General features: G+C 72.0%; 47 protein-coding genes (2 of these 47 running past the window's edge). 26 read left to right on the top strand and 21 right to left on the bottom strand.

Annotation, left to right across the window (positions count from 1 at the left end; translation table 11 throughout):
- Positions 1-933: the 3' portion of an oleate hydratase gene (locus tag ACIO6U_RS25135; RefSeq protein ID WP_401722447.1), read on the top strand. It extends 639 nt beyond the left edge of the window; the window shows 933 of its 1,572 coding nt (coding positions 640-1,572); its start codon lies beyond the left edge, outside the window; it ends in the stop codon at positions 931-933.
- Between the two features lie 224 nt (positions 934-1,157).
- Here ACIO6U_RS25135 and ACIO6U_RS25130 read toward each other — a convergent pair whose 3' ends face one another.
- On the bottom strand, positions 1,158-1,610 hold the full coding sequence (locus ACIO6U_RS25130; RefSeq protein WP_401722444.1) for an anthrone oxygenase family protein: 453 nt from the start codon (positions 1,608-1,610) through the stop codon (positions 1,158-1,160).
- An 81-nt stretch (positions 1,611-1,691) separates the two neighbouring features.
- Between ACIO6U_RS25130 and ACIO6U_RS25125 the strand changes: the two genes are divergently transcribed.
- The 6 genes from ACIO6U_RS25125 to ACIO6U_RS25100 all read left to right on the top strand — a co-directional run bounded on the left by ACIO6U_RS25125 (position 1,692) and on the right by ACIO6U_RS25100 (position 6,439).
- Positions 1,692-2,411: a TetR family transcriptional regulator gene (locus ACIO6U_RS25125; RefSeq protein WP_355345715.1), complete on the top strand. Its 720-nt coding sequence runs from the start codon at positions 1,692-1,694 to the stop codon at positions 2,409-2,411.
- Positions 2,412-2,554: 143 nt separating this feature from the next.
- A complete protein-coding gene (locus tag ACIO6U_RS25120; protein WP_355345712.1) occupies positions 2,555-2,686 on the top strand; it encodes a putative leader peptide in 132 nt (43 codons plus the stop codon).
- Positions 2,687-2,910: 224 nt separating this feature from the next.
- Complete coding sequence (locus tag ACIO6U_RS25115) at positions 2,911-3,954, top strand: amino acid ABC transporter permease (RefSeq protein ID WP_355345709.1); 1,044 nt, start codon at positions 2,911-2,913, stop codon at positions 3,952-3,954.
- Positions 3,955-3,971: 17 nt separating this feature from the next.
- Positions 3,972-4,724, top strand: a complete 753-nt coding sequence (locus ACIO6U_RS25110) for an amino acid ABC transporter ATP-binding protein (protein ID WP_355345777.1) — start codon at positions 3,972-3,974, stop codon at positions 4,722-4,724.
- 118 nt (positions 4,725-4,842) lie between these two features.
- Entirely contained in the window at positions 4,843-5,844 is a 1,002-nt protein-coding gene (locus ACIO6U_RS25105; protein WP_401722439.1) for an ABC transporter substrate-binding protein, read from the top strand.
- A gap of 145 nt (positions 5,845-5,989) precedes the next feature.
- Positions 5,990-6,439, top strand: a complete 450-nt coding sequence (locus ACIO6U_RS25100) for an NUDIX domain-containing protein (protein ID WP_401722436.1) — start codon at positions 5,990-5,992, stop codon at positions 6,437-6,439.
- 23 nt (positions 6,440-6,462) lie between these two features.
- Here the strand turns inward: ACIO6U_RS25100 and rpsN are convergent, their stop codons facing one another.
- The 5 genes from rpsN to ACIO6U_RS25075 all read right to left on the bottom strand — a co-directional run bounded on the left by rpsN (position 6,463) and on the right by ACIO6U_RS25075 (position 9,277).
- Entirely contained in the window at positions 6,463-6,768 is a 306-nt protein-coding gene (rpsN, locus tag ACIO6U_RS25095) for a 30S ribosomal protein S14 (protein ID WP_401722433.1), read from the bottom strand.
- Positions 6,768-7,004: a 50S ribosomal protein L28 gene (gene rpmB / locus ACIO6U_RS25090; RefSeq protein WP_401722430.1), complete on the bottom strand. Its 237-nt coding sequence runs from the start codon at positions 7,002-7,004 to the stop codon at positions 6,768-6,770. The genes rpsN and rpmB overlap by 1 nt, the downstream gene beginning before the upstream one ends.
- 278 nt (positions 7,005-7,282) lie before the next feature.
- Entirely contained in the window at positions 7,283-8,098 is an 816-nt protein-coding gene (locus ACIO6U_RS25085; protein WP_391045445.1) for an SAM-dependent methyltransferase, read from the bottom strand.
- A 56-nt stretch (positions 8,099-8,154) separates the two neighbouring features.
- A complete protein-coding gene (locus ACIO6U_RS25080; RefSeq protein ID WP_317452483.1) occupies positions 8,155-8,394 on the bottom strand; it encodes a DUF397 domain-containing protein in 240 nt (79 codons plus the stop codon).
- A gap of 1 nt (position 8,395) precedes the next feature.
- Positions 8,396-9,277 carry a helix-turn-helix transcriptional regulator gene (locus ACIO6U_RS25075; protein WP_355345690.1) on the bottom strand — a complete coding sequence of 294 codons (882 nt, stop codon included), beginning with the start codon at positions 9,275-9,277 and terminating at the stop codon, positions 8,396-8,398.
- 244 nt (positions 9,278-9,521) lie between these two features.
- Here ACIO6U_RS25075 and ACIO6U_RS25070 point away from each other — a divergent pair, with 244 nt between their 5' ends.
- Both ACIO6U_RS25070 and ACIO6U_RS25065 read left to right on the top strand, forming a co-directional pair.
- Complete coding sequence (locus tag ACIO6U_RS25070; protein ID WP_401722425.1) at positions 9,522-10,085, top strand: ATP-binding protein; 564 nt, start codon at positions 9,522-9,524, stop codon at positions 10,083-10,085.
- A complete protein-coding gene (locus ACIO6U_RS25065; RefSeq protein WP_355345684.1) occupies positions 10,082-10,555 on the top strand; it encodes a hypothetical protein in 474 nt (157 codons plus the stop codon). Before ACIO6U_RS25070 ends, ACIO6U_RS25065 begins: the two co-directional genes overlap by 4 nt.
- Before the next feature lie 83 nt (positions 10,556-10,638).
- Here ACIO6U_RS25065 and ACIO6U_RS25060 read toward each other — a convergent pair whose 3' ends face one another.
- Together ACIO6U_RS25060 and ACIO6U_RS25055 are read right to left on the bottom strand one after the other, a co-directional pair.
- Positions 10,639-12,636 (bottom strand): hypothetical protein, encoded by a 1,998-nt coding sequence (locus ACIO6U_RS25060; protein WP_401722422.1) that lies wholly within the window; start codon positions 12,634-12,636, stop codon positions 10,639-10,641.
- Positions 12,637-12,893: 257 nt separating this feature from the next.
- Positions 12,894-14,516 (bottom strand): hypothetical protein, encoded by a 1,623-nt coding sequence (locus ACIO6U_RS25055; protein ID WP_401722419.1) that lies wholly within the window; start codon positions 14,514-14,516, stop codon positions 12,894-12,896.
- Between the two features lie 337 nt (positions 14,517-14,853).
- Between ACIO6U_RS25055 and ACIO6U_RS25050 the strand changes: the two genes are divergently transcribed.
- Positions 14,854-15,369, top strand: a complete 516-nt coding sequence (locus tag ACIO6U_RS25050) for a hypothetical protein (protein ID WP_355345675.1) — start codon at positions 14,854-14,856, stop codon at positions 15,367-15,369.
- 107 nt (positions 15,370-15,476) lie between these two features.
- Here ACIO6U_RS25050 and ACIO6U_RS25045 read toward each other — a convergent pair whose 3' ends face one another.
- Positions 15,477-16,913, bottom strand: a complete 1,437-nt coding sequence (locus tag ACIO6U_RS25045) for an MFS transporter (protein WP_401722417.1) — start codon at positions 16,911-16,913, stop codon at positions 15,477-15,479.
- 190 nt (positions 16,914-17,103) lie between these two features.
- Between ACIO6U_RS25045 and ACIO6U_RS25040 the strand changes: the two genes are divergently transcribed.
- Positions 17,104-17,793 (top strand): TetR/AcrR family transcriptional regulator C-terminal domain-containing protein, encoded by a 690-nt coding sequence (locus ACIO6U_RS25040; protein ID WP_391045427.1) that lies wholly within the window; start codon positions 17,104-17,106, stop codon positions 17,791-17,793.
- A gap of 21 nt (positions 17,794-17,814) precedes the next feature.
- Here ACIO6U_RS25040 and ACIO6U_RS25035 read toward each other — a convergent pair whose 3' ends face one another.
- Positions 17,815-18,708, bottom strand: coding sequence for a MurR/RpiR family transcriptional regulator (locus ACIO6U_RS25035; RefSeq protein ID WP_355345666.1), 894 nt, complete (start codon positions 18,706-18,708; stop codon positions 17,815-17,817).
- Positions 18,709-18,798: 90 nt separating this feature from the next.
- The gene (locus ACIO6U_RS25030; protein WP_401722412.1) at positions 18,799-20,544 is read right to left on the bottom strand and encodes a serine hydrolase; all 1,746 of its coding nucleotides are present in this window, start codon (positions 20,542-20,544) and stop codon (positions 18,799-18,801) included.
- A 205-nt stretch (positions 20,545-20,749) separates the two neighbouring features.
- On the opposite strand from ACIO6U_RS25030, the gene ACIO6U_RS25025 reads away from it, so the two are divergent.
- Positions 20,750-21,958 carry an amidohydrolase gene (locus ACIO6U_RS25025; protein WP_391162083.1) on the top strand — a complete coding sequence of 403 codons (1,209 nt, stop codon included), beginning with the start codon at positions 20,750-20,752 and terminating at the stop codon, positions 21,956-21,958.
- Positions 21,959-22,272: 314 nt separating this feature from the next.
- On the opposite strand, the gene ACIO6U_RS25020 is transcribed toward ACIO6U_RS25025, so the two are convergent.
- The 3 genes from ACIO6U_RS25020 to ACIO6U_RS25010 all read right to left on the bottom strand — a co-directional run bounded on the left by ACIO6U_RS25020 (position 22,273) and on the right by ACIO6U_RS25010 (position 28,282).
- Positions 22,273-25,482, bottom strand: a complete 3,210-nt coding sequence (locus tag ACIO6U_RS25020) for a discoidin domain-containing protein (protein WP_401722409.1) — start codon at positions 25,480-25,482, stop codon at positions 22,273-22,275.
- A 257-nt stretch (positions 25,483-25,739) separates the two neighbouring features.
- Entirely contained in the window at positions 25,740-26,264 is a 525-nt protein-coding gene (locus tag ACIO6U_RS25015; RefSeq protein WP_391045414.1) for an AAA family ATPase, read from the bottom strand.
- Positions 26,265-26,398: 134 nt separating this feature from the next.
- Positions 26,399-28,282, bottom strand: a complete 1,884-nt coding sequence (locus ACIO6U_RS25010) for a LamG-like jellyroll fold domain-containing protein (RefSeq protein WP_401722406.1) — start codon at positions 28,280-28,282, stop codon at positions 26,399-26,401.
- Positions 28,283-28,585: 303 nt separating this feature from the next.
- Between ACIO6U_RS25010 and ACIO6U_RS25005 the strand changes: the two genes are divergently transcribed.
- On the top strand, positions 28,586-29,581 hold the full coding sequence (locus ACIO6U_RS25005) for a pyridoxal-phosphate dependent enzyme (protein WP_401722403.1): 996 nt from the start codon (positions 28,586-28,588) through the stop codon (positions 29,579-29,581).
- A 59-nt stretch (positions 29,582-29,640) separates the two neighbouring features.
- Here the strand turns inward: ACIO6U_RS25005 and ACIO6U_RS25000 are convergent, their stop codons facing one another.
- Positions 29,641-32,850, bottom strand: coding sequence for a TIM-barrel domain-containing protein (locus ACIO6U_RS25000; protein ID WP_401722743.1), 3,210 nt, complete (start codon positions 32,848-32,850; stop codon positions 29,641-29,643).
- A 683-nt stretch (positions 32,851-33,533) separates the two neighbouring features.
- Between ACIO6U_RS25000 and ACIO6U_RS24995 the strand changes: the two genes are divergently transcribed.
- Entirely contained in the window at positions 33,534-34,058 is a 525-nt protein-coding gene (locus tag ACIO6U_RS24995; protein ID WP_401722401.1) for an AAA family ATPase, read from the top strand.
- A gap of 55 nt (positions 34,059-34,113) precedes the next feature.
- Here ACIO6U_RS24995 and ACIO6U_RS24990 read toward each other — a convergent pair whose 3' ends face one another.
- Entirely contained in the window at positions 34,114-34,275 is a 162-nt protein-coding gene (locus tag ACIO6U_RS24990) for a hypothetical protein (protein WP_401722399.1), read from the bottom strand.
- Complete coding sequence (locus ACIO6U_RS24985; RefSeq protein ID WP_401722396.1) at positions 34,236-34,745, bottom strand: hypothetical protein; 510 nt, start codon at positions 34,743-34,745, stop codon at positions 34,236-34,238. The genes ACIO6U_RS24990 and ACIO6U_RS24985 overlap by 40 nt, the downstream gene beginning before the upstream one ends.
- 298 nt (positions 34,746-35,043) lie before the next feature.
- On the opposite strand from ACIO6U_RS24985, the gene ACIO6U_RS24980 reads away from it, so the two are divergent.
- A complete protein-coding gene (locus tag ACIO6U_RS24980; RefSeq protein ID WP_401722393.1) occupies positions 35,044-36,759 on the top strand; it encodes a PHP domain-containing protein in 1,716 nt (571 codons plus the stop codon).
- Positions 36,756-37,448: a hypothetical protein gene (locus ACIO6U_RS24975; RefSeq protein WP_401722390.1), complete on the top strand. Its 693-nt coding sequence runs from the start codon at positions 36,756-36,758 to the stop codon at positions 37,446-37,448. Before ACIO6U_RS24980 ends, ACIO6U_RS24975 begins: the two co-directional genes overlap by 4 nt.
- A 54-nt stretch (positions 37,449-37,502) precedes the next feature.
- Here ACIO6U_RS24975 and ACIO6U_RS24970 read toward each other — a convergent pair whose 3' ends face one another.
- Complete coding sequence (locus ACIO6U_RS24970) at positions 37,503-37,742, bottom strand: DUF6191 domain-containing protein (RefSeq protein WP_401722387.1); 240 nt, start codon at positions 37,740-37,742, stop codon at positions 37,503-37,505.
- A 130-nt stretch (positions 37,743-37,872) separates the two neighbouring features.
- On the opposite strand from ACIO6U_RS24970, the gene ACIO6U_RS24965 reads away from it, so the two are divergent.
- On the top strand, positions 37,873-38,091 hold the full coding sequence (locus tag ACIO6U_RS24965) for an HTH domain-containing protein (protein WP_355345627.1): 219 nt from the start codon (positions 37,873-37,875) through the stop codon (positions 38,089-38,091).
- Here the strand turns inward: ACIO6U_RS24965 and ACIO6U_RS24960 are convergent.
- Complete coding sequence (locus ACIO6U_RS24960) at positions 38,088-39,806, bottom strand: FAD-dependent monooxygenase (protein ID WP_401722384.1); 1,719 nt, start codon at positions 39,804-39,806, stop codon at positions 38,088-38,090. The two genes, ACIO6U_RS24965 and ACIO6U_RS24960, sit on opposite strands and share 4 nt — an antisense overlap.
- Before the next feature lie 119 nt (positions 39,807-39,925).
- Positions 39,926-40,561: a TetR family transcriptional regulator gene (locus ACIO6U_RS24955; protein ID WP_355345621.1), complete on the bottom strand. Its 636-nt coding sequence runs from the start codon at positions 40,559-40,561 to the stop codon at positions 39,926-39,928.
- A 225-nt stretch (positions 40,562-40,786) separates the two neighbouring features.
- On the opposite strand from ACIO6U_RS24955, the gene ACIO6U_RS24950 reads away from it, so the two are divergent.
- From ACIO6U_RS24950 to gap, 4 genes are all read left to right on the top strand, one after another.
- A complete protein-coding gene (locus tag ACIO6U_RS24950) occupies positions 40,787-41,599 on the top strand; it encodes a hypothetical protein (protein WP_401722381.1) in 813 nt (270 codons plus the stop codon).
- Positions 41,600-41,644: 45 nt separating this feature from the next.
- Positions 41,645-42,604, top strand: a complete 960-nt coding sequence (locus ACIO6U_RS24945; RefSeq protein WP_401722378.1) for an NAD(P)H-dependent flavin oxidoreductase — start codon at positions 41,645-41,647, stop codon at positions 42,602-42,604.
- Positions 42,605-42,833: 229 nt separating this feature from the next.
- Positions 42,834-43,781 (top strand): DJ-1/PfpI family protein, encoded by a 948-nt coding sequence (locus ACIO6U_RS24940; RefSeq protein WP_391045381.1) that lies wholly within the window; start codon positions 42,834-42,836, stop codon positions 43,779-43,781.
- Between the two features lie 245 nt (positions 43,782-44,026).
- Positions 44,027-45,025, top strand: coding sequence for a type I glyceraldehyde-3-phosphate dehydrogenase (gap, locus tag ACIO6U_RS24935; RefSeq protein WP_355345609.1), 999 nt, complete (start codon positions 44,027-44,029; stop codon positions 45,023-45,025).
- 235 nt (positions 45,026-45,260) lie between these two features.
- On the opposite strand, the gene ACIO6U_RS24930 is transcribed toward gap, so the two are convergent.
- Complete coding sequence (locus tag ACIO6U_RS24930; RefSeq protein ID WP_391045375.1) at positions 45,261-45,539, bottom strand: YciI family protein; 279 nt, start codon at positions 45,537-45,539, stop codon at positions 45,261-45,263.
- A gap of 357 nt (positions 45,540-45,896) precedes the next feature.
- Here ACIO6U_RS24930 and ACIO6U_RS24925 point away from each other — a divergent pair, with 357 nt between their 5' ends.
- The 5 genes from ACIO6U_RS24925 to ACIO6U_RS24905 all read left to right on the top strand — a co-directional run.
- Positions 45,897-46,874 (top strand): acetylxylan esterase, encoded by a 978-nt coding sequence (locus ACIO6U_RS24925; protein ID WP_401722376.1) that lies wholly within the window; start codon positions 45,897-45,899, stop codon positions 46,872-46,874.
- Positions 46,875-47,113: 239 nt separating this feature from the next.
- Positions 47,114-47,401 (top strand): hypothetical protein, encoded by a 288-nt coding sequence (locus ACIO6U_RS24920; RefSeq protein WP_401722374.1) that lies wholly within the window; start codon positions 47,114-47,116, stop codon positions 47,399-47,401.
- Complete coding sequence (locus tag ACIO6U_RS24915) at positions 47,398-48,441, top strand: LacI family DNA-binding transcriptional regulator (protein ID WP_401722371.1); 1,044 nt, start codon at positions 47,398-47,400, stop codon at positions 48,439-48,441. The genes ACIO6U_RS24920 and ACIO6U_RS24915 overlap by 4 nt, the downstream gene beginning before the upstream one ends.
- Before the next feature lie 421 nt (positions 48,442-48,862).
- Positions 48,863-53,275 (top strand): LamG-like jellyroll fold domain-containing protein, encoded by a 4,413-nt coding sequence (locus ACIO6U_RS24910; RefSeq protein ID WP_401722368.1) that lies wholly within the window; start codon positions 48,863-48,865, stop codon positions 53,273-53,275.
- 172 nt (positions 53,276-53,447) lie between these two features.
- Positions 53,448-57,671 carry the 5' portion of an RHS repeat domain-containing protein gene (locus tag ACIO6U_RS24905; protein WP_401722366.1) on the top strand. It continues 2,217 nt past the right edge of the window, so only the first 4,224 of its 6,441 coding nucleotides appear in the window; the start codon lies at positions 53,448-53,450; the stop codon falls past the right edge of the window.

Raw genomic sequence — 57,671 nt, 5'->3', positions numbered from 1 at the left:
ATGAAGTGGCTCGCCGACCAGGGCGTCGTCGTGCAGTTGGGCACCCGCGTCACCGATCTGCGGCTCGCGCCGGGCGACGAGCTCACCGTGGAGGCCATCACCTGGGTGCGCGGCGGCGCGACCGAGGAGACGGCGGTCGGCCCCGACGACCTGGTGATGGTCACCAACGGTTCGATGACCGCGAACTCCACCCTCGGCGGCACCGACACCGTGCCCGTCCTGGACACCACGAGCACCGCCGGGTCCTGGGCGCTGTGGGAGACGCTGGCCGCCAAGCGCCGCGGGCTCGGCGACCCGAAGGTGTTCGACTCCTCCGTCAAGGACTCCACCTGGGAGTCGTTCACGGTCACGACCAAGGACCCGCTCTTCTTCGAGCTGATGGAGGAGTTCAGCGGCAGCGAGGCGGGCAAGGGCGGCCTGATCACGTTCAAGGACTCCACGTGGCTGCTGACCATCGTCCTCAACCACCAGCCGCACTTCCGTGAGCAGCCCGAGGACACGTACGTCTGGTGGGGTTACGCGCTCTTCCCCGACCGGGAGGGCGACTTCGTCGGCAAGCCGATGGCGCGGTGCACCGGCCGCGAGATCCTGGACGAGGTCCTTCAGCACCTGCGGTTCGCCGAGCGCCCGCGCATCCTGGACGACTCGATCGTGATCCCGGCGATGATGCCGTACATCACCAGCCAGTTCCTGGTCCGCTCCGCGGGCGACCGCCCCCAGGTCGTCCCCGAGGGCTCCACCAACCTGGCCTTCATCGGGCAGTACGCGGAAGTGCCCGACGACGTCGTCTTCACCGTGGAGTACTCGGTGCGCACCGCGTGGACCGCCGTGGCGGGACTGCTCGGTCTCGAGCGGCAGCCCCCGCCGGTCCACAAGGGCGGCCACGACCCGAAGGTGCTGATCGAGGCGGTGCAGACGCTCCACCGCCGCTGACGCCGCTGACGCCGCTGACGCCGCTGACGCCGCTGACGCCGGTCAGGCGGGGCCGGGCTCGCGCTGCGCGTCGTCCAGGGCGCGGAGGTGTTCGAGCGCGGGGACGGCGGCGGCCAGCGCCGCCGCCTCGTCGGGGGGCAGCCGGTCGATGAGCCGGGCGAAGACCTCGACACTCGACCGGCGGCGCTCGGCCAGAATCGGCGTGCCGTACCGAGAACGAGCGCTCAGTAGACCGCGGCGACCAGTAGGAGAGCGACCCCGGTCACCGACGCGCCTATGCGTACGAGGTGGAAGCGGCCCCAGCGGTCCCGGAGCTCCTGCCAGTCGTCGGGAAGGGTGTCGACCGTCCAGCTCCCGATGCGCGTGACGATCGGGACCTCGACGGCTGCCGTCACCACCAGGGCGACGACGAACAGCGCGAGTGCCGCCAATGTGAGGAAGAACGTGCGGCGGTGCCCGTCGTAGGACAGCACCAGGACGGGAACCGCGGACAGCAGCGCCGCGGGCATGAGCACGGTCATCACCTGGGCCATGTTCCGGCTCAGCCTCCGCACGAGCGGCAGCATGAAGTCCGGCTCGAAGCGCGGCATGGACCGGGTGAGGGCGAGCCAGGGACCCCAGAACATCCCCGAGACCGCGGCCGACAGAAGGATGTTGACCAGTTGCCAGGTCTGCATGGTGATGCGCCTCCCCTTAGTTACCGTCACTGTAAATTTACAGTAGCAGAATAAATTATGCTCCCGCACTATGCTGTGCACATGAGCAGGGGCACGGTGAACTGGACGGTGCTGCGCGCGCCCGCCGCGGGGGAGCCCGAGGGTGAGGGGCTGCGCGAGCGCAAGAAGCGCCTGATGCGGCAGCAGCTTTCCGACGCGGCGACGCGGATGTTCGTGGAGCGCGGCTTCGACGCCGTACGGGTCGCCGAGATCGCCGAGGCGTGCGGGGTGTCGGAGAAGACGGTCTTCAACTACTTCCCGACCAAGGAATCGCTGATCCTGGACCTGCCGCAGGCGACCGCGGCCTCGCTGGAAGTGGCGCTCTCCGACCCCGCGCCCGGCTTCTCACCGGTCGCGGCGGCGCTGCGGGTCCTGGCCGACGAGTTGGCGAGCGTCACCTCCTGGCTCGCCGCCCAGGACGACCGGGCCGGCGCCGCCGCGGACTTCCGTCGCTTCGGCGCGCTCATCCACTCGACCCCCTCGCTGCGCGCCCAGCAACGGGAGATCCGCGACGAACTCGTCGCCGTCACCGCAGGACTGCTCGCCCGCAGGACCGGCGCGGAGCCCGGCGACCCGGAGCCGCAGATCACGGCCACCGCACTGCTCGGGCTGTGGCCCGTGCAGTTCCGCAGCCTCGGCCGCCACCTCGACGGGACCCGCACGCCCGGCCAGGTGCGGGACGCGGTCACCGTCGACGTGCACCGTGCCGCGAACCTCATCGACGCCGGACTGCGGACGTTCGGGGCGCCGGACGCCGGATAACGCCGGGTCGGCCGTACGGGACGGCGCTTCATGCGTGTCCCGCGTGCGATCTCCGTCACTCGCGCGGGCATTGTCCCCACGGCACGGGCCGGTTACCGTGATTGCTGTTTTCCGGCAGGACCGACGCGAGTGAGGGGACGGGCATGCGCGGCGCACACGACAGTGGCGGCACACCCCGCCCCGGCGGGTCCTTCCAACTCCACGTGGCCAGGCGCCACGTCGACCTGCTGCGCGTGAGCAGCGCCCTGTGTCCGGAAACCCTCCCGGCCCGCTGACCGTCCAGGAGCCCGCAGGTCCGCACGTCCCGTCGGGACGTCGACCCCGCTTCCCGCACGGCGGCGCGTAGCCGTTCGCCGACGCGCGCCCGCACACCCCCGCACACCCCCGCGCGCTCGCCCTCCCCGCCGCCGTTCCCCGACGTCAACCCGCCCGCCGCACGAGGCCGTTGACGCCGTACGCGCGCTGCCGCGACCGCACATCCAGACGGGAAGCACCGACCATGGAGCACCAGGACACCTTCCAGCGCCTACGCGCTGTGCCCGAAGACCCCCCACCACCGGCCGAACCGGGGAAGACCCGCGCGCCGCGCGCCCTCGACCGCCGCCCCACGGACGACGAACTGCTCGCCGCCAGGCTCGTACCACTGCGCAGGCCGGGCCAATGGGTCTCCGCGCTGGTCCTGTTGGTGCTGTTCGCCATGCTGGTGCACACCCTGCTGACCAACAAGCGGTTCCAATGGGGCACCGTCGGCGACTACTTCCTGCGCGGATCGATCCTGCACGGCCTGGAACTCACGCTGTGGCTGACGGGCGCCGTCATGGCCAGCGGCTACCTCCTCGGCATCGGCATCGCCGCGATGCGCCTGTCCCGCAACCCCGTCCTGCGCGCCCTGAGCTTCGGCTACGTCTGGCTGCTGCGCTCCGTGCCGCCGCTGGTGCAACTCCTCTTCTGGTACGAACTCGCCTCGCTGTACCCGCGGATATCGCTCGGCATCCCCTTCGGCCACGAATTCGTCACCGTCAAGACCGCCCACCTGTTCAGCGGCATCCTCGCCGCCTACGTCGGCCTCACCCTCGACGTGGCCGCCTTCTCCTCCGAGATCGTCAGGGGCGGCATCCTGTCCGTCGACCCGGGACAGAGCGAGGCCGCGCAGGCGCTCGGCCTCGGCAACGGCCGGATCTTCCGCAAGATCGTGCTCCCGCAGGCCATGCCCGCGATCATCCCCGCCTCCGGCAACCTGCTGATCGGCATGCTGAAGGCGACCTCCATCGTGAGCGTCATCGCCGTCCAGGACCTGCTGTATTCGGCCCAGTTGATCTACAACCAGAACTTCCTCATCATGCCGCTGCTGCTGGTGGCCACCGTCTGGTACGTCATCCTCACCACGCTGCTGTCGATCGGCCAGTTCTACGTCGAGCGGTACTACGCGCGCGGCAGCGGTCGCGGCGGCGGCGGTGGTCCCAAGCGCGGCTTCTGGGAGGTCACCCGCGCCAACATCCCGGTGTTCGGCCGGACCAGGACCGACCTGGCGGGTCTGTCATGACCGGCGATGGACGCCCGCTGGTCAGGATCCGCGGCCTGCGCAAGAGCTTCGGCACGCAACTCGTCCTCGACAGCGTCGACATGGATGTCCACGAGGGCGAGGTGACCGTCCTGCTCGGCCCCTCCGGCTCCGGGAAATCCACGCTGCTGCGCTGCGTCAACCACCTGGAGCGGCCCGACGCGGGCTTCGTCGAGGTCGGCGGCGACATCGTCGGCTACCGGCCGGGCCGCGGCCGACTGCACGAACTGCGCGCCCGCTCGATCACCCGGCAGCGCGCCCATGTCGGCATGGTCTTCCAGCAGTTCAACCTCTTTCCGCACATGACGGTGCTGGAGAACATCACCGAGGCGCCGGTCGCGGTGCGCGGCGTGCCGCGCAAACAGGCGGCGGTCCGGGCGCGCGCCCTGCTGGAACAGGTCGGGCTCGGCGGACGCGAGGACTCCTACCCCCGGCAGATGTCCGGCGGTCAGCAGCAACGCGTCGCCATCGCCCGCGCGCTCGCGATGGAGCCGAGACTGCTGCTCTTCGACGAGCCCACCAGCGCCCTCGACCCCGAACTCGTCGGCGACGTCCTCGCCGTGATGAAGGACCTCGCGGTCAGCGGGATGACGATGATCGTCGTCACCCACGAAATCGGCTTCGCCCGCGAGGTCGCCGACACCGTCGCCTTCCTCGACGGCGGCCGGATCATCGAGTCGGGGCCGCCCGCCGACGTCCTCGCCGACCCCCGCCACCCCAGGGCGCGGTCCTTCCTCGCGGCCGTCCTGTAGCGCCGGTCCCGCATCGCCCCCGCACTCCTCCAATTGACGCTCGCCGTCGAGCGGTTCACGCCAGGCCGCGCACACACCTGCCCGCACTCGTCTCGACCCCGCTGCGAAAGGCACCCCCGTGACCACCGAAAGACGCCCCGCCCGCCGTCTCCCGCGGCCGGCCGCCGCCACGCTCACCGCCGTCATCGGCCTCGCCCTGCTGACCGCCTGCGGTGACTCGTCCGACGACTCGGGCACGCCGAAGTCCCGGGCAGCCGACGCCACCTCGTCGTCGTCCGCGCCGGCCGGATCGACCGCCATCCCGACCGAGGACGTCGTCTCGGGCATCGCGGCCGACCCCGCGCTGACGGCGGAGCTGCCCGCCGCGGCGAAGAGCAGCGGCACGCTCACCCTGGGCACCACCCGCGCGCCGGGCGTCACCGGCCTCCCGCACGGCGGCGAGAGCGAGGACGGCACGCCCATCGGCCTCGACGTCGACCTGCGCAACGCCGTCGGCAAGGTCCTCGGCATCACGTGGAAGGTGCAGTACGGCACCTTCCCGACCGTCATCCCCGGTGTGCAGAACGGCCGGTACGACGTCGGCCAGGACAACTTCGGTGTCACCAAGGCCCGCGTGGAGGTCGTGGACTTCGCGACCTACCTCAACGACGGCCAGTCCTTCCTCGGCGCCGAGGACGTGCCCGTCGACTCGGTCACCCAGCTCACCGACCTCTGCGGGCTGACCGTGGCGACCAGCCCCGGCTCCACCTTCCAGCAGATCCTCACCGACGGCGCCTCGAAGTGCTCGGGCGCCGGGAAGAAGCCGTACAAGGTGCAGTACTTCACCGACTCCGCCCCCATCTTCTTGGGGCTGGCGAACGGCAAGGTGGACATCTACTTCGGCCCGACGCTGGCGCTGAAGTACGACGCCACGCATGTGCCCCACACGAAGTACCTCGGCCAGATCAGCACCACGCCGGTCGGATTCGTGACGGCGAAGGGCTCACCGATCGGCAAGGCGCTCAGCGACGCCGTGAACAAGCTGATCGCCGACGGCACCTACGCGAAGATCTTCGCGAAGTGGGACGTGCCCGGCACGGGCATCACCAAGTCCGAGGTCAACCCGGCGGCCACTTTCTGAGACCCGCCGCCCTCCGACCGCGCACGCCTCCGGCGGCGCCCGGACCCCGCGCCCGAGCGGCACGGGGTCCGGGCCGCGCGGCCCCGCACGACGATCACACCGGCCGACCTCCGCGTGCTACGGTCCCGCGAAGTCCCTTCGCCCCATGAGGATTTCCATGCCGTATCAGCCGCCTGTGTGGCCGGTGTCCGTCAAGGCCGTGGTGCTCGACGCGCGTGGCCGTGTCCTGCTGTCGAGGAACGACCGCGAGGAGTGGGAACTCCCCGGCGGGCACCTGGAGTCGGGCGCCGAGCAGACCGGACGACGGGCCGACGACAGCCCCGAATCCGCCGTCGAACGCCAGGTGCTGGAGAGGACCGGCTGGCTGGTCGAGGCCGACGGCCTCATCGACGACGGGGTGTGGATCCACGAGACCGCGCCCGGCCGTCGCGTCCTGGTCGTCACGTACGGCTGCTCGCTGCTGCCGCCCGACCAGCCGCCGCCGACGGCCGAGGAGCACAAGGAGTCCGCGCTCTTCCCGCTCGACAGCATCCCCGAGCTGGACATGCCCAGCTCCTACAAGCGCGCCATCTACGCCTGGACACACCGAAGTTGAGCTGAGGCGCGAGGGAGGGACAGCTACCAGCTCGATTTGCGCACGCCCGGCAGGAACCCCGCGTGCGCCTGCTCGCGCAGCCGGACCCGTGAGATGCCGAAGGCGCGGAAGTAGCCGCGCGGGCGGCCGTCCACCGCGTCCCGGTTGCGGACCCGGGTGGCGCTGGCGTCGCGCGGCTGTCGGCCCAACTCGGCCTGCGCGGAGGCCCGTTCGCCGGGCGTGGTGGCGGGGGAGGCGATGATCCGCTTCAACTCGGCCCGGCGTGCCGCGTATTGGGCGACCACCGCCTGACGCTGCTCGTTCTTCGCGATCTTGCTCTTCTTGGCCATCAGACCTTCTCCCCGCGGGCGCGCAGCCGGGCGACGGCCGCCTCGACGCCGATCCGGTCGACGGTCTTGATGCCCTTCGCGCTGAGCGTCAGCCGGACGAAGCGGCCCTCGGAGGCCAGCCAGTAGCGCTTGCGCTGGATATTGGGGTCGAACCGGCGCGGTGTGCGCCGATGGGAGTGCGAGATGGCGTTGCCGAAACCGGGCTTGCGCCCGGTGAGCCGGCAGTGGGCGGACACGGTGCCTCCAGGGCGGTTGCGGACTCGCGAGGGCCCGCGACGGCCCGGACGACCGCCGCCGATGCCCGGCGACCGGCCCCACCGTACCTTAATGGAAACGAATGTCATTACGCCGGGCTACCGGCTACCGGCTACCGGCTACCGGCGGCCGGACTGCCGCACTCCCGGACTGCCGCACTGCTGCCCCCTGTCCGGGACACGGCAGTGCCCCCCTGAAACGCGTCGCGGCCCGGCCTCCGGCGTCACCGGAGACCAGGCCACAGGGGAACGGGAGGCGATCAGGGCTTACGGGCGACCGCTCCGTACATCGCGATCTGCTCGTCCCGCACCGCGGGGTCGACGGAGTCGTCCGGCCGCCAGCGGTGCACCTGCGTGATGCCCGGCTCCACCAGCTCCAGGCCCTCGAAGTACGCCTGCGCCTCGCTGAGATTCCGCAGCCGCATCGGCATGCCGCGCGCGGTGTACTCGGCGTTCACGCGCCCGACCTCCTCCGGCGCGAAGTCGTCCGTGCCGATCGACATCGCGAGGTAGCTGCCCGACGGCAGCGGGTCCAGCAGGCGGTGGACGATGCCGAGCGGGTCGTCCTCGTCCATGATCAGGTGGACGATCGCGATGAACGTCAGGCCCACCGGCTTGCCGAGGTCGATGGTCTCGCGGAACTGCGGCGAGCCGAGGATCGCGGCGGGGTCCCGCATGTCCGCCTCGATGTACTCGGTCCGCCCCTCGGGAGTGCTGGAGGACAGGCCCGCCGAGAGCGTGAGCACGATCGGGTCGTTGTCCACGTACACCACCCGCGACTCGGGGGCGATGGACTGCGCGACCTCGTGCACGTTCGGCCGGGTCGGTATGCCGGTGCCGATGTCGACGAACTGCCGGATGCCCGCCTCCTGCGCCAGGTAGCGCGTGGCGCGGTGCATGAACTTCCGGTTCTCCAGCATGTGCGGCACGATCGACGGCCACACCTCCACCATGGCGTCGCCCGCCTCGCGGTCGGGAGGGTAGTAGTCCTTGCCGCCGAGGATGTAGTCGTACACCCGTGCCGGGTGCGGGTTCTTGGTGTCGATACGGTCGGCCGGCCAGCCGTTCTCGGGCACGCGGTCCTCCGGATTTCCTTGTCGATGTGCGGTGGTGCCGCTCGCGCGGCCTGGCGTCACTGCTGGAGCAGGAAGTCGGCGTCGCCCGCCTTGGTGCCCCGGATGAAACTCTCGATCTCCCGGCGGTTGTAGATCAGCGCGGGGCCGCCCGGATCGGTGGACTGGCGCAGCGCCACCCGGCCGTCGGGCAGCTTCATCGCCTCGACGCACGCTCCGCCGGCATCGTCGCTCCACGGCTTGTGCCAGCCGTGGGGCCCGAGGTCGGCGGCACTCATGCCGTTGCGAATGTGATCCACGTCAGAGCTCCTTGCGTAGGGCACCCAGCAGTGCCTTGGTCTTCTTCTCCTGCGCCGCCTGGGCGGCGAGCCGGTCCATGGCCTCGCGGTACGCGGCGACCTCGTCCTGCTTGTCGAGGTAGGTCGACCCGATCAGGCCGCCGAGATAGACGACATCGGGCAGTTCCGCGGCCTCGAACCGGAAGAGCTGGAAGGCCCCCGCGCGGGTCGCCGGGTGCGGCCCGTTGGTGAAGGGCATCATCTGAAGGCGTACGTTCGGCAGTTCGCCGATCTCCAGCAGATGGTCGATCTGAGCGCGCATCACCTTCGGTCCGCCGACCGGCCAGTGCAGCACCGTCTCGTCCATCACCGCCCACAGCAGCGGGGGTTGGGCACGGGTCAGGATCTGCTGCCGGGCCAGCCGCAGGGCGACCCTGCGGTCGATGTCCTCGGCCGACGCCTGCGGGTCGCCCGCGGTGAGCAGCGCGTGCGCGTACTCCTCGGTCTGGAGCAGGCCGGGGATGAACTGCGCCTCGTACGCGCGGATGTGGACCGCCGCCTGCTCCAGGCTGAGATAGGCGCCGAACCAGTCGGGCATCACGTCGCGGTAGGTGTGCCACCAGCCGTGCTTGTTGGCCTCGCGGGCGAGTTCGAGGAAGGTCTCGATTTCGGCCGTTTCCGTGATGCCGTAGGTGCGCAGCAGCTTCTCGACGTCGGACAGCCGCAGCCGTGCCACCTTGGCCTGTTCCATCCGGCGGATCGTCGAATGGCTCACCCCGATGACCTCGCCGGCCTGCTCGAATGAGACGCCGGCGCGGGATCTGAGCTCCTCCAACTGGCGTCCCAGTATCATCCGCAGCACCGTAGGAGGGCCGCCGCCCCACCCATTGTCGGTGGCCGCCATTGCTACCTCCCCGTGCGAATGTTCAGTGCTCGCCGCAGTGTGCCATGTTGCCCCGCAGTCTCCCGCCGCCCTGGCTCATTCTGCGAATTGCACTTTGTGGCTTGCGAGTTGAGGGTAGCAGCACCATAGTTGGAGTCGACGGCGTAGCCGATCACCATGATGACTACGTTGTCAGGAACCGCCACGCGCCCGGTCGTCCTCAGCCGTCGTCATCGCGGAAGCACCGACACAGGCAGTGACGCCGATGGTCGAGCCCGGCAGTGATGCCGCCGAGCGCGCAACCGCGACCCCACATACGCGGCCCCCACGAGAGGTGACGGCCATGGCAGCATTAACGGGTCTCCGAACCCCACCGATCACGTCATCGCGCCCGAGCGGCGATGTGTACGCCGTCTTCCGTCTCGCCGCCCGCCGGACCTCCGTGAGCGCCGCCCGCCACGAGGCCCGCGCGGAACTCGACCGCTGGGGCCTGCCCGAGGGCGTCCGCGACGACATCGTGCTGGTCGTCTCCGAGCTGGTCACCAACGCGATCGTGCACAGCCTCAGCGACAGCGTGACCTGCCATCTGCGCGGCGGCGGTCCCGAGGTCTACGTCGAGGTCGGCTCCGAGGGGCGCAGCGCGTCGCGGCACGACGCCCGGCCGCCGGACGAGGGGGGCCGCGGGCTGGTCGTCGTGGAGGCCCTGAGTACGACCTGGGGGATCAACGTTCCCTCGCCCGGAGCCGGTTGGACGGCCTGGGCCACCTTCACCGTGCCCGCCGCCCCGGCCGACGACGCGTCGGCCACGTACTCGGAGGACCCCCGATGAAGCGTGTCCCCCCGGCCGGCCGTCGCTCCGCCCTGCCGCCCCGGGGCACCCGCCTCGACTGGCTCGCCCCCCGCGTGGACGGGCCTCCGGCCGCCAGGGAACGGATCCATGTCCCGACCACCGCAGACTTCCCGCCGGGACTGGCCTGCGACGTGGTCGAGACGTCCGCGGAGCACGGTATGCGGATCCTCGGCTGTCTGCCCAGCTCCGGCTGCGTCCTCACCAACGGACGGCAGTGGTCGTGGATCGTGCCGACCGGCTCCGACATCGACGTGGAGTGGCCGTCCTCCACCCGCTACCTGGTCGACGCGGCCGTGCTGGTGCCCGCGTACGAGACGCTGCCCGACGTGTCCGGCGGCCACGACGTCATCCACCCGCCGGACCAGGCCGTGCCGTACACGCACCCGATCCTGCTGTACTTCGCGGCCTGCTGCATCGCCGGGGTGCAGCCCGCCATGACCGTCGAGTAGCCGCCCCGACTGGCGGCCCGGAACGGCACGGGGCCTGCCCGGAGCCGCCGCGCGGGCGGTCCGGGCAGGCCGTGGGTGACAACTCAGCGGACCGTGAAGGGGAGTTGGACGGTCTTGCCGTTCACCAGCACTTCGGCGGCCATGATGCCGACGGTCTTCGGGTCGCGCACGGTGAAGTCGAGCGCGAAGGTACCGTCGAGACCGATGACGCGCAGCACCGAGGAGTCGGAGCTCTGGGCGCCGTTGGCGCGGCGCCCGGACACGACGACCGTGGCGACGGGGGCGAAGTTCCGCCCGCTGACCAGTACGGAGGTGCCGACCGGTCCCGCGGCCGGACTGAGCGAGTAGGCGGGAGCGGGCGGGGCCGTGCTGCCGTTGACGGCGAAGGCGGCGGTCGCGGTGTGCCCGTTGATCAGCCACTCGTGCGCGTAGAGCGCCACCGTGGCCGGGTCGTTGACCGTGAAGGTCTGCGACCAGGTGCCGTCCAGGCCGATGATCTTGGTGGCGTAGCTGTCGGAGGTACGGGAACCGTCCGCCTTCAGCCCGTCGATCTCCACCGTGGCGACCGGCGCCCAGCCCTGGCCGACGACCGTGACCTTGGTGTGCGCGGGACCGGAGGCGGGGCTGAGCGTGATGAACGTCGTGGCGACGGACAGCGGCGCGAGGACGTGGATCGAGCCCGCGGTGACCTCCACCTGGTAGGAGCCCTTGGCGACGGATTTCGCCACGGTGACCGAGCCGGAGAGCTTTCCGTCGGAGGCGATGCTCAGGCTGCTCGACGAGACGGACGCGGTCGAGCACGCGGTGCCGTCCGCGGCGCAGAGCGCGGCGGTCGGGGTGGTGCCCGCGGGCCAGCCCGATCCGGTGAGCGTCGCCGCGTGGCCGGGAAGGACGGTCGGGGTGGTGGCGCTGAGCGTCACGGCGGTGGTGGTGACGGTGAACGGTACGGTGACGCTGGTCCCGGCTGTGCCGCTCTCGTCGGCGTAGACGGCCACCAGGTCGGCGCTGTCGATGGTGAAGTCGGTGCTGAACGTGCCGTCGGGCAGGCTCTGTACGTAGACCGCGTCGTCGAGGGCGTTCCCGGCGGCGTCGAGTCCCCAAATGTTGATCCACTGGTCCTGGCGGAAGTTGTGACCCACGACGGTGATCACCGTGCCGACCACGCCGTTGTTCTGGGACAGCGTCATCGTTCTCGGACCGGTGGGCGCGAACGCCTTGACCGTCAGTGGCGCGTTCGCGTGGGTCGTGCCGTCGTTGACCTGGATCTGATACGAGCCGTCGGCCACGGTGTTGGCGTCGGCGAGCGTCGCGGTGCCGGTGAGGATGCCCGAACTGTCGATGGCGAGGGTGTCGGACGTGAAGTCGGCCGGGTTGCAGCCCGCGCCGTTGGCGTCGCACAGCGACACCGTCGGAGTGCCGCCGGCCGTCCAGCCGCCGCCCGCGAGGTCGATCGCGGTGTGCGGCCGGACCACTCCGGTGGGCCCGGACAGCGACGCGCCGCTGCCCGCTCCCTGCGCGGTGACCGTGCCGACCGGTCCGCCGCCCGCGGTGATCACGCAGGGCGTCTGGTACGTACCCCCGAGGACCACGGTGCTGGTGAGGGTACGGGTCGGCGTGAAGCTGATGGCCCCCGAGGCGTTGGCGGGCAGGTAGATGTCACCCTCGTACGGGGGAACGACGACGGGCTGCCCCGAGGGGTAGTTCATGTTCACCGTGGGGCCGGTGACCGTCACGGTACCGGTGGCGCCGCCGGACATCGCCAGGTCCATGGAGGGCGTGGTGGGCACATTGGACAGCGAGGTGCCGGGGATGGCCGGGCTGGCGCCGAGGGTGACGGTGACGTGCACCTTGCCGCCGGGGGTGACGACGGCCGGGGTCAGGGTCACCGTCATCGACTGCGGCCCGGTGGCGTCGCCCTGACCCGCCGGGAGCGTGCAGTGCACGGTCGGGTTGATGGTCGCGGCCCGGGCCGTCGTCGCGGAGGTCAGACCCGCGCCGACGAGGGCGAGCACCGCGACGGCGCCCGTGGCGATTCTTGCCCGCCAGCCCCGTCCGGGCCTGCGGTGGAAGGGTGGGAACATCTGCTGCGCCGCCTTTCGGGCATGGCAGACCCCTCCCTGAGCCTGGGCACGGGAGGGGTCCGGGAAGAGGGAGAAGGTCCGCGGGGTGGGGTCCCGGGGAATGAGTCCGCGGGGGGTGGGCCCCGGGGGAGAAGGAGCGGGGGTCGGGTCCGGGCCGTTCCTCCCCCGGGAGATGGGCCCGGGAAATGGGCCCGGGGGAGGAACGGATCAGGAGGAGGGACGTCGGAGTCGGTTGGTGCGGAACGGGGACGTGGCGCTCAGGTGAGGGTGAGTGTGAGGATCGCGCTGTAGTCGTCGGGCGCCGTCACCGCGGGGAGCCGCAGGTCCATGTCGGCGTTGACCTTCACGGTTCCGCCGACGACCTTCTCGCCGCCGGCCGCGGTGAGTTGGCACAGCGTCGCCGCGGTGCTGCCCAGCGGGCCCGGCGTGCCCGGCGCGGGCGTGCCGACGCTCTGCGAGCTTCGGACGCAGTCGGGTGTCCAACGGACGGCCGAGGCGGGGATGGTGTTCTGACCCGAGGTCAGGTCGGTGAGCGTGCCGGTCAGGGACCAGCCGAGGTCGACGCCGCGGGAGTCCACGACGGTGACGGTGTTGAGCGCGCTGGTGGCGGTCTGGGACCGTCCGGTCAGGGGGATGGTGCCGAAGTCGATGGTGTCCCCGGACTGGGTCATCTGGAGATTGCCCGCGGTGACGGTGGCGCTGATCTTCTGGGTGGCCGTCGCGCCGCCGCTGTCGCCCACGGTGAACTTCACGTTTACGTCGGAGCCGTCCGCACCGCTCTCGTCGGTGTGGATCGCGGTGGTGGCGGGGTCGTTGACGGTGAACTCGGCGGTGAAGGTGCCGTCGGGTGTGCTGACCGGGTACACGGCGTCGTCGGCGGTCTGGTTGCCGTCGGCGTCCACCCCCCAGACGTTGATGTACTGGTCCTGGTGGAAGTTGCGGCCGCTGACGGTCACCACGGTGCCGAGCGGGCCGTGGTCGGGCGAGAGCGTGACGCTGCGGGCGCCCGTGGGCACGAACGCCTTGACGGTGAGGTCGGCGGTGGCGTGCTTGGCGCCGTCGCTGACCTGGACCTGGTAGGAGCCGTCGGCGATCACGGACGACGCGGCCAGTGTCGCGCTTCCCGAGAGGGCGCCGGACGAGTCGATCGCGAGGGTGTCGGCGGTGAAGCGGGACGGGTCGCAGCCCAGTCCCTGCGCGTCGCACAGCGAGACCACGGGGGTGCCCCCCGCGGTGAATCCGCTGCCGCTCAGCGCGACCGAGGTGCTGGGACGTACGGCCGAGGCCGGGGCGGTGAGCGTGGTGGCCCCACCGCCGCCGCCCTGCACGGTGACCGTGCCGATGCCGCCGCTGCCCGAGACGATGTCACAGGGCGTCTGGAAGGTGCTGCCGAGCACCACCGTCTGCGTGTTCATCTTCAACGGCGTGAACGTCACCGGTCCCGACGCGTCCGAGGGGACGAAGAAGTCCCCTCCGTAGGGCGGGATGACGATCGGCGCGGGCGCCGCCGGGATGTCCACGGGAACGGTCGGGCCGGTCACCGAGACCGTCCCGGTCGCCCCGCCCGACATGGTGAAGTAGATGCTCGGCGTGGTCGGTACGGCGGACAGTGCGAGCGGGCTGGTCGCGGGCGAGGGTCCGAGGGTGACCTCGGCGTGCACCTTGCCGCCCGGCGCGACCGTGGCCGGGGTGAGGGTCACCGAGACGGACTGCGGCCCGGTGTTCTCACCCTGTCCGGCGGGCAGCACGCAGTGCACGGTCGGGGTGACCGTGTCCGCGTGCGCCGCGGGGGCGGCCAGCGTGCAGGCCGCGGCCAGGGCCAGAGCCGGCACCGCCGCCCGCGCGAGGCGCCGTAGAGAGATCTGCCCTGCATGATGCAACGCGTGCCTCCTGACTCCGGGACGCATACGTGTATATGACGGTGCGTCAGGTGCTGGTTCCAGGGCATTGCGACAGCGCGGGACGCAGAAGTCAATGCGAACCCGCCGGTAACCTCGCGGTGTTGGGCCGCCGTTCGCACCGGGCGACGCCGGTCGCGGGTCAAGCCGCGGGTCACGTCGTCCCGTGGCGCTTGACTCTTCAAGGTCATGGGGCTTCACTCCCGACCAGCGCGCCGGGCCGGACAGCGGGTAGTCACTCGACAACGGGATGTCAAGGGTGCCTGTGCGAGGTCGTCCCCCGGCGCACCCTCACCCTGCTTGATTGGAGTGCTTTGCCATGTCCAGATCCAAGCGTATGGGGACGATCGCCGTCCTCAGCGGCGGCGCACTGTTCGCCGGTCTGACCCTCGCCCCGCACGCGGTCGCCGTCACCCCGGCCACCGCCACCGCCAGCTACAACTGCGGCACCTGGGGCAGCGGGACGGCCACGCTGACCGCCACCGACTCCGGCGGCGTCAAGAAACTGAAACTGAGCTCCTCCACGATCACGGTCCCGGCCGGCACCACGGTGCCGCCGAACAGCATCACCACGACCATCAAGGTCAAGAAGAACGGCTCGACCGAGGTCGACTTCTCCGGCACCGTGAACCCCGCGATGACCGGCGCCGTCACCCTCGGCCCGCTCCCGCAGTCCACCGGCACGCTCGCCGCCGGTGACAAGACCGACTCCTGGGTGCTGTCCGGCACGCCGAGCGCCACCAACTGGTCGGTCAAGATCGTCACCACGTCGCCCTCGGTGACCACCGTCTACTGCATCGCCACCAGCGCCCAGTCCACCGCGTTCACCTGGTAGCGGTTCACCTCGTCGTACGGGATTCGCCCGGCGCGACTCGGTACGCGGCACGCACGCCGGGACCCCGCCCCCCCAAGGGAGCGGGGTCCTCGCGGCGGCCTGACCCGCTAGTGGCCGGTCTCCTCCGGCGCGCGCTTGGGCATCAGCGCGACCGCGGGCAGGCACAGCAGGCTGAGCCCCAGGACGACGGCGAGGCTGATCTTCATGGCGTGGCCGAGGCCACCGCCCGCGGTCTGGAAGAAGACCGAGGTCACCGCGGCCGAACCGATACCGGCGGCGAGCTGCTGGATCGCCGAGAGCGAGCCGCTGGCGCTGCCCGCCTCGTCGGGGCTGATGTCGCCGAGCGCGATGTCGAAGATCGTGCCGTAGCAGGCGCCCATGCCGAGCCCGGTGACGAAGATCGGCGCGGCCAGCGTCCACAGGCCCACGCCGGTGCCCGAGTGGGCGACCAGCGCGAGCAGCCAGCCGCCGCCCGCCAGCAGGATCGCGATGCCGACGAAGATCAGCGTGCGGCCGAGCTTCTTGATCAGCGCCATGCACGCGCCCGCGGCCACGATGATGCCGAGCGTCATCGGCAGCAACGCGAGTGAAGCGGTGCGCGGCGAGGCGTGCAGGCCCTCCTGGATGAACAGGGACAGTACGTAGATCAGCCCGCTGGTGGTCGCGAAGACCACGAGCCCGACGACCAGTCCCGAGCTGAAGCCGCGGTTGCGCAGCAACGACGCCTTCAGCAGCGGGTCGGCCGCCGTGCTCTGGCGGCGGGCGAAGGCCGCGAAGGCCGCCACGCCCACGACGAGGGAGAGGACGGGAGTGGCCGTCCAGCCGTTGGTCGAGCCCTCGACCAGGCCGAAGAGCAGGCCGAACATGGTGACGGCGAGCAGACCCGAGCCGATCCCGTCCACGACGACCGCACGGTCTCCGTCGTCGTGCGGGAGCAGCCGGACCGCCAGGACCAGGCCGACCGCGCCGAGGGCGAGGTTGATCAGGAAGATCGGCCGCCAGGACAGGCCGAAGAGGTCGGCGTCGATGATGAATCCGGCCAGGATCGGACCGCCGACCGAGGCCAGGCCGAGCAGCGGCCCGAAGAACGCGAACGCCTTGCCGAGCATGTCGCGCGAGAAGGTCTTGGTCATGATCGCCATGCCCTGCGGGATCATCAGGGCGCCGAAGGCCCCCTGCACCACACGGGCGGCGATCAGCAGTCCGGGATCGGGGGAGAGCCCGGCCACGGCGGAGGCGACGGTGAAGCCGCCCATGCCGATCAGGAACATCCGGCGCTGGCCGAATTTGTCGCCGAGCCGCCCGCCGATGACGAGCAGGACGCCCATGGCCAGCATGTAGGAGGAGCCCAGCCACTTGATCAGGCCCTGGCCGCCGTGCAGCTCGGCGCTGATGGTGGGCGCGGCGATGTTGGTGACGGTCGAGTCGATCATGTCCAGGGCGTCGGCGAGCAGCACCAGCCCCAGGATCGCCCACATCAGCCGGGCCGATGTGCTGGTGCCCGCGGGACGGGGCGCGGTCGAAGTCGTGGTCGCGGTGGTCATGGCGGGACCTCCTTCCGGGGTGACGTCGGGTGACGTCCGCTGTGACATTGCGTGATCGGACCGGTCTGTCCGACCACATCCACCACCGTACACGAACATGTTCGTCGCGAACGCGTTCAGAGCGAACATGTTCGTTCCAGGGGGCGTGATCACGCCATGGCCGGGCGAACGTGTTCGTTATGCTGAGGCGATGACGCCTGGGAAAGCCGCCCCCATCAGCCGCCGCGACCGGCCCGCCAAACCCGCGCTCTCCCGCGAGGGGATCGTCGGCACGGCGCTGGAGATCATGCGCGCCGAAGGGCTCGACCGCGTCACGATGCGCCGCCTCGCCCAGGAGCTGGACACCGGCCCGGCCTCGCTCTACGTCTACGTGAGCAACACCGCCGAGCTGCGCGCGTACATGCTCGACGACCTGCTCGCCGGACTCGACCTCGGCCCGGTGGCCGCGCCAGGGGACTGGCGCGAGCGGCTGTTCACGCTCCTGTGGTCGTACGGCAGGGCCCTGATGGAGTACCCGGGGCTCGCCCAGTCCGCGCTGGTGACCAGGCCCGCGGGCCCCGGTTACCTACGGCTGGTCGACGGCCTGCTCGCGCTGCTGGCCGAAGGCGTCCCCGCGGAGCGGACCGCGTGGGCGGTGGACCTGCTGCTGCACTTCGCGACCTCCACCGCCACCGAACAGGGCACCCGCAGCGTGGCCGACGGCGCGGAGCAGGAGGAGAGCGACCTCGCGAACGCGATCCTCTCCGCCACGCCCGACACCTACCCCCATATCGCCGCCCTCGGCATGGACCTGCTGAGCGGCACCGGCACCGGCCGTCTGAGCTGGGGATTCGACGTCCTGCTCAACGGCATCATCCACACGCCCCGGCCGTCGGCGTAGCAGGTGTTCTCACCCGCCCGGTCACGGCTCCGGCAGCCGGTGGTCGCCGACCGCGTCGTACGTCTCCTTGAGCGCCTTGCGGGCGCTGTCCAGATGGTGCTGGGCGACGCCGATGAACAGGCAGTCGATCACGGTGAGCTGGGCGATACGGCTGGCGGTCGCGCCCGAGCGGAAGGTGGTCTCGGGGGCCACGGTCGTCAGGAGGTGATCACTGACCGCGTGGATCGGCGAGCGCGGGAAGCTGGTCAGGGCGACGGTCGTCGCGCCGTGCTCGCGCGCCACCCGCAGCGCCTCGACGGTGTCGGCGGTCGCCCCGGTGTGGGAGAGGCCGATGGCCACGTCACCGGGGCTGAGCACCGCCGCCGAGGTGAGCATGATGTGGGTGTCGCTCCACGCGAAGCTCACCCGCCCGATCCGGTGCAGCTTCTGCTGGAGGTCGGCGGCGACCAGGGCGTTGGCGCCGACGCCGTAGATGTCGACGCGGCCCGCCGCCGCGACCGCCGCCACGACGCGGCGCAGCGTGTCGACGTCGAGCTGCCGCGCGGTCTCCTCGACGGCGCGCGCGTCGGCGAAGGCGACCTTGCCGACGACTTCCGACAGGTCGTCGGTCGGCGTGATGTCGCTGCCGAGGTGCCGGTCGTCGCGGGTCTCGGCGCGCGCGGCGTCCGCGGCCAGCGCGATCCGCAACTCCGGGTAGCCGCGCAGGCCCACGGAACGGCAGAAGCGGATGACCGTGGTCTCGCTCGTCGTCGCCGCCTCGGCCAGTTCGGTGATGCTGCTGCGCGCGGCGAGCGCCGGATTGGCCAGCACGGCCGCCGCCACGCGCCGCTCGGCCGGAGCGAGGTCCGGCAGCAGCGACCGGACGCGCGCCAAGGGACTCGCCTCGGGGGATTCGTTGTCGGAACCGGCTGACACAGGGGGAAACGTATCCACCGTGATCGTCGGGGTCAACGTGGCCTCGGGCGAGCCCCGGCGCGGGTGAGCGCTCCGCGGCCGGCGGACGGATCAGTGCACGGTCCGCCAGGCGCCGGCCGGGGTGAGTCCCGCGGCCCGCAGCAGGTCGTGGTGGCCCGAGGTGACCGACAGCCCCGCGAGGTCGACGCCGCGGCCCTCGTAGACCGGGTCGGTGGCGTACGTCCAGCGGATCAGCGCACCGGCCGCGTCCCGCGGAAGCTCGGCGCGCACCCGCCACCAGGCGCGGACGTCCTGCCCCGACAGCGAGGTCGGGGCGCCGGACGGCGCGCCCTTGCCGGTCACCCGCAGCGGCAGCGGCTGCCAGGTCGTGCCGCCGTCCGTGGAGGACTCGACGGTGAGCAGGTCGGTGGACTCGGTGTTGACGAACGCCGAGAAGTCGATGTCGACCCGTGTCTTCGCGGTGATCGGTCCCGTGGTGAGGGTGCTGGTGGTGCCGCCGCCCTGCCCCGAGTACCACAGCGGGCCGCCGCCGGGGGCCCGGACCGCGATCGCCTGCGCGAGCGCGGTGGCGATGGCCCGGCGCGGCGGATTGGTCGAGGGCGTGTTCCGCGTCGGGTGCACCCGGTTGCTGAGCAGGACGGCGAACGAACGCGACTGCGGGTCGATCACCAGCGAGGTGCCGGTGAAACCGGTGTGCCCGAGGGTGCGCGGACCGGATAGGCCGCCCATGTACCAGATCTGGTCCAGCTCGAAGCCCAGGCCGTGCGAGTCACCGGGGAACGCCTGGTTGAAGTTCTGCTCCATCAGCGTGACGCTGTTCCGGCTGAGGATCCGACGGCCCTTGTACGTACCGCCGTTGAGGATCGTCTGCGCCAGGACGGCCAGATCGTCCACGGTGGAGAAGACGCCCGCGTGGCCCGCGACGCCGCCCATGGCCCACGCGTTCTCGTCGTGCACCTGGCCGCGCACCATGCCGCGCGCCGGGCTGGTCTCGTACTCGGTCGCCGCGATCCTCGGCAGCTTCGCGGCCGACGGGTTGTAGCCGGTGTCGGTCAGCCGCAGCGGTCCTGTGATGCCGTCGCGCACCAGCGTGTCGAGCGGCTTGCCCGTCACCTTCTGCAACACCAGTTGCAGGCTCAGCATGTTCAGATCCGAGTACAGATACGTCGTCCCCGGCGCGTTGATCGGCTTCGCGTCGAGAATCGCCTTCTCGCGGGACGGCAGATCCGGGTAGCCCTGCCACAGGGAGGGGACCGGATCGGCGTCGAACCCCGAGGTGTGGGTGAGCAGTTGCTCGACGGTGACGGCGCCCTTGCCGTTGGTGGCGAACTCCGGCAGGTAGTGCGCCACCGGTGTGTCGAGGTCGATCCGGCCCGCTTCGAGCTGCTGCATGGCCACGATCGAGGTGAACAGCTTCGACAGCGAGGCCAGGTCGTAGATGGTGTCGGTACGCGCCGGGACCCGCTGGTCGGCCGGCAACTCGTGGGTGGCGTCGGCGTATTCGACCGCGTAACCGCCCGCGTCGCGCTCCACCACCACGCCGTCGTGGGCCATCAGCGTGGTCGCGCCGGGGAAGAGGCGATTCGCACCCGAGGCGGGGTCCTCCCAGCCCGCCATCTGCCGCTCGAAGGCGTCGATCGGCGCCGCGTCCAGCCCGGCCGACCGGGGGGTGCCCCGGTGCAGGACGGTGTCCGCCGGGGCGAATCCGGAGTACGGCCGGTCGAATTGGCCGCTCCCGCCGTGCTGCGGGGCCGGGGCCGCGTCGGCGCTCCCGGCGAGTACGAGGGAGAGGGAGGCGAGCAGCGCCGCGGCTGCCGTCAGTGCAGGGGTCCGCATGGAAACCTCGTCTGTAGAGGCCGGCTGGATCGGGAGCAGTGGTCGGGAGCGGCAGGGAAGGGACGCCGGGGGAGTGGAAGGATTCCTACCGCATGGCAGCTGGCGTCGGTAAGTTACTCACGCCGCACGCGCGGGTCAACCATTCGACCGGTCAAGGCTGTCGGGCGCGACGAACCCCGCGCCGCCGTCCGGTACCCTCCCACGCATGCCATCAGCACTGGACAGCCAGGAGATCGGCAATATCGCGCAAGAGTTCGACAACGACCTGGTGCTGCTGCGCCGCGACATCCACCGCCACCCCGAGCCCGCGGGCGCCGAAGAACGTACGGCGGCGCTGGTCGCCGAACGGCTGCGGGCCGCGGGCCTCACGGTGACCACCGGCGTCGGCGGCCACGGCGTGGTCGCGGTGCTCGACGGCGCGGGACCGGGACCCACCCTCGCCTACCGCGCCGACATGGACGCGGTGGACGACGACGAGCTGGACGAGCTGTTCGAGAGCGACTTCGCCTCCCTCGTCCCCGGCACCGCGCACCTGTGCGGCCACGACCTGCACACGGCCGTCGGGGTCGGCGTCGCCCAGGTACTCGCCCGGCTGCGCGAGCGCTGGCACGGCCGGATCGTCTTCCTCTTCCAGCCTGCCGAGGAGACGCTGGCCGGAGCGCGGGCCATGATCGAGGACGGCGCCCTGGAACACACACCCCCGCGCGAGGTCTACGCGCTGCACTGCGGGCCGTTCCCGGTCGGCACCTTCGCGGTCATGCCCGGTCACGGACTGCCGGGACAGGACCATTTCCAGGTCGAGTTGACCGGCCCGGACGCCGCGTCCGACGCGCGCCGGATTCTCGACCTGGTGGACGGCCTGTCCACCGTCCGCCTCCCGCGCAACCCCGAGGAGTACGACCGCCTGCTGGCCGACCTCCGCGACCCCGACGGGCCGCTGGCGCGATTCGTCGTCACCTGGCCCGAGTTGACCGCGCTCGACGACGGCAGCCCGCTCGTCCGCGTCTCGCTGCGCGCCTGGCCCGACAGCCGCTACGCCGAGATCCGCGACACCGTACGCGCCGCGGTGGAACCGCTGCCGGGCGCCACGGCCGTCTTCGCGGACGAGCCGTTCCCCGCGATGGTCTGCTCGCCGGAACTGAGCGAGGCCGCGGCGCGGTACCTGCGCGGCGCGCTCGGTCCGGACGCGGTGGAGGTGCTGCACGCCTCCTTCCCCTTCAACGGCGAGGACTTCGCGCTCTTCCTGAACGGTGTGCCGGGCGCGATGTTCTACCTCGGCGTCGCCAATCCGGAGGCCGGGATGAACGGCGCCCCGCACGCACCGGACTTCGCGGCCGACGAGCGGGCGCTGGGGTTCGGCGTCCGCGGCATGGCCGGTTTCCTGCTCAGCCGCCTCGCGGCCGACGTGGCCTGAAGGCCCGCCCCACCCTCGGCGGGAGCGGGCCTCCTCATCGGCCCTACGCCGACGGCGTCCTGCCGGTGGCAGTCGCCGCGGGGCCGACGCCGGTCCCGGTGACGGCCGCGACGCTCACGGTGCACGACGTGCCCGGGGTGAGGGCGCCGACGACCACGGCTCACGCCTGCTGCGCGTCGTCGTGCGCTGGACGCGTCGTGCACTGAGCCTGACCTGATGTGACGTCAGCGCCCCCCGCGGCGATGCCGGTTCGGGGCGGCGGACCGGCCTGACCCGGTCTGCCGCCCCGAACCGGGGTTCTTGTCCGGCCGTGGTCAGGCCGGGACGACCTCCAGGCTCACCAGCCGCGCGTCCGTGTCGCGACCGCCGGACACGGCGAGCGCCACATAGCGTGCCGTCGTACGCGCCGCGAGCGTCGCCGCACGGCCGCGCCGCCGCAGCTCGCCCGCCGAGGTGTACGTCAGCCCGTCCGTGCTGAACTCGATGGCGGCGGACGGCACATGGCCGCCGGTCCAGGCGGTACGGATCTCCCGCACATCGACCGCCGCGCCGAGATCGACCACCATGCGGCCGCGCGCGGAGCCGGGCCGCCAGGACGTCGCCGGGTCGCCGTCCACGGCCGCGGCCGGATCCGACATGCCCGCCGGCAGCGGACCGGTCGGGAAGGTGTCGCAGCCGACCGCCACGTCCTCCAGCGGATACGGCTTCGCGCCGCGCACGGTGACCTGCGCGGTCCTGCCCGGCTGGACATCGACCTGGGCGTGGGCGCCCGACGGCGCCGTGACCAGCAGACGGGCGCGCGGACCGCTCACCCGTACGGTCGCGGCGTCCACGACCTCCACCCGCAGACCGGTGGGGACCGAACCGCCCGCACGCGACGTCAGGGTGAAGCGGGCCGGGACGACCGCCGCGCTCGCGGCCGTCAACTCGGCGGCGACGTCGGTGCCGTCCGCAGTGACGTGCTGCGTTCCCGCGTAGAGCGTGAGACGGGACCGGCTCTGCGGCACCGACACCGTGGTGGCGACGGAGCCGGCGGAGAGGTTGAACAGGCTCAAGTGCCCGCCCGCGGTACTGGCCTTGACCGCCGCGTCGCGCGCCCGGGGCGCGCGACGCGCGGCGGCGGCCTTCACCGCGCGCGGGTCGCCCGACGGCAGCCCCTCCACCAGCAACGGCTCGGCGGGACCGTCGGAGAGCACCACCAGATCGCCGTACACCGACAGCGGGTTGGCGGCGTCGCGCACCACCAGCCCCGCCCGGCCGTCCACCGACAGCCAGCCGCCGCGGCTGGACAGGTCCGCGCTCGGGAAGCGGATCAGATCGGTCCAGGTCTTCCCGTCCGCCGAGCCCTGCACGCGGTACGCGCGGGCCGCCGCCGTCTCCCAGCGCAGCGTCACACGGTCGAAGGCACTGGCGGCGCCGAGGTCCACGGTCAGCCAACTGTCCGCGCGCCCGCGGTCCGAGACCGCGACCGCCCACCGGGTCGTCGCATTGCCGTCCACGGCCAGCGCCGCGCCCTTGCCGGAGTCGGCGGACGACGCGGTGGCCGTCCTGCCCTGGGCCAGATCCGGACCGCTCGCGCCGTCACGGACCTCGAAGGCGTACAGCGAGTAGCCGTACGTGGTGTGGCCCGCGACGCCCTGCATGCGCACGTACCGCCACGAACCGCTGGGCACGGTCAGCTCGTCCACCCGCGGCCCGGGACCGACACCGGCGTTGCCGCTGTCCTGCGAGGCGACCTTCGCGCTGCCCTCGGCCGCGGTGTACGTACGGCTGCCGACGAGCCCCGCGACACCGGGCATCGTCAGATTCTGCACCCGCAGCGAGCCCTCGCCCGACGCCGTACCGCTGGTCGCGTAGACCACCGCGCCGGACGGCAGAGTGGTGAAGCCCGCGATGCCCGAGTCCAGGGTCAGCACGGTCGCGGTCGCGTCGAAGCCGTCGCGCACCTCCCGGTACGTCGTCACCGACCGCTTGAGCACCTTCGCCGCCGTCGCGGGCAGGAACATCGGTGTCGTGCCGCTGAGCGCGAACAGCCAGTCGTCGTGGGCGGGTTGCCAGCCGAACTTCACAAAGCCCGGCTTGCTGACCGCCGCCGCCCAGGCCGCCGGGGTCTGCTGCGCGACCAGGCCGGGGCCGGTGCCGAAGTCCTTGACGCCGGAGGCCCGCGCGAACATCTCCGTGTCCGACAGCGGCTTGACGATCCCGCCGTGCGCCGCCCGCCACTCGTGCAGCAGATAGCTGATCGCCACCTCGGCGCGCGCCTCGGGCTCGTACTTCGGCTCACCGGAGAACTTCGCCAGCCGGTACAGCGGCGCGTACGCCTGGTACGGCGCCAGCCGCGCCGCCATCGCGGCCTCGCCCCACGCCGCCGTACGGTCCCCGGCGACCTGCGCGAGGAACGCCAGCGGGATCACGTCACGGCCGTAGAGGTGCTCGCGGTCGGCGACCATCGGCATCAGCGGCTCGCCCGCGTCGCTCATCACCATCAGCAGCGTGCGCCACAACTGCCTGGCGTTCGGCTGCTCGGTGAGCACCTGCGGCAGCGGACGGCCCGCGGTGATGAAGTGCACGGCGTTACGGCCCGAGGTGCGCCACAACTCCTGCTGGTAGTGCGGTCCGAAGGAGCCGTGGTTCTCCACGATGAAGGAGTCGTACAGATTCGTCGCGGTGTTCGCGCTGACCGCGACGCCGTCCACCACGGTCGGGTTGGCCAGGTCGGCGGCCGGGAGCCCCGTCTCGTTCCGGCTCCAACGGCCGTACGCGGCGCTCCAGTCGGCATACCGCGGATCGTCGCTGGCCCAGGCCAGACCCGGCGCCAGGGACTGGGCGTAGACGCCCATCTCCTCCAGCTTGGTGTCCCCGACGAAGCCGCCCTTGAGCCCGTTCGGCGTCCAACTGCCGGACGCCGGGTCGTTGGCGGTGCCCAACGCCGTGGTGTACGCGGCCTGTTCGCGCACGATCGTGTCGACGTGACCTCGCGTCACCGCGTCCAACTGGTCCCAGAGCAGGTGCGCCGCGAGCACGAAGTAGAGCTGGAAGGTCGTGTCGAAGAAGAGGGTGCGGCCCCACTCGGTGCCGCCCGTCAGGCGGTTGGACGCGGCGAAGTGCTTGACCGTGGCCAGCGTGTGCGCCCGCAGCGTCTCCTTGTCGATGCCCGCGCTCGTGGCGTCGTACGTACCGCGGGTCAGCAGCACCGCGTTGCCGAGGACGACCACGAAGTTGTAGTCGGTCCCCGTGTAGTAGCCCTTCGAAGCGTCCCACTGGGTCTCGGCCCAGCGGGTGTGGGTCAGCAGCGCCTGGTAGTAGGCGGCGGCGACATCGTCGTCGGGAGCGTGGCCAGGACCGTGCCCTGCGCCGCCGGGCCGGCCCGCGGGCGCGGCGTCCGCGGAGGCGGCGCCGATCGACAGCGGCGTGGCGACGGCCAGGGAGGTGAGCGCGGCGAGCTGGGCGAAGCGCCGTCTGCCCAGTCCGGCGGGGTCGTGGGTCACGGCAGATCTCCTCTTGCAATTAGACAACGTTGTCATTGGCTGCCGGGCCATTCTTTGCGGTCGTGGACGCGGCCGTCAAGGTCTGGGGAGACGGCAAAGCGGACGGACCGCGGCCGGTGACCGGGCGGACTGTGGCCGGTGGGAGGCGCGGTGCGCGCGGGCTGCGGGATGCGAGGGACGGGCGGCCGGGGGAGGCGCGGGGCGCGATCCGGAACCCGGCCCAGCCGTCGGTCGCGGGGGTACCGGGGTTCGGCACGCGGCCATCGGGCCGACGAGCCCGCCAGGTCACCGCGTCACGGGCGCACGGTGCGCAGCCACGCCCGGGCCCGACGCGGTGAGGGGAAACGGAGCACCTGGAGGTGCGCGAAGCGGGGGTCCTGGCCGCGCCCGCCGATGTCCGCGCGCCGGGCGGCGTGCTGGGACCAGGCCCACCACGCCGGGTGTTCGCCGCTGAACCAGCCCGACACGGTCTCCACATTGCCGCCGAAGACCCGCTCCCGGCGCAGCGTCCTGCTCAGCGACCGGCGCAGGACGCGCGGCATGATCACCGCTCGCGGGTAGTCGAGCCAGACCACGGTGTCCGCGCGCGTCCACAGCAGGTCCCGTACCTCCGGGTAGCCGAAGGAGTCGACGATCCACTCGGGGCCGGCCGCGAGGTCGGCGACCTTCCGCTCGAACTCCGGGTCGGTGGCCCAGTCGGGGCCCGAGAACCGCAGGGCGTCCATCTCGTGGAAGGGCAGGCGGAGCCGCTCGGCGAGGGCCCGCGCCATGGTGGTCTTGCCCGCTCCGGTGATGCCTGCGACGAGGATGCGTTTCACCGCCCGAGGCTAACGGCTGCTCGGGCGGTGGGGTCCCGGTCCGGGTCCGATCGAGAGTGAGGTCCGGGGCCGCGGGACGGGGCCGGGGGACGGGTGCGGTCGGGTCGGGACCCGCCCCCCGGCGGCTGTGTCCGTCAGGCGTTCATGAACTCGCGCGGGGCCAGCGCCCGTTCAGCGATCCGGACGTCACCGATCCAGCCGCGCATGACCTGGTCCGGCTTGCCGCCGTCCGCGTGACCGCCGATCATCCACGGCAGATTGAGCGAGGTCAGGCCGTTGTTGCGGGTGGACGGATTGCGGACGACCGGGCAGCCGTCGACGTACATCGTGGTCTGCCGGCCGTTGTTGACGACGGCGACGTGCCACCAGACGTTGATCGGCAGGTAGTGGCCCCAGTTGGTGGTCGACGTCGTGAGGTTCAACGGGTAGACGTTCCACTGGAGTTCGGCACCGCCGGACAGGCTGAGGGTGACGATCGGCTCGGTCTCGGAGTAACCCGTCTTGCCCGCCTGGCCGCTGGTGCCCCAGCGGCTCAGCAGCGCCGACCAGCCGTTGCGGTTGCCGTCCCAGTCGGCGGGCAGCTTGAAGAACGCCTCGAAGGTGTACGCCGAGCGGAAGGTGGCCGCGTTCAGCGGCGCCCTGTCCACGGTCTGGAGGTAGGCGCCGTGCGGCCCGCCGCTGTCCCTGTCGCCGCCGAAGTAGAGGCTGGCGTGGCCGGGCTGGTCCGGGTGGTGGTCGGCCGACCAGGTCAGCGCCGCGTCCGTGGCGCCGGGCAGCGCGACCTTGGTGAGGTCGTTGCCGCGCCCCGACAGGTCGACGATCCGGTCGGTGCCGTGCGAGCCGTCGAACCGCCAGTACGCCAGGGTGCCGGGGACGAGCATCCGGTTGACGGGCCGTGCGGGCCGCGGGGTGGCCGGGGCGAAGCCCGAGAAGCGCTGCTCGAAGTCGATGTCGAGCGAGAACCGGTCCTGCGGTCCCGTCAGTTCGATCTCCTGCCGCTCCAGCTCGTTGAGACTGTCGGCGGCCTTGCCGAGGATCCACGGGGAGATCGTCTCGACGTCGATGGTGTCGCGCGCCAGGTCGAAGCGGTAGAGCCGGATCATCGCGGCGCCGCCGTAGTACCGGTCCTGGTAGTTGGTGATGTGCAGATGCGTGTCGTGTCCGGCGGCGTTCTTCTTCACCGTGCGGGCGGGCGGCCAGAAGTGACCGTTGAGCGTGAGGAAGATCTGGTCGTTGCCGTCGATCAGGTCGGCCCACAACTGCTGCCCGAAGTCGGACAGTTCGGCCTCGTCGCCGTACGTGTCGGCGCCGACGATCTCGTGCGTGGTGAGGATGACCGGGGACTTCGGGTGTGCGGCGATGACCTTCTTCGCCCACGCGACGCCCGCGGCCGACGGCCGCCAGTCGAGGGCCAGCACCAGCCACTCCCGGCCCGCGGCCCGGAAGGTGTGGAAGGTGTTGTAGCCGTCGGGGCTCGCGCCGCCGAAGGAGCGCGCCTTGCCGAACCGCCGCGGCCCGAAGTGGTCGAGGTACGGCGTGTTCCCGCGTTGGTCGTCCTTGCCGGGGATGTCGTGGTTGCCCGCCAGCACGCTGTACGGCACCTGGTGGTCGTCCAGGATCTTGAACGCCTTGCTGATGGAGGCGAATTCGCCCGCCTTGCCGTTCTGGGTGAGGTCGCCCAGGTGGGCCATGAAGACGATGTTCTCGTCCTTGCCGTTCGCCAGCAGATAGCGGAAGGCCGCCTCGACAGGCGCCGGGTACAGGGCGTCACCGTCGAACATGTACTGCGTGTCCGGCATCACCACGACGGTGAAGCGCTGGTCGTCGGTGTCGGGCCGCCACGGCCCGCCGAACCCCGGAAGCCCGGCGGTTCCGGCCGTCCCCGGCGTACTGGCCGACGCGGGTCCCGCGGCCGACAGACCGGCCACCGCGGCTCCGGCGAGTCCGGCTCCGACGAGCAACGATCGGCGGCTCGCGCCGGGCAGGGGTCCCTCGGGCTGGTGCTGCGGACTGCACATGGGCGTCTCTCATTCGTCTGCGCTGTTGTTCGGTTCATCGGTCGTCGCCGTGGGGCAGCACGGAACCTGTGAGGGGTCCCCGAGAGGTCGACGGGGCAGGTCCGGCCGGCAGAAGCCGACGCTACGGACCGAGATGGCAGCCCCAGCCAACGCGCGACGAAGCGCACATGAACGCCTTGCCGGAATCACCCACTCCGGGCGCGCCCCCGGCCCGTGCACCGCCGCCGCGCAGGCCGCGGGACCGTAACGTCCGAGGTCCGGCCACCCGCGAGGCGCCCGAGGAGCACGGCGTAGGGTGCGGTGGTGACCTCAACCCACCGCCCCCCGACCGCCGCCGCGCCGGTCACGCTGGCCGACGTCCGCGACGCCGCCGCCCGCATCGACGGCGTCGCGCACCGTACGCCCGTCCTGCGCTCGCGCACCCTGGACGACCTCGTCGGCGCCGAGGTCCATCTCAAGTGCGAGAACTTCCAGCGCGTCGGCGCGTTCAAATTCCGCGGCGCGTACAACGCCGCGTCCCGGCTCACGCCCGAGCAGTTGGCCAAGGGCATCGCCGCGTACTCCTCCGGCAACCACGCGCAGGCCGTCGCGCTCTCCGCGCGGGAGCTGGGCAGCACCGCGGTGATCGTGATGCCCGAGGACACCCCGCGCTCCAAGCGGGAGGCCACCGAGGGCTACGGCGCTGAGGTCGTCACCTACGACCGGTATACGGGCGACCGGGTCGCCATCGGCGAGGCGCTGGCCGCCGACCGCGGCCTCACCCTGATCCCGCCGTACGACCACCCGCACGTCATCGCGGGACAGGGCACCGCCGCCCTGGAACTCCTCGACGAGGCAGGGCCGTTGGACGCCCTCGTGGTGCCGGTCGGCGGCGGGGGACTCCTCGCGGGAAGCGCGACCGCCGTCAAGGGGCTGGACAGCGCCATCCGGATGATCGGCGTCGAACCGGCGGCGGGCGACGACACCAAGCGCTCGCTGGAGGCGGGCGAGCGTGTCGCCATCCCCGTCCCGCGCACGATCGCCGACGGGCAAGCGGCCTCCGTCCCCGGCGAGTTGACCTTCTCCATCAACCGGCGGCTGGTGGACGACATCGTCCTGGTCACCGAGGACGCCATCCGCGAGGCGATGCGCTTCGCCTTCGAACGCCTGAAGATCGTCCTCGAACCCAGTGGCGCCACGCCCCTATCCGCCCTGCTCTCCGCCCGCGTCACCCCCCTTCCGCCCCGCGTCGGCCTGATCCTGTCCGGCGGCAACATCGACACCGCGCGCTTCGCGGAGCTGTGCGGTGGCGCGCCCTAGCCGCCTCATGGGTACGGGCCCGCGCGGGGGTACGCGCGGGCCCGTACGGGGCCGGTCGGTCAGCGGTAGCTGAGGGTGACCGGTGCGTGCACGCTGCGCGCGGGCAGCGTGACGGTGAGGGAGCGGGTCGCGCTGTCGTAGTGGTACGCGTCCGGCGGCAATCCCTTGCCGGCCGCCGTGACGTGGCTCGGCGCGGCGCCGCCGAGCAGCGTCACCGTCCACTGCCGGGTCCTGACCTGGCCGGGGAAGGACCCGGCGGCCGGGCTGACGGTGACGGTGTGCCGACCGCCGCTCTCGCGGTACCGGACCGTCGTGGTGGCGCTGCGACCGGGACCCCCGGTGGTGCCGTTGTCCTCGTATAGCGAGGTCGAGCCGGAGGCGCCCGCGGCCACGGTCAGCGTGACCTTGGTCATCGGCGCCTTGTCGTTGGCGGTGACATCGTCCGTACGGGTCGGGATGACGGCGCCCGCCTTCACGAACACCGGCATCCGGTCGAGCCCCGTGGTGATGTTCCGCGTGGTGCCGCCGGTGTAGGTCTGCCCGGTGAAGTAGTCCGTCCACTGGCCGGGCGGGAACCACACCGACGTCGTGGCCGTCGTCCCCGGGGTGGTGACGGGAGCGACCAGCATGTCGGAGCCGTAGAAGTACTCACTGCCCGCGGTGGCGTACGCCTGCGGCTCGTCCGGGTATTCGAGGTACGTGGCGCGGACCACGGGGACGCCCGTGGTGGCCGCCTGCTGCGCGAGGCTGTACGTGTAAGGCACCAGGTTCTCGCGGAGGTTGAGGAATGTGTCCGCCGACTGCCGGGCCGCGGTGCCGTACTGCCACGGCAGCCGGTCGCTGTGGTTGCTGTGCAGCCGGTCGACGGGCTGGAAGGTGCCGAGCTGCACCCACCGGGCGTACAGGTCGTCCGGCAGCTTGTGCGTGGTGTGGGTGCCGCCGCCGTCGGTGTACGTCTCGGAGCCGGTCAGCCCGGTCGTGTCGTTGTGACCGCCGATGTCGTGGCTGACCGCGGACATGCCGGTCGCGACCGACTCGCCCGGTGTGTAACCGACTTCGGACCGCAGCGTGCCCCAGGTCGAGGACGTGTCACCGGTGAAGTGCACGGTGGTGCGCTTGTCGGCCCACGGTCCGGTGGGCAGCCCCTGCTGGCCGCTGTACCCGCCGGCCTGGAGCGAGCCGTAGGCGCGGGAGATGACGAAGCCGCGGCCGATCGCCGGAGCGGATTCCGCCGCGTACGCCTGGTTGATCCACGCGTCGGGCGTCACTCCGGCGAGCGAGGACTGGGAGTTGTCGCAGCACCAGTCGAACCACCAGAAGTCGTTGCCCTGCTGGTCCATCGTCTTGTGCAGGTCCATGTACGCCTTGAGCTGGTCGGGGTCGCCGAAGTCGAAGACGTAGCAGTCGCCTCCCGCGCTCGCCCCCGCCGCGCAACCGCCCTTGACCAGCTTGCCCTTGGCGGTCGCCTGGGCCTGTGCGAACTGCGGGTCCGAGGCCAGGATGCTCGGGTGGGTGTTGAGCGTGTTGTGCAGCCCCTGCGCCGCCGACCAGTCGAAGAAGCCCTTCGGGTCGGGGAATTTGGCGGTGTTCATCTCCCAACCGCTCCAGGCGTTGGGCGACTTGAAGTCCGTGTCGGTCACCAGGACGTCCAGCGGGACGCCTTCGGACCGGAAGGCGGGCAGGATCGTGTTCTCGTAGTCGGCGGCGGTCCTGTCGATGTACTCCGAGTACCAGACGCCGTACGCCCACTGCGGCAGCAGTTGCGCCGGGCCGGTCAGCGTCGCCAGATCCGACAGCGCCTGCTTGTAGGCGTGGCCGTACCCGAAGAGATAACCGTCCTGGTACGGGGTCCCGTTGTGCGAGGGGCGCTGCGTGACCGTCTTGGCGGCGGTGTCGTACAGCGCGGACGTCGTGTCGTCCAGCAGATTCCAGCCGTCCTTGTACATCAGGCCGGGCGTGGTCGTCGGATTGCCGTTGTCGCCGTTGAGCCCGTCCAGGCTGCGCCGGTATCCGCCGAGCGCGAGGTGCGGCTGCGGGGCCGCCGCGCCGGACGCGGTCACCGACAGCGTGTCGAGGTTGATGTGGCAACTCGCCGCGTTCGGGCAGCCGACGGTGATGTCGTCGGCGCCCGCCTTGAGCGCCACCGGCACCGAGGCGGTCTGCCAGGTGTCCCAGTTGCCGGTCACCGGCAGCGAGAGCGTCTGACTCGTATTGCCGGACGACACAGTGGCCGTACGGGTCTGGTTCAGGCCGTCGCCGCCCGTGGAGTTGGCGTAGCGCACCTGGACCGCGTACGTCCCGTCCGACGGGACCCCGACGACGTGGGTCGTCACGCTCGACCCCTGGTTCAGCTCCCCGAGGAAGCCGCCGCCCGAGTATCCGCCGTGGTCGGTGGCCACCTTCGCGGAACCCGCGATCCGGTCCGCCTCGGCCTCGCAACTCGCGCCGAAGGCACAGTCCGCGATCGCCGTCGCCGAGGCCGTGGGGAACGCGCTCCCCGAGTTCACCAGCGCGACGCTGTCGATGTTCACATTGCCGGAGTTCCCGGCGGCCCTGGACAGCGTGACGGTGTGACGGCCCGCGCCGAGCTGCACCGCGGCGGTCGCCAGACTCCAGGTGTCCCAACTGCCGGTCACCGGAAGGCTCAGCGTCCGCGCCGCGCCGCCGTCGACCGTCAAGGTGAGCGTGCGTGTGGTGTTCTGGCCGTCGCCCGCCGCGGAGTTGGCGTACCGCGCGTCGAATTGGTACGTGCCCGCCGTCGTGACCTCGACATCGGCCGACAGCGAACTGCCCGTCCCCTGGAAGCCGGCCAGGAAGCCGGAGCCGGTGTACCCGGTGTGGTCCGTGGCGACGCCGACCCCGCTGTACGGCAGGCTCTCCGCCTCGCACAGCGCGCCGACCGCGCACGTCATCTGCTGCCACGGCGCCGCGGTGACCGCGGAGGATCCGGCTGTCAGTCTCACCGACAGATTCCGCGCGCTGAAGGGCCCGGAGCCCACCTGGTACCGCAGCGTCATCGCACTCGTCGCGACCGTCAGCCAGCCGTTGGACGTGCTCGTCGTGTACGCGGCAGGCGCGAAGTCACCGCGGCCGATCGCGTTGTACGTCGCGGCGTCGGTGAACTTCCCGTCCTGCGCGTACTCGGTACGGATCAACGTCGGCGACAGCACCTGGAAGCGGGCGCCGCCCGAGGTCACCGAGGGGACGGCGTGGTGGCCCGCCCCGTGTCCCGGTCCCGCGGACGCCTGGCCCGCCCCGGCCACCGTCATCCCCGCCACGCAGGCGGTCACGGCGACCACCGCTGCCCGCCGCCGCATGTACCGCATCGTGCGCCACGCTCGTCTTCTTCTCACGCACAACTCCGTCCTGAAGCGGGCCCCTTGTCGACCCGTCGTGAGGCTCCGTCGGCCGCTGACAGCGTTGTCGGAGCCCGCCTCCCCGTACCGCGTGGGCTCCTGAGGTCCGACCTGGCGGAATGCTGGACAAAGGCGGCGCCCGCGTCCCACGGGCACCTCCCCGCACTTCTTCCATCGTTGCAAACGATGTCGGTGGCATGACAGCACAGTGCCTGGCGGGTGTCCATACGGGCGGCGGTCAACGTTGGAAAAAGGGGGGTCGCCCGCGCGGCGCCGAGACCGGCGGTGGCGCGCGCCGTTCCCGACCGCCGGGCATCCTCAGGGCGGTGCGGGTGATGCCCCGTCAGGGGCGGTTAGCCGCTCCCCGGATAGACGCAGACCGCCTCCACGGGGCACCGCTGGAAGCACGGCGCGGTGCCGCGCTCCTGACGTAGGACAGGGCGGCGCGCGGCGCGGACGTCGCCCTTCCGGGGCCCGGCGGCTCCCGGTACCGCGCCGGTCAGAACGCGGCCGGTCCGCTCGCGCGTAAGCCCGTACGCCCCCTGGCCGGGGAAAACGCGTGGCCCGACGGGGTCGGCCTCTGGGAGGCTCCCGGCGTGACGACGTATGAGGTGCTGCTCATCGGGGGGCGTTCGGGCGTGGGCAAGTCCACGGTGGCCTGGGAGGTTTCGGAGTTGCTGCGGGAGGCGGAGGTCGCGCACTGCGTGATCGAGGGCGACCTCATGGGGCAGGTGCACCCGGCGCCGCCGGACGACCCGCGCCGCTCCGCGATCACCGAGCGGAATCTGGCCGCGGTGTGGGCGAATTTCGCGGCGCTGGGGCACCGCAGGCTGATCTACACCAACACGGTGAGCGTGCTGGAGCACGACATGTTCGTCCGGGCCCTGGGCGGCGGGCCGCCGCGCGTCGTCCGGGTGCTGCTCACCGCCGACGACGCGACGGCCCGCGCCCGGCTCGCCCGGCGCGAGACCGGCTCCCAACTCGCCCCGCACATCAGCCGGAGCGACGTCATGGCGCGGCACCTGGCAGAACACGCGTCTCCGGACACGGTACGGATCGCCACGGACGGCAGGAGCGTCGTGGACATCGCCCGCGAGGTGGTCGCCGCGACGGGCTGGTGAACACCGCGCCCGGAAGGCGCCGCACCCACCGCTCCGGAGCGACGACGGGCCCGTGTCAGAGCAGGAAGACGCCGGGGCCGATCTCGCGGGAGGCCGCGCGCGCCTTCTTGGCGGCGGCCGGGGACCAGACCGTACTCGGGGACCAGAGGGCGCGCAGCCCGGAGACGGCGTGCGCGTTCAGGCCGGACAGGTCCGCGGCGGTGAGGTCGAGGACCACCGTGTCGAGCAGGGCGCCGAGCGAAGCGCCGTACGCCGGGACCTGGTGCTCGACATCTCGCGGTCCCGGACGCGGACGTAGAACGGCTCGCGGCTGCGCAACGTCGCCAGGGCGCGGGTCAGTTCGAGGACGCCCCGGCGGACGGCGAGGACACCGCCGTCGTCGAGCACGTCGCGTTCGTGGACGCTGACGTACCGCCCCAGCCGGGGGTGCGCCCGCAGACGTGCGCAGCCGCCCCGGCAGAGGCGGGCGCTGATGCGGCGGAGGCTGCGGGCGAGCGCCTTGCCCTGGTGGCGGACGACGTTGGCGCGCTTGGGGTAGAGGTAGGTGCGGCTGTCGTCCAGCGCGAGGGTGAACTCGGTCATGTCCCGGCGGGCCGCCGCCAGTTCCACCGCGAGTCCGGCGGGGTCGCGGCGCGCCAGGACGCAGTTCACCGACGCGGGCAGGGACCAGTTCTGCCGAGCGGTCACGCGGATACTCCTCGGGTCGTCCATCGTCCGCGGAGATTACGGGCGCCGCCTCGGGACCGGTCCCGAGCCCGTGGACGACGGGCCGCCGCGCGGTCCTGTCCGGGGCCGGACGCGTCCTCGCCCGTACCGCCGACGACGCCCGCATGCGAGGGGGCCGAGCGACGCGACGCGCACGCCGTGGGCCTTTGCTTACGCTTTACTTCGCCTTTGCCACCCCACGGTGCCTCCCGCCGTTCACCCGCGCTGCCCAGACTCGCCGCGTCCTACGCGTACATCCTGTCGTCAGCGGGAGCTGAATATGAGCCACGGCCACAGCCACGGTCACCAGCACGGGCCCCACGATCACGCGCACGGCGGTCACACCGACGGCGGTTCGCTGCCTCCCGCCCTCGACACCTCGGTACCGGACGAGGAGTTGACGCCCAGTCAGCTCTCGCGGCGCTCCATGCTGCGCCGAACGGGCCTGCTGGGCGCGGGACTCGCGGCCGGGAGCGTCCTGGCCGGAGCGGGCCAGGCGGCGGCGCACTCCTCCGGCGGTCATGCGGGCCACGGCGGTTCGCACCCCGGCGGCCTGCTGTGGCTGGCGGGTGACCACCACATCCACACCCAGTACAGCAGCGACGCCAAGTACCGCGTGATCGACCACGTACGGCAGGCCAACGCGCACGGCCTCGACTGGATGGTCATCACCGACCACGGCAGCGAGCAGCACGCCAAGATCGGTGTGGAGAAGGTCAATCCGGACATCGTCGCGGCCCGCGCGAAGGTCTCCGACACCCTGGTCTTCCAGGGCCTTGAGTGGAACATCCCGGCCGCCGAGCACGGCACCGTCTTCGTCCACCCCGGCCGCAACGAGGTCGCGGTCCTCAAGGAGTTCGAGAACTCCTTCGACGGTTCGGTGAAGGGCGCGAGCGCCAGCACGCCCGCCAACGAGGCGCTGGCCATCTCCGGCCTGAACTTCCTCGCCGACCAGGTCAGGCGGCGCAAGGTCCAGGACGTGCTGTTCCTGGCCAACCACCCGGCGCGCAAGGGCATCGACTCCCCGCACGAGATCCGCGCCTGGCGCGACGCCCAGCCGGGGATCGCCGTCGGCATGGAGGGCGCCCCCGGCCACCAGGCGGGCGGCCTGCCCGCCCCGCAGGGCGCCGGGTCCGGGCGCGGCATCTACGACAACAGCCCCAGCGCCGACTCCTTCCCGGGCTACCCGCTGGAGAGCTACCGCACCTGGGGCGGCTTCGACTGGATGACCTCCACCGTCGGCGGCCTGTGGGACAGCCTCCTCGCCGAGGGCAAGCCCTGGTGGATCACCGCCAACTCCGACTCGCACAACGTCTACGCCGACAACTCGGTGCGCGGCCCGAACGGCGACTTCAACGCCAACGGCAAGTACGCCGACCCGGTCTACGGCGGCGCGCTCAACCTCACCGACACCGACTTCTGGCCCGGCCAGTACAGCCGCACCCACGTCGGCTCCGCCGGCTTCTCCTACGCGGCCGTCATGGACGGCATCCGCGCCGGACGCGTCTGGGTCGACCACGGCGGCCTGATCAGCGGCCTCGACGCGCGGCTCGGCGACGGCAGCCGGTCGGTCACCCTCGGCGGCGTCCTGCACGTGCGCCGCGGCAGCAAGGTCGACCTGGTCGTCACCGTCGCCCTGGCGGGCGGCCCGAACTGGTCCCAGTTCGTCCCCAAGCTCGCCCGCGTCGACGTCATCCAGGGCCAGGTGACCGGCACCGCGCGGGACAAGGACACCCTCGCCGCGCCGAACACCAAGGTCGTGAAGTCCTTCGAGGTCGACAAGTCGACCGGAACGGTCCGGCTGACCTACTCCCTGGGCCGGGTCGACAAGCCGGTGTACGTCCGCCTGCGCGGCACCGACGGCAACCGCACCGCCGTCGGCGTCAACGGCGCCTCCGTCGACCCGGTCGGCCCCGCCATGGACGTGATCGGCGACGCCGACCCCTGGAAGGACCTGTGGTTCTACTCCAACCCGATGTGGGTCCTGCCCGCATGACGACCCCGCACGAAGGACCCGGCGGCCACACCGTCATCGGTGTGGCCGCCGGGTCGGTGAATCTGCGCGAGGCCGACCACCTCATCCGGCACCTCGCCGACGTGCTCGACCTCCCGGCCGCCACCGTCGCCTGCACCCACCTCGTACGCGCCACCGCCCGCCCGCGTACGGCCGTCTCCTTCGCGCTGCCCGACGCCGAGGCCGCGACGGCGGCATGGGACCGGCTGCTGGCCCGGCTCTCGCCCGAGGACACGGCGGGACCGGGCGGGGCGGGGCTCGACGGTGCGGGACTCGCCAGCGCTGGACTCGACGGTGCGGGCGCCGCACTCGGCCCTGCTACGCACGGCCCGGCCGAGGAGGCGCGCTCCGCGACCGCGGCGGCGGCGGAACACGCCCGCGGGAGCGGCGGCCGGGCGGTGCTCTATCCGGGCGCCGACGCCCTGACCGGCACCGTCACGCTCGCGGACCTGCTCGCACGTACCGCGATCGACCAGGTCGTCCTGGTCGGCGCGCCGCCCGCGACGGACGGCGACGGGCCCGATCCGCACATCCCCGTGCGGACCCGCGACCACGTACGCCCGCGGTGGCGCGACGGACGGCTCGTGCTGGACCTGACCCCCGCGCCCGGTGGCACGCTGGCCCCCTTCGAGGTGCCGAACCCGACTCCCTGCTGCGCCGACCACCCGTAGACCCGCCGTGGCGCGCGCATCGCTCGGGAGCTGCGGATGAGGCGTGCCCGCGCCTCACTCCTCGTCCGCGTCCACGGCCGGTTCCCCGGCGGGGGCGGACTCCGACGGGGCCGCCTCAGTGACGTGGGCATCGGCGTGGGCCGGACGGATGACCACCGAGCCGGAATCGAGGTCTATCGCCCCGCGCGCCGGATCGCTGCTGCCCTCGTCGTCGCGGGACAGCTCCAGGCGGTTGCGCTCGTCCTCGGTGTGCTTGCGGCCGGGCGCGAAGAGCTCATCCATGAAGTTGAACATCGCGGCTCCTTCTCGGCTCGGCTCGACACGGCACCACTTCAGGCTACGCCGAGCGTCCCCCGAACGAGTGAGAGCCACCTTTGACAACGAGGGGTTGACATGACAACCCGTCGTTGTCACTGTGGAGGGCATGGCAGACAGGAAAGACCTCTCGATGCACGAGCCGACCTTCGCCCGCATCAAGGAAGTGCGCGCCCAGGCCATCCACCACACCCGCCTGGCCCGACAGTTCGCCGTCGAGCGGCGCGACCTGATGCAGGAGCTCATCGGACAGGGCGTTTCGCAGTCCGACATCGCCCGCGAGCTGGGCGTGAGCCGCCAGGCCATCCAGAAGATGCTGGCCTGCTAGACGGCGCCCCCGGTCCGATTCCCGGCCTGATCCCAGGCCGGCCGCCCGGCCCGGCCGCGGGCCTGCTCCCCGCCCGCTTCCCCGGCGCCGAACCAGTGCCGCGCGGCCGACCGGAGCGCGTCCAGGGCCGCCGCGCCGGGACGCGGGTCGGACGACGCCCAGGCCACGTAGGAGTCGGGACGGATCAGCAGGGCGGTCGGGGCGGCAGCGTCGTCCGGCCGCGACGGCGGCTGCGGTGACCGGGACGGCACGTGCGCCGTGACGACGCTGACGCGGTCGCTCCACGGGCCGAGCGCCGCCGCGGCCGACGCGTCGTCGGTCAGGTCGAGCAGCAACGGCCGCGCCGATCTGGCCAGTTCGGCCACCGAGACCGTGCCGTCCGGGGTGGGAAGGTCCAGATCCGGCGCGAACCGCCCCACCAGCGCGTGCGGTTCGGGACCGCCCATGTCGTAGCGGACGTCGGTGCCCGCCGTGAGGTCGGCGAGGTGCTGGACGGTCGCGGGCTGCGCGAGCAGTTCGGTGAAGAGCTGACGCAGCGCCGTGACGTCGTCGCCGGGAGCGGTCAACGCGGCCTGCGCCTGGGCGTAGACGACCATACGGTCGGCGGCCCCGCGCCGCTCGGCGTCGTAACTGTCGAGGAGGTGGGCCGGCGCGGTGCCGTGGATCGCGGCGGCCAGTTTCCAGCCGAGGTTGACCGCGTCCTGGAGGCCGAGGTTCAGGCCGGGGCCGCCGCCCGCCGTGTAGATGTGGGCGGCGTCGCCGACGAGGAACACCCGCCGGTCCCGGAAGCGCTCGGCCACCCGCGTGTTGCCGCCGGTCAACCGCCGCAGGACGTACGGCCCTTCGCCGGTCGGCGGGCTCAGCGGCAGATCGGCGCCCAGCACGCGCCGGACGCTCGCGCCCAGTTCTTCGAGGTTCATCGGCGTCCCGGTCTCCGGCTGGTCCCACTCCGTGGTGCTGATCAGCGCCGGGCGGCCGGGGAAGGGCGCGTACGAGAATCCGCCGTGCTCGGTACGGAGCGGCAGGAACGGCCGGACGGTGCCGTAACCGGGCACATTCAGGGCGCCGGTCGCGGGGTCGACCCAATGCGCGGGGACGGTCGCGTGCGCCGACCGGTTGGTCCTGCGGTCGTCACTCACGCCGGGGAAGCCGATGCCCGACAGCTTGCGGGTGACGCTGTGCGCGCCGTCCGCGCCGACGACGTAACGGGCGCGCAGCCGGTACGCGCCGTCCGGTCCCGTGACGTCCCCGGTGACGGCGTCGCCCGGTGCGCCCGCGTCAGGGTCCGACGCCTCGTGCGGGTCGTGCGGGTCCTGTGATTCCTGCGCCAGGGCGGTCACCCGGTGGCCGCGCCGGATCTCCGCGCCGAGTTCACCGGCCCGCTTCTCCAGGACCTCGACGATGTGCCGCTGCGGCGCCGCGATGCCGTACACCGGGCTGTCCGGGAGCAGGCTCAGGTCCAGCGGCAGGGCGGCGAACATGAAGGAGGCGGAGTTCGGGCGCGGCGGCCCCGGCGTCCCGCTCAGGTCCTCGTACAGCCCCCGCCGGTCGACCAGCCGTACGACCTGGCCGACCAGTCCGTTCGCCTTGGGCTCCTCGCTCGGCGCCGACAGGCTCTCCAGCACGGTCGGCCGTACCCCGGCCAGGGCCAACTCGCATGCCAGCATCAGCCCGTTCGGGCCGCCTCCGACGATGACGACATCCGTGGTGACCAACTGGTCCTCCTCAGTGACTCGTTGCGTGAACGGAAGAAGGGAAAGGGGGAGCGCCGTATGAGGGCAGGCCGGAGCGACCCGGCGGCCGACCGGGTCAACTCACGTACGGCGCGGGCGGATCAGGGAGCGGGCAGGCCCGCGACGATCCCGTCGAACGTCTCGCGCAGGACCGCGGCGAGCGACACGGGCGGATCCGCGGTCAGGGAGTGCTCGACGGCCACGGCGCTGCCCGCGCCGACCACCGCGGCGACCAGCTTGGGATACACATCGCGGGCCACGTCGGTGCCGGTGCGCTCGGCGACGGCCCTGGCCAGCTCCTCCTGCGCGGCGGCGTTCGCCTTGACGATCTCGCCGTGCAGGGCCGGTTCCGCGAGCATCAGCCGCACGCCGTCCGTCCAGCGCCGCCGGTCCTCGGACGAGCCCTGCTCAGGACCGCCCTTCGGCGCGAACTGGCCCTCCACGGCATGTGCCACCGACTCCCACAGCGGCTCGTCGGCCGGTCGCGCGCGCAGTTCGTCGGCGACGCGTCGCATCCGCTCCAGGTGGCTGGCGGCGATGGCCTCGGCCTTGCCGGAGAAGTAGTTGCGGAAGGTGCGCACGGACACGTTCGCCGCGGCGGCGATGTCCTCCACGGTGACGTCGTCCCAGCCGCGCTGGACGCACAGCCGGATCGTGGCCTGGCTCAGCGCGACACGCGTCTCCCGCTTCTTGCGCTCCCGCAGGCCGAGGCGGGCGGCGTCTTCGTCCTGTGTCATGGCTACGACGGTAGATAAATATTGCCGTGATGGCAAGATTGCCGGAGCGGCAATTTTATCGAAAGATGGTCGGCGACGGTTCCGGGGGCGGCTCGCGTCGGTGCCTCCCGCTCTCGGGGGCGCACCTGAGGGTCACGTCCCTGACGCCACGTCAGGGGTCTTCCGGGGTACGGCAAGGGGCATCCCCAAGGCCGCGCCGCCGTGCGCGACGGCAGGCTGACAGCCATGCGATCCACCACCGACACGCGCCGCTCGACCGTCCGCCGCGGAGCCGCGGGCCTGGCCCTCGCCGCCGCCCTGGCCGCCACGGTCACGGGCACCGCGAGCGCCGACTCCGCGGCCGACCTCGCAACCCTGTCCGCAGCCTCGTCCGCGGCCACCGACGCGCCCGCCCCGCCCCCGTACTCGTCCGACTTCAGCGACTGCCCGGCCCTCCCCGCCGGGGTCGACGCCACGCTCTGGAAGTGCGAAGTCCTCACCGCCACCGGGTCGTTGACGCTCGGCAGCCGGACGATCCCCGAGCTGGCGCCGATGACCCTCACCCACGCCGAGGGCCCGCTGCCCGACGGCGCCGACGGCCAGGTCTGGGGCGCCCTGCGCAGCGCCCCCGACCGCGTCCCCGGCGGCCTCACCGGCATCCCCGGCGCCGACCGTGACCCGCTGCTCCGGCTGTCCCTGCGACCGGAGTACGGCGGCCGGTCCGACTTCTTCTCCGTCGGCGACCGTCTGGGCCTGTTCACCCTGCGCTTCCGCGCCCTCAGCCCCCTGCTGCCGCACGGCTGCGTCATCGGCGGCGGCGACACCCCGGTCGAGCTGCGGCTGGTGCGCTCTGGCGGCTCCCGCGTCGTCTCGCAGGACCCGCCGGTCATCGCGTTCGACGCCTACGACACCGCCTTCACGGTCCCCGGCGCCACCGGCTGCGGCCCCCTCGACCGCCTCGTCGACAACCGCCTCGGACTTCCCGCCGCCACCGGCAACGCGATGCGGCTGAGCGCGTACTACACGTTCAGGACCTACGATCAACTCCCGCCGCGCTGAGGGGGATCACGCGTCGCGGACCCGGCCGGGGCCATGATGGAGCCCATGACTTTGGCGACGGCGTTCACGGAGATGTTCGGTGTGCGGCACCCGATCGCGCTGGCACCGATGGGCGGTTCCGCCGGTGGCGCGCTGGCGGCGGCCGTGTCGCGCGGCGGCGGCCTCGGACTGCTCGGCGGCGGCAGCGGCGACCGGGAGTGGCTGGCCCGCGAGCTGCCGCTGGCGGCCGAGTGCGGCAGGCCGTGGGGAGTCGGGTTCCTGAGCTGGGCGGCCGAGGCCGGCGCCGTCGAGCAGGCACTGGAGTACGGTCCCGCCGCGGTGATGCTGTCCTTCGGGGACCCGGCGCCCTTGGCGGCACGCGTCCGTGCGGCGGGCGTGCCGCTGATCGTCCAGGTCACCGATCTGGAGGAGGCCCGGCGGGCGCTGGACGTCGGGGCCGACGTCATCGTGGCGCAGGGCACCGAGAGCGGCGGACACGGCGCGCGCCACGGCCGGTCCACGCTGCCCTTCGTGCCGGTCGTGGTCGACCTCGCGGCTCCGGTGCCGGTGCTCGCGGCCGGTGGGATCGGCGACGGCCGCGGTGTGGCCGCCGCGCTGGCGCTGGGCGCGGCCGGTGCACTCATCGGCACCCGCTTCCAGGCGACGGCCGAGGCCGGGGCCGAGCCCTCGGCCGTCGAGGCGATCGTCGGCGGGAGCGGGGAGGACACGGAGCGCAACAGCGTCCTGGACATCGCCCGCGGCTCCCGGTGGCCGACGGCGTACACCGCTCGTACGCTCGGCCACCCCTACCTGGACCGCTGGCGCGGCCGGGAGGCGGAGCTGGCCGCCGACCCGCAGGCGCGGCAGGAGTACCAGGCCGATGTGGCGCGCGGCGCGGTGCCCTCGCTCCCGGTGTGGGCGGGGGAGGCCGTCGACCTCGTCCACAACGTCCCGCAGGCCGCCGACCTGGTCGCCGTAATGGCCGTTCAGGCGGAGGAGGCGCTGGCGCGGGCCGTACGGCGCTGACCTCGCCGTCACGCGGGCCGACGTCCGCGCCCGTACGGGAGCGGGCGCGGACAGGTGTACGCCGCCCGTACCGGAACGGGCGCGGACAGGCGCACGCCGCCGGGTGGCAGGATGCTTGCGGTAGGTGCCATCGCGGCCACCGGCGCCCCGGCGGGTACCCGTGTCCGGCCGCGAGGCGCGCGGAGTCACCGCAGTCACCGCAGTGACCGAAGCGACCGGAGGAGAGCTGATGAGCCGGAAGCGGCACCGCGTCGCCGTGCTCGTATTGGAAGGTGCGAAGCCGCTCGATGTCGGCATCCCCGCGCAGGTGTTCTCGAACCGGCCGAGCATGCCGTACGAGGTGCGGGTGTGCGGGGCCGCGCCAGGACTCGTGACCGGCGGTGACGGCCTCTCGTACCACGTGGCCGAGGGGCTCGACGCGGTCGAGCACGCCGACACCATCTTCATCCCCGGCTACCGCGAGCCCGCGACCACGGAGCCTCCGGCGGCGGTCGTCAGCGCGCTCACGGCGGCCCACGGGCGGGGTACGCGCCTCGCCGCGATCTCGACGGGGGCCTTCGCGCTGGCGGCGACCGGCCTGCTCGACGGGAAGCGGGCGACGACGCACTGGCACTACACGAAGGCACTGGCCACCCGGCATCCGCTCGTGCGGGTGGACGAGAACGTGCTGTTCGTGGACGAGGGCGACGTGCTCACCTCGGCGGGCGCGGCCTCCGGTATCGACATGTGCCTGCACCTGGTGCGGCGTGACCACGGAGTGGGACTCTCCAACCACGTGGCGAGACGGCTGGTCGCGGCGCCGTACCGCAGCGGGGGACAGGCGCAGTACGTGCCCCGGAGCGTGCCGGAACCGCTCGGCGACGTCTTCGCGAGCACGCGGGAGTGGGTGCTGGCGCACCTCGCGGAGCCGCTGACGCTGGAGGAGCTGGCCCGCCACGCGCGGGTCTCGGCGCGGACCTTCTCGCGGCGGTTCGTGCAGGACACCGGGTACACGCCGATGCAGTGGGTGCTGCGGGCGCGCGTGGACCTGGCCCGTGAACTGCTGGAACGCACCGACCTGGGCGTGGAGCAGATCGCCGACCGGGTCGGGCTCGGCACGGGCGCCAATCTGCGCCTGCACTTCCAGCGGATTCTCGGCACGTCGCCGACGGAGTACCGGCACACGTTCTCGGCCTGAGGGGTCTCGGTCCGAGCTTTTCCGGATGGGAGCTTTCCGGCCTGAGCCTTTCCTGGCTGGAGCCGTGAGGGCTGAAGCGGTACGGAGCCGCTGGACCTGAGGCGAGTCGATGGCGAGTCGATGGCGGGCCGCTCGCGGCGTCACGACCGGGCTGGCGAGATCCTTGCGGGCGCTGTCATTCGGGCCACTGTCGGCTCGGCGCGCGGTTGCCGACCATGGAAGACGTAACGAAAGGAGCCCTTCTCATGACCCGCATCGCCGTCAACGGATTCGGCCGTATCGGTCGCAACACCCTCCGCGCCCTGCTCGCCCGCGACACCGACCTCGAAGTGGTCGCCGTCAACGACCTGACCGCGCCCGAGGCGCTGGCCCACCTGCTCGAGTTCGACAGCACGCTCGGCCGCCTCGACGCATCCGTCGAGGTCGACGGGACCGACCTGGTGGTCGACGGCCGCCGCATCAAGGTGCTCGCCGAGCGCGAGCCCGAGAAGCTGCCGTGGGCCGAGCTGGGCGTCGAGATCGTGCTGGAGTCCACCGGTCGATTCACCTCGGCGGACGCCGCCCGCGCCCACATCCGCGCCGGTGCCAAGCGCGTCCTGGTCAGCGCCCCCTCGGACGGCGCCGACGTGACGCTCGCGTACGGCGTCAACACCGAGGACTACGACCCCGCCGCGCACGTGATCGTCTCGAACGCCTCGTGCACCACCAACGCGCTGGCCCCGCTCGCCGCCGTCCTGGACGACCTGGCCGGTATCGAGCACGGCTTCATGACCACCGTGCACGCCTACACCCAGGAGCAGAACCTCCAGGACGGCCCGCACCGCGACCTGCGCCGCGCCCGCGCCGCCGGGGTCAACATCGTCCCCACCACGACCGGCGCCGCCAAGGCCATCGGCCGCGTACTGCCCAACCTCGACGGGAAGCTGTCCGGCGACTCCATCCGTGTCCCGGTCCCGGTCGGCTCGATCGTGGAGCTGAACACCACCGTCGCGCGCGAGGTCACCCGCGACGAGGTGCTCGCCGCCTACCGCGCCGCCGCCGACGGCCCCCTCAAGGGCGTCCTCGAATACACCGACAAGCCCCTGGTCTCCAGCGACATCACCGGCCGCCCTGCCTCGTCGATCTTCGACTCCGCCCTCACCCGCGTCGACGGCAAGCACGTCAAGGTCGTCGCCTGGTACGACAACGAATGGGGCTTCTCCAACCGCGTCATCGACACCCTCGAACTCCTCGCCCGCTCCTGACCGACACCCGGCCGCAGGCCGCCGCCGCTCGGCGTAAGTCGCTTACCGCACCGGTGAGTTGACTGATCGTCAGTCCTCGCGGTGGCCACGCGGCGCGATCCTGCTTCAGGTCGCCGAGGCGATCGAGGCCCACGGCCGACGAACCGGCCGTGGGCCGACTCGTTCTCCACGGGGGAGTGTTCTCGACACCTGTACCGAGACCAAGACGGTCATGCTCCACCTCTGAGGCACCGGATCAGCCGTCGGTCAGACGGTCCCGCCCGACCACCGGAGCCCACTCGTGGACGGCGGTCACGGTGACTCCGGGCGTCCGGTAGTACGCGTCCGCGGCCATGATCCGGTCCAGTTCGTCGCGGTCGGCGGAGAAGACGAGAAGCGCGCCCGTGTCGTCCGCCCAGGGTCCCGCGGCGACGAGGCGGCCCTCGTCATGGAGGCGCTGGAGGATCGCGCGGTGCGCGGGGCGGGCCGCGAGGCGTTCGGAGGTGGCGGTGAAGGCGAGTTCGACAGTCAGCATGCCTCCGAGGGTAGGTTTCGGGAGTGGCCGGATCCGGATCACGTGATGCCGCGGGCGTGGCGAGCCCGCCTGCCGGGACCGGCGGCGCAGTGGGCGCGGCACGCGCGCACCGGAACGCAGGCCCCGGCCGTGACCTGCGAGAACGCCACTCGCTAGCATGGCCGTCGGCAACCGTACCGGGCCTCACCGGCGGGCCGGGACGGTGAACGGCGGCCGCCGCCGGATTCGACCCGGACGTGGTGCGGTCGAGAGGATCGAGAAGGGGCCACGGCTCGTCCGGCCGCCGACAGCGCATTCGCCGCCCCCGCCGGGCCTTCCGGCGCCGGGCGGAACGACCGACGAGAGGAATCCGCACCCGTGACGGCCGAGGCCATCGAGACCCACGACTTCCCGTTCGACCCGACGTACGGATACGACCTGGACCGGCTGCTCCAGGTCGGCACCCCGGAGGCGCCCGCCGACTTCGGCGACTTCTGGCAGGGTGCGTACGCCAAGGCGCTGGCGGTCGACACCGCGCCGCGGGTGGGAGCGCTGGAGGAGGAGCGGGACGGCGTACGCGTCCACGCGGTGTCGTACACCTCGGTCGGGGGTTTCCGCGTGGGCGGCTGGCTGACGCTGCCCGCCGACGGACACGTCACGCACGGCATGGTCGTCCTGCACGGCTACGGCGGCAGGGACGCCGTCGATGTGACGCTGCCCCCGCCCGGCACCGCCGCGATCTGGCCGTGCGCCCGCGGAATGGCCACGCGCAGCCTCGACCCGGAGATTCCGGCGACCGCGGCCGAACACGTCGTGCACGGCATCGCCTCACGCGAGACCTACGTGCACGGCGGATGCGTCGCCGACACCTGGTGCGCGGCCTCCGCGCTGCTCGCCCTGGTACCGGGAGCGGCGCGCCAACTCGCCCTGGTGGGAGGCAGTTTCGGCGGCGGGATCGGCGCCCTGGCGCTGCCCTGGGACGACCGTTTCCACCACGGGCTGCTGACCGTGCCCAGCTTCGGCAACCATCCGCTGCGGCTGACCCTGCCCTGCACGGGCAGCGGCGAGGCGGTCCGCGCCCACTACACCCGGCACCCCGAAGTCACCGAAGTGCTCGGCTACTTCGACGCGGCCGTCGCCGCCACCCGCGTCCGCGTCCCCGTCCACGTCGGCGCGGCCCTGTTCGACCCCGCGGTGCCGCCGCCCGGACAATTCGCCGTGCACAACGCCCTGGGCGGCCCGAAGGAGCTGTTCGTCCTGACGGCGGGCCATGTCGAGTACCCGGCCGCCGCCGAGGAGGACGCCCGACTGCGGGCGGCACAGCGGGAGTTCCTGGCGGAGGCCGACCCGCGATAACGGCCGGCGGTCGCCGGGACGGCCACGGACCATGTGCTCGCGGAAACGTCCCGCACGCGGCGCTGACGCGCTCTCCGTACCAAGACCGGCCGGGACACCGGATGGCCGCCGGGCCGTGACGCTCGACGGACAGCCGAGCAGCGAGGCCGACGTGTCGAGCCCGCTTCCGGCGGACCGCCCGCGGCGGGATCCCGCCGATGCGCGGCACCGGACGGGCGGCCCGCGCCTACCATGCTGACGTGCAGCTCATCTTCCCGGACCCGCTCGGCTCGCTGAAGCCGCTGTGCCGCGCCCGCCGCGCCTGCCGCGCCTGCCGCCCCCGTCGTGCCCGCCGCGCCTTCCGCCCCCGTCGCCCCCTGGAACGCCACGCCGCGCCCGCGCGAACCGGCTCCGGACCGGGCCGGGCGGGCGGACCCGCCGGGACGGCGCACGCGGCAACCGAGCACAGCCGCCAGGAGACCGGCCCGGCCCGGCGCGAGCCGGTGACGCACAAGGACAGCCCCCTGCGACAGGAGAGCACACCGTGACCGCCCGCCGCCGCGACCGCGCCCCCAACCAGGCCGACGTGGCCCGTCTCGCCGGGGTCTCCCAATCGGCGGTCTCCCGAGTGATCAGCGGCGACGCCGTCCGCGCCCGGATCCCCGAGGAGACCCGCAAGCGGGTCTTCGACGCGGTCAGGGAACTCGGGTACGTCGCCAACCCGGCCGCCCGCGCGATGCGCAACAAGCGCACCAACCTCCTCGGGGTGCACACCTTCGAGGCCGTCTTCCCGCACGCCCGCGAGGACTTCTACTTCGAATTCCTCCAGGGCATCGAGGAGCGGGCGGAGGGGACCGGCTACGACCTGGTGCTGTTCACCTCCACCGGCAGCGGCGACGGGGGCCGCCGCAACATCTACCGCGACGGCACCAACCGGCTGGGCCTGGCCGACGGCAGCGTGCTCCTCGGCGTGTCCACCGACCGCGGCGAACTGGCCAGGCTCTGGTACGAGGGCTACCCGTTCATCCACATCGGCCGCCGCGAGGTGCCCGGTGCCGAGATCCCGTGCGTCATCCCCGACTACGAGACCGCGGCGGCGGGCATCGTGGAGAAGCTCGCCGCGCTCGGGCACCGCAGGATCGGCTATCTGCGCGAGCCCCTGGAGATGGAGCCGTACACCGACCGCCGGGAGGGCTACGCGCGGGCCGTCCGCGAACTCGGCCTCACCGACGGGTCACCCGGCTTCCGCGGCGAGACCGGCCTGTCCGACGCGTGGCTCGACCACCTGGTCACGGGACCCGAGACGGCCGTCGTCGCCGAGAGCGTACGGCTCGCCGAGACGCTGCGGACGAAGCTGGCCGAGCGCGGCCTGCGGGTGCCGGACGACCTGTCCGTCGCCGTGCTCGAAGGCGCGCCCGAGCAGCCGGAAGGCCGGTGGGTGTCGCTGGAGATCCCGCGCGTCGAGATCGGCCGGACCGCCGTGGACCAGCTCATCGCGATGCTCGACGACCCCGGCCGCCGCGCCGACAGCCTCCTCGTCCCCTGCTCGATCGCCGCCGGCACCACGCTCGCTCCTCCCCGTCACTGACCGTCACCGACCGCCCGTCCGAACACCCGCCTGTCGGACCGTCCGACCGCCCGCACGTCCGCCGCCCGCCGTCTGTCCGGGCCGCGTCGCGGCGCTCACCGACGGTGCCCATAACGCCGAGACGGCGCATAGGGCCGTTGTGCGAGCACGGCAGGACAAAGCCGGGCAGCGGCTCTCACCAGCGGCTAAGCGGAATTCACACAGACGCGGGCATCCGTCCGCTACCTGCGCCTACGCGAAATATTCGACGGACATTGACGGAACGTCACGAAACGCTGGGGGCGGGCGAATATTCGAGAGAAGTGTGTTGCTGTCGTGAAGGTGTTGATCTACGGTTCTCGATTGTTCGCGCACTGTTAACAGACGCCTACAAGGCGGCGCGTCTCATGGGGGGATTATGGATTTGGGTGGGGTCAGACGTGTGCGTGCGTCTCGTGGGCTGATAGTGACGCTCGCGTCCGCTCTGGTCGTCGCGGTGGGTCCCGCGGCGGCGATTGCGGTCGCCGCGGCACCGACTCCGGGCGCGGAGCCGACGTCGACATCGATGTCGAAGGCGGCACAGTCCTCGAAGGCGGCACAGTCCTCGAAGCCGGTGAAGGCCGACACCGGTGCGTCGCACCGCACGGCGCTCACGCAGGACGCGGCGGTCGCCGAGGCGGCCGAGGCCGGGCAGAGCGTGGAGATCACGTCGCTGCGGACGGAGTCCAACGAGACGTACGCGCTGCCGGACGGCAGCCTGGAGACGGACCAGCACCTGCGTCCGGTCCGGGCCCGCGTCGGCGGCGAGTGGAAGACGATCGACAACACTCTGGTGCGGCGGCCCGACGGCCGCGTCGCACCCGCGGTCGCGTCGGTCGGCATGGAACTGTCGGGCGGCGGCTCCGCGCCGCTGGTGACCCTGGACAGGGCCGGGCGGAAACTGTCGTACACCTGGCCGTCGGCGCTGCCCGCGCCGACGCTCGACGGCGACACCGCCACGTACAAGAACGTCCTGCCGGACGTCGACCTCCGGGTGCGCGCGGACACCGACGGTTTCCACGAGCTGCTGGTGGTCAACACCGCCGCGGCGGCGCGGAATCCGGCGCTCACACAGCTCACCTTCGGGGTGGTGACCGACGGCCTCGACGTGGCGCGCACCGCCGACGGCGGTCTGACCGCCACCGACACCACGACCGGCGGCGAGGTCTTCGCGGCGCCGCAGCCGATCATGTGGGACTCCGGCACGCAGGGGACGAACACCCCGGCGGCCGGAACCAAGAGCGCCAGGACCACCAGCGCCGCCAAGGGCGCGAAGGCCGCGACCGCCGAGGACGGCAGCCCGGAGGACCCGGCGCAGGGCCCGACCGGTACCTCCCAGATGGCGCCGATCGCCGTCGCCGTCGACACCTCCGACGCGTCCGGCTCGCTGACGCTGACGCCCGACCACGCGCTGCTGACCGGCGCGGACACCTCGTTCCCGCTGTACATCGACCCGCAGACGTACACCCCCAGGGCGGGGGACTGGACGATGGTCTCGCGCTACTGGGCCTCCAGCCCGCAGTACCGCTTCAACGGCGACGACGACGCGGGTGTGGGCGACTGCGACTGGACCTACTGCGCGCCCAGGGACGTCAAGCGGCTCTTCTACTCCTTCCCGACGTCGAAGTTCGCGGGCAAGACGATCCTGGACGCCACCTTCGTCGCGCACGAGACGTGGTCCGCGTCGTGCACCGCCAAGCCGATCGAGCTGTGGCGCACCAGCGGCTTCACCAAGGGCACGACCTGGAACTCCTCCGCCGACCACTGGCTCGACCACATCGACACCCAGACCGAGGCGCACGGCAGCTCCGGCTGTGCGGCCTCCGACGTCGAGTTCAACGCCACCACCGGCGTGAAGTACGCGGCGGCCCACAACTCCGGGAGCACCACCTTCGGTCTGAAGGCCAACGAGTCCGACCCGTACGGCTGGAAGCGCTTCACCAACAAGGCGTATCTGCGGGTCCACTACAACCAGCCGCCCAAGCAGATCCCGATGTCCCACCTGTCGATGAGCCCCGGCGCCTCCTGCCACAGCCCGTCCACGTCGGTACGGATCCGCACCCTGCCGACGATCAGCGCGAGCGATGTCACCGACCCCGACGGCGACCAGGTGAGCGTGCAGTTCTCCGTCGCGTGGGACGCCGGTGACGGCAAGGGCCTGGTCACGCAGTGGACTTCGGCGAAGATCGGCCCGAAGAAGTCCGGCTCGACCTTCTCCACGAAGCTCACCGCGACGCTCGGCGGCAAGACCGTCCCGAAGAACAAGACGATCGCCTGGCAGGCCCGCGCGGTCGACTACGACCAGGGCAAGTACTACAGCTACTCCCCATGGTCGTCCGCGGGTTCCGCGACCAACTGCTACTGGGTGTACGACACCACCGTGCCGGCGGGCCCCGTGATCACCTCGGGCGACTACCCGGCCGTCGACGACAACAACCCCAACGACCCGACGTACGACGGTGTCGGCCGGGACGGCGACTTCACCTTCCGCTCGGCCTCCACCGACGTCGTGAAGTACTGCTACGGCGTCAACGCCGACGCGGTGTGCGACACGGCCCACACCGTGGCCACCTCGGGCGGCGCGGCGAAGTCGGTGACCTTCCGGCCGACCCGCGCGGGCACCAACTTCCTGAACGTGCAGGCATTCGACAGCGCGGGCAACGGCAGTGAGCCGGAGGTGTACGAGTTCCGGGTCAAGGAGGGCCAGCCCGCCCGCGCCCAGTGGCAACTCGACGACGACGCGGGCGCCACTCAGGCGGCCGGTTCCGCCGGTGACCGCACCCTGAACGTGGTCGGCTCGCCGACCCTCGGCGCGCCCGGCAAGTCCGGCACCGCCGTCGACTTCAACGGCGCCGACTCCTACCTCCAGTCCGACATCCCGGCCGTCCACACCGACCAGGGCATGACGGTCGCCGCCTGGGTGAAGCTCGATCGGATGCCGACCGCCGCGGCGGTCGTCGCCGCGCAGCCGGGCAACAACGCGCCGGGCTTCGAGCTGTACTACTCACAGGGCTACGACCGGTGGGTGTTCAACCAGTACAGCTCCGACTCGGCCACCGCCACCCCGGTCCGCGCGATGTCCGCCACGGCGGGCGGCGTCACGGCCGGACAGTGGTACCACCTGCTCGGCACGTACGACGGGACGGCCCACACCCTGTCGCTGTACGTCAACGGGGCCCTGATGGGGACCACGAGCTACACCACCGCGTGGGACGCGCGGCGGGGTCTCCAGATCGGCGCGGGGAGCTACTCCGGCTCCCCGGGGAGCTTCTTCCCCGGCACGGTCGACGACGTCCGGATCTACGACAAGCCCCTGGTGGCCGCCGACGTGGCGCACCTGTACAAGGGGGAGCAGCTCGGGGCCGGCCGCCCGGCCAGCGCGGTCTTCCCGCTGGACGAACCGGCCGCGCAGGACGACGGCAACCCCACCACGGTGGTGCACGGCCAGGCCGACGTGGACCCCGCGGTCCTGCACGGCGGGGTCACCGCGGGAAGCGCGGGCGCGCAGGACAAGTCGCTGACCCTCGACGGCACCAGCGGCTACGCGTCCACCCGCTCCCCGCAGGTCAACAACCAGCGCAGCTTCTCCGTGGTCGGCTGGGCGAAACTGTCCGCCAAACCCGACCACGCGGCGATCATCGCCACCCAGACCAGCACCTACCGGCCGGGCTTCGAGCTGTACTACTCCGCGACCTACGGGTGGTCCTTCGACGCCTACACCGCCGACTCCGACAGCGCCACGATCGTGCGGGCCGCCCAGGGTGACACCACCCATGCACCGGCCGGTGTCTGGACCCACCTCCTCGGCTCGTACGACGCGAACACCGACGACATGCGGCTGTACGTCAACGGCCTGTGGGTGGCCACGACGAAATTCGCCGCGCCCTTCTACGGCAAGGGACCCGTCCAGATCGGCGCCGGGTCGTACGACGGCGCACCGAGCAGCTTCTTCCCCGGTCAGATCGACGACGTGCGGTTCTACGACCGGGCCCTGTCGGCGCCGGAAGCCGAGTCGATGTACCACAACCAGCTCGTGGTCGAGGGGCGTTGGAAGCTGGACAGCGCGTCCGGCACTCCCCAGGTCTCGCCCGACTCGCTGACCACCGCGGCCGACCAGCACCCGCTGACCCTCGGCGGCGGCGCGCAGATCGATGCCACGGGCGCCAACAGCATGGTCGGCACCGGGTCGTTGGTGCTCAACGGCACGGCCACCGGCTACGCGTCGACCACCACGTCACCGATCCACACCAACAGCAGCTTCACGGTGGGCGCGTGGGTCTCCACCGCGGCGCGGCCGACGAAACCGGTGACGGTGCTGAGCATGGCCGGTACGAACACCAGTGGTTTCGCGGTGCGTTACGTACCCGACTCCGCCGACCCGGCCCACGCGGGCGCCTGGCAGTTGCAGACGTCCAACGCGGACGGCACCGGCGCCGTCGTCTCGACCGCCTCCGACACCAGCTTCCAGGACAACGGCGCGTGGGATCACATCGCCGTGGTCTACGACCTGATGGCCGGTCAGATGCGGTTGTACATCAACGGCCAGATGCAGCAGTCGCTCTGCTCCGACGGTGACGACGACGGCAACCCCGACGACCCGGCGTGCAAGGAGTCGGTGTCGTGGAACTCCTCGGTGCTGCCGTTCGACGCGGCCAAGGGCCTGCAACTGGGCCGCCTCAAGACCGGCACGTCCACCTGGGGCGAGTACTGGCCCGGTGTGATCGACGACGTGTGGGTCTTCGGCGGAGTCGCGACCGACACCCAGATCGCGGCGCTCGCCAGCGGAGTGGATCTCGACACCACCGCCGGGCCCTGACCCGGTAGCACCACCGGGGCGGCGCGCGGGTCATCGCGCGCCGCCCCGGACGCGTGGCATTCGACGAAGTGACAGATCAGACACGTGCGCACGGGCGGAGCCCGGCGGCGGTTCGTGCTGCCGACGTCGGAAGACGGGGGCGCACACGGTGAGGGATGGGGACGGGACAAGCGTGAGCGACAGACGGACATCAACGGGCGGCGCGCGCGGCAAGGCCGCGCTGCTCGCCTGCGGAGCACTGGTGGCGGGCCTGCTGCAAGTGGCCGCGCTACCGGCGGCCCAGGCCGACGACATGCCGAGAACACCGTCCCCGGGCGTGCCCGTGGCCGGACACTCCAGCACCACGACGGCGCCCCGCGCCGAGGACGGCCTGCCGCACCGGGCCGACGACCGGGCCGCGGAGAAGTCCTGGGCCGCGCCCGGAACCGCCACGGTGACGCTGCCCGCCGCGCACGCCGAGCCCACGGCGGTGCGCGCCGGAAAGCTCCCGGTGACCCTCACCGTGCCGGCGGCGGCGACATCCGCCACGGCCCGCGGCGCGGCCAAGGCGACGGCCGCGCCGTTGACCGGCGCCGCGACCGTACGCGTCCTGGACCGGAAGACCACGCGGGCCGCGGGCGTGGACGGCCTCCTGTTCACCGTCGCACCGCGGGCGGACGCCGAGGGCGGAACGGTCGGCGTCCGCGTGGACGACAGCGCGTACGCCCAGGCGTACGGCGGTGCCTACGCGGCCCGGCTGCGCCTGGTCACACTGCCCGCGTGCGCGCTGACCACCCCCGACAAGCCCGCCTGCACCACGCGGACCCCGGTCCGCGCCACGAACGACGCGGCCGCGCACACGCTGACCGCCGACGCGCTGACCCTGGCGTCCTCGGGCGTGCCCGGCACCGCGACGGTCCTCGCGGCCACCGCGGGCACGTCGAGCGACCACGGCGACTACACCGCCACGTCGCTGTCCCCGTCCTCGAACTGGAACGTCGGGCCCAACACCGGCTCCTTCACCTGGTCCTACGACATGCCCGCCCCCGACGTGCCGGGCAGCTTCACCCCGAAGGTCGGCCTGTCCTACGACTCCGGCAGCGTCGACGGCCGCACCAGCAGCACCAACAACCAGGCGTCCTGGGCCGGTGACGGCTTCGACCTGTCGCCCGGCTACATCGAGCGCAGCTACAAGTCCTGCGGCGACGAAGGCGCCAAGGACTCCTCGGGCAAGAAGTACGAGGACCTGTGCTGGGCGTACGACAACGCGTCGATCTCCTTCGACGGCCACTCCGGCCAGTTGGTCGCCACCGGCACCAACTCCTTCCGGATCAAGGGCGACGACGGCACGAAGGTCGACCGGGTCTACGGCACCTCCACCGACGTGCGCTCCAACGGCGCGCGCAACGACGAGTACTGGCGGCTGACGCTCACCGACGGCAGCCAGTACTACTTCGGCTACAACCGGCTGCCCGGCTGGGCGAGCGGCAAGGCGACCACCGACTCCACGTGGACCGTGCCGGTCTTCGGCAACAACGCCGACGAGCCGTGCCACGCCTCCACCTTCGCCAACTCCTGGTGCCAGCAGGGCTGGCGGTGGAATCTCGACTACTCCGTCGACCCGCACGGCAACGCCATCGCGTACTACTACACCAAGGAGACCAACTACTACGGCCGCGCCAGGACCGCCGCCAGCCCCACGACCTACGTCCGCGGCGGCTACCTGGACCACATCGACTACGGCCTGAAGTCCACCGCGATGTACTCGGCCAAGGCCCTCGCGCAGGTCGCCTTCACCAGCGGGGAGAGGTGCCTGTCCGCCACGGCGGGCGCCTGCGACGCCTCGAAGATCGACAACGCCGCCTCCCCCTGGTACGACACGCCGTGGGACCTCAACTGCAAGTCGACCGGCGACTGCCACTCCTTCGGCCCGTCCTTCTGGACCCGCGAGCGCCTGACCGCGGTCACCTCGCAGGTGCTCACCTCGGCCGGGAAGTACACCCCGGTCGACACGTGGAAGCTGGGCCACCAGTGGGGCATGGCCGACATCGACTACCAGTTGGAGCTGGCGTCGATCGAGCACACGGGCAACGCCGACACCCCCGAGGGCGCGCCCGACCTGACCATGCCGAAGATCACCTTCGGATACGACCAGCGCACCAACCGGCTGGACATCCCCGGTGACAACACCTCGCCGTTCATCAAGGAACGCGTCTCGACCATCGACGACGAGACCGGCGGACAGACCGACATCACCTACTCCACCGCGGCCTGCGACGCCGCGCACCTGCCCACCCCCGACACCAACACCACGCTCTGCTTCCCGCAGTCCTTCACCAAGGAGGGCGACGAGGACCCGTCGCGCCAGTGGTTCAACAAGTACGTGGTGAAGCAGGTCATCCAGTCCGACCGCACCGCCTCCTCGCCCGACGAGGTCACCAGGTACGACTACCTCGGCGGGGCCGCCTGGCACTACGACTCCGACGACGGCATCACCAAGGAGAAGTACAAGTCCTGGTCCACCTGGCGCGGTTACGCCCACGTCCAGGTCGAGACCGGCGGCCAGGACCCGGTCGGCATGAGCTCGCGGACCGACCACTACTACCTGCGCGGCATGGACGCCGACAAGACGACCGGCGGCAAGCGCACCGTGACCGTCTCCGACGACAACGGCGGCACCATCACCGACCACGACTCGCTGGCGGGCGTCGAGTACAAGACCGAGCACTACTCCGGGCCCGACGGCAAGGTGCTGGACAAGACCGTCAGCACCCCCTGGCACCACGAAACGGCCTCGGTCACCCGCAGTTGGGGCACCATCGCCGCGAATCTGACCGGCACCGCGGAGACCCGCGCCTGGACCTCCCTGGACAACGGCGCCGGTTCGTCGTGGCGGATCACCGACGTCACCCGCACCTTCGACAACACCGCGGGCCGCGTCCTGACCACCGACGACCACGGCGACATCTCCACCGCCGCCGACGACCGGTGCGCCACCACCACCTACGTCGACAACGCCACCGACTGGATCCTGGACAACCCCTCGCGGATTCTCACGGTCGCGGTGCCCTGCTCGGCGACCCCCGATTACACCAAGGACGTCCTGTCGGACATCCGCACCGCCTACGACGGCGCCTACGGAGCCGCGCCGACCGCGGGTGACGCCACGCACGTGGCGAGCCTGAAGTCCCACAACGGCACCACCGCCACCTACCTGGAGTCCGCCGCGGCCTACGACTCCTACGGCCGCGCCGTCTCGGCCACCGATCTGAGCGGCAACGTCACCGCGACCGTGACCGGCGCGCCCCAGCGCACCGACCGCACCGACGGCCGCGTCACGACCACGGTCTACGCTCCGGCGACCGGCTTCCCGACCACGACGACGGTCACCACACCGCCGGCCACCGCGGGAGACGCGAGCACCGCGCAGACCACCACCACGACCCTGGACCCCGTACGCGGGCTGCCCGTCACGGTCGTCGACACCAACGGCAAGCGCACCGACACCACATACGACGCGCTGGGCCGCAAGCTGCGGATCTGGCTGCCCGACCGCTCCAAGGCCAACAACCAGACGCCCAACTCCGCCTTCACGTACACACTGGCCGACGGCAAGCCCCCGGTGGTGGCCACCACGAGCCTCGCGGGCACCGGCACGCAGACCGCGTACGCGCTGTACGACGGCTTCCTGAGGGTCCGTCAGGCCCAGACGCCAGGGCCCAAGGGCGGCATGCTGGTATCCGACACCTTCTACGACGAACGCGGCCTGCCCGCGAAGACCTTCGCCTCGTACTACGCGGCGAAGGCGCCCTCCACCGTGCTGTACAAGGTGGACGACGCGCTGTCGGTCGAGACGCAGACGTGGAACACCTACGACGGTCTCGGCCGGGTCGTGCGCAGCCAGCAGATCGCGGGCAACGGCGACGGCGGCCAGGTCCTCGCGACCACCACCACGGCCTACGGCGGCGACCGCACCACGGTCACCCCGCCGAAGGGCGGCACACCGACCACCACGGTCGTGGACGCGGGCGGCAACGTCCGTGAGCTGGACCAGTACCAGGCCGCGACACCCACGGGCCCGTACGACAAGACGCTCTACGACTACACCCCGGCGGGCAAGCTCTCCAAGGTCACCGACGCGTCGGGCACCGTCTGGGAGTACCGCTACGACCAGCGCGGCAACCAGACCAAGGCGATCGACCCCGACAAGGGCACGACCGACTCCGGCTACGACGACCGCGGCCAACTGGTCTCCAGCACCGACCAGCGCGGCAAGAGCGTCACCCACCTCTACGACGGGCTCGGCCGGGAGACCGAGACCCACGACGGCGACGCGACCGGCCCGCTGCTGACCAAGCACGTGTGGGACCCGGCCGGTTTCAAGGGCCAGATCGCCTCGGCCGCCCGCTACGTCGGC

It is taken from the genome of Streptomyces sp. NPDC087422 (assembly GCF_044744145.1).
Lineage (GTDB): Bacteria > Actinomycetota > Actinomycetes > Streptomycetales > Streptomycetaceae > Actinacidiphila.
Note: the sequence above shows the minus strand (reverse complement) of the source record. Positions and strands in the feature narration are given on the sequence as shown.

Coding starts and splice junctions, on each gene's coding strand:
- ACIO6U_RS25130 (WP_401722444.1), bottom strand. CDS start 1,610: ATGCAGACCTGGCAACTGGTCAACATCCTTCTGTCGGCCGCGGTCTCG.
- ACIO6U_RS25125 (WP_355345715.1), top strand. CDS start 1,692: ATGAGCAGGGGCACGGTGAACTGGACGGTGCTGCGCGCGCCCGCCGCG.
- ACIO6U_RS25120 (WP_355345712.1), top strand. CDS start 2,555: ATGCGCGGCGCACACGACAGTGGCGGCACACCCCGCCCCGGCGGGTCC.
- ACIO6U_RS25115 (WP_355345709.1), top strand. CDS start 2,911: ATGGAGCACCAGGACACCTTCCAGCGCCTACGCGCTGTGCCCGAAGAC.
- ACIO6U_RS25100 (WP_401722436.1), top strand. CDS start 5,990: ATGAGGATTTCCATGCCGTATCAGCCGCCTGTGTGGCCGGTGTCCGTC.
- rpsN (WP_401722433.1), bottom strand. CDS start 6,768: ATGGCCAAGAAGAGCAAGATCGCGAAGAACGAGCAGCGTCAGGCGGTG.
- ACIO6U_RS25075 (WP_355345690.1), bottom strand. CDS start 9,277: ATGGCGGCCACCGACAATGGGTGGGGCGGCGGCCCTCCTACGGTGCTG.
- ACIO6U_RS25070 (WP_401722425.1), top strand. CDS start 9,522: ATGGTCGAGCCCGGCAGTGATGCCGCCGAGCGCGCAACCGCGACCCCA.
- ACIO6U_RS25065 (WP_355345684.1), top strand. CDS start 10,082: ATGAAGCGTGTCCCCCCGGCCGGCCGTCGCTCCGCCCTGCCGCCCCGG.
- ACIO6U_RS25060 (WP_401722422.1), bottom strand. CDS start 12,636: ATGTTCCCACCCTTCCACCGCAGGCCCGGACGGGGCTGGCGGGCAAGA.
- ACIO6U_RS25050 (WP_355345675.1), top strand. CDS start 14,854: ATGTCCAGATCCAAGCGTATGGGGACGATCGCCGTCCTCAGCGGCGGC.
- ACIO6U_RS25045 (WP_401722417.1), bottom strand. CDS start 16,913: ATGACCACCGCGACCACGACTTCGACCGCGCCCCGTCCCGCGGGCACC.
- ACIO6U_RS25040 (WP_391045427.1), top strand. CDS start 17,104: ATGACGCCTGGGAAAGCCGCCCCCATCAGCCGCCGCGACCGGCCCGCC.
- ACIO6U_RS25030 (WP_401722412.1), bottom strand. CDS start 20,544: ATGCGGACCCCTGCACTGACGGCAGCCGCGGCGCTGCTCGCCTCCCTC.
- ACIO6U_RS25025 (WP_391162083.1), top strand. CDS start 20,750: ATGCCATCAGCACTGGACAGCCAGGAGATCGGCAATATCGCGCAAGAG.
- ACIO6U_RS25020 (WP_401722409.1), bottom strand. CDS start 25,482: ATGACAACGTTGTCTAATTGCAAGAGGAGATCTGCCGTGACCCACGAC.
- ACIO6U_RS25010 (WP_401722406.1), bottom strand. CDS start 28,282: ATGTGCAGTCCGCAGCACCAGCCCGAGGGACCCCTGCCCGGCGCGAGC.
- ACIO6U_RS25000 (WP_401722743.1), bottom strand. CDS start 32,850: ATGACGGTGGCCGGGGCGGGCCAGGCGTCCGCGGGACCGGGACACGGG.
- ACIO6U_RS24980 (WP_401722393.1), top strand. CDS start 35,044: ATGAGCCACGGCCACAGCCACGGTCACCAGCACGGGCCCCACGATCAC.
- ACIO6U_RS24975 (WP_401722390.1), top strand. CDS start 36,756: ATGACGACCCCGCACGAAGGACCCGGCGGCCACACCGTCATCGGTGTG.
- ACIO6U_RS24970 (WP_401722387.1), bottom strand. CDS start 37,742: ATGTTCAACTTCATGGATGAGCTCTTCGCGCCCGGCCGCAAGCACACC.
- ACIO6U_RS24965 (WP_355345627.1), top strand. CDS start 37,873: ATGGCAGACAGGAAAGACCTCTCGATGCACGAGCCGACCTTCGCCCGC.
- ACIO6U_RS24955 (WP_355345621.1), bottom strand. CDS start 40,561: ATGACACAGGACGAAGACGCCGCCCGCCTCGGCCTGCGGGAGCGCAAG.
- ACIO6U_RS24950 (WP_401722381.1), top strand. CDS start 40,787: ATGCGATCCACCACCGACACGCGCCGCTCGACCGTCCGCCGCGGAGCC.
- ACIO6U_RS24945 (WP_401722378.1), top strand. CDS start 41,645: ATGACTTTGGCGACGGCGTTCACGGAGATGTTCGGTGTGCGGCACCCG.
- ACIO6U_RS24940 (WP_391045381.1), top strand. CDS start 42,834: ATGAGCCGGAAGCGGCACCGCGTCGCCGTGCTCGTATTGGAAGGTGCG.
- gap (WP_355345609.1), top strand. CDS start 44,027: ATGACCCGCATCGCCGTCAACGGATTCGGCCGTATCGGTCGCAACACC.
- ACIO6U_RS24930 (WP_391045375.1), bottom strand. CDS start 45,539: ATGCTGACTGTCGAACTCGCCTTCACCGCCACCTCCGAACGCCTCGCG.